The organism is Streptomyces sp. NPDC005374, assembly GCF_042872225.1.
GTDB lineage: Bacteria > Actinomycetota > Actinomycetes > Streptomycetales > Streptomycetaceae > Streptomyces.
Genome location: NZ_JBIAKA010000020.1, coordinates 171284 through 218358, shown reverse-complemented (window position 1 = coordinate 218358; position 47075 = coordinate 171284). Strand labels below are relative to the sequence as shown.

Sequence of the window (47075 nt, the reverse complement as noted above, 5' to 3'; positions counted from 1 at the left end):
CCGACGGCGGGAAGGGGACGGGGTGGGGGGTGTGCGCCCGCAGCGGCCGGCGTCCGGAACCGAGCACTGCTCAAGGAGCCGAGCCGCCGGACCGAGGACGGACACCCCCCACCCCGGCCCCGACCCACCCACGGGCCTATAGGGGCGCGGGGAACTGCGCAAAACGCCCGCCCCCACCGGACCCGCACCCGCCGACCGCCGGAGGCACTCGGCTGGACGCCCCCGGGTCGCCATCTCGCAGGATCTCCACTTTTGTGTGGATATCGAATCCCCTGCAAGGGTCGATCACTCCTCACTCAACCGGAGGGCACCGTGCGGCCGGAGGGCTACGACTACGACACCTACAGCCGACTCGCCGGGCCGCTCACGGAGCCGGACGGGTCGGCGTACCGGGTGCAGTACACCTCGCTGCTGTCGAGGGAGCCCCGCCGAATACGTGCCGTCCTGCTGATGTGTCTCGCGCCGCTCCTCACCGCGGCCCTCCTCGTCTACCTCGTCTGGCCCAGCCACTGGGTGGAGCGCGACGGCGGGGCGCGCTGGATGGTCGGCCTCGATGTCGTGATGCTCATAGCCATCGGCCTGATCGAACTGTTCATGGTGGTCAACGTCGCCTCCGTCGCCCACGCCACCCTCGTAGCCCGCGACCCCGTTCCTGTCGTCCCCGAAGAAGGCACCCGCGTCGCCTTCCTGACGACGTACGTCCCCGGCAAGGAACCCCTGGCGATGGTCCGCGCCACCCTCGAAGGCGCCACGAGGATCACCCACACCGGCCCCCTGGACGTCTGGCTCCTCGACGAGGGGGACGACGAACAGGCCAAGGCCCTGTGCGCGGAGCTCGGAGTCCGTCACTTCACCCGCCACGGCGTCCCCGAGTGGAACAGGACCAAGGGCGTCCACAAGGCCCGCACCAAGCACGGCAACTACAACGCGTGGATCGCCATGCACGGCGACGCCTACGAGTTCTTCGCCTCCGTGGACACCGACCATGTCCCGCTCCCGAACTTCCTGGAGCGGATGATGGGGTACTTCCGCGACCCGGACGTCGCCTTCGTCGTGGGACCGCAGGTGTACGGCAACTACCACAACCCCGTCACCAAGGCCGCCGAGTCCCAGCAGTTCCTCTTCCACGCGCTGATCCAGCGGGCCGGCAACCGTTACCGCGCACCCATGTTCGTCGGCACCAACAACGTCGTACGCGTCGCCGCCGTGAAGCAGATCGGCGGTCTGTACGACTCCATCACCGAGGACATGGCCACCGGCTTCGAACTCCACCGGCGCCGGAATCCGGTGACGGGCACGCACTGGCGGTCCGTCTACACCCCGGACGTGGTGGCCGTGGGCGAGGGCCCGGCCTCCTGGACCGACTTCTTCACCCAGCAGATGCGCTGGTCGAGGGGGACGTACGAGACGCTCTTCAAGCAGTACTGGAAGGCGCCTTTCACCATGCCTCCGGGCCGCCTGTTCTCGTACACCCTGATGCTCGTCTACTACCCGATGACGGCCGTCAACTGGTTCCTCGGCATCCTCAGCTGCTTCCTCTTCCTCTGGTTCGGCGCGTCCGGCACCCAGGTCGCCGCCTCCGTCTGGCTGATGCTCTACAGCGACGCGGCCGCCCTCCAGATCGGGCTCTACCTCTGGAACCGGCGCCACAACGTCTCCCCGCACGAGCCGGAGGGCTCCGGCGGCCTCGCGGGCATGGCGATGTCGGCCCTGGCCGCGCCGATCTACCTCAAGTCCTTCGGCGAGGCGCTCATCAGGAAGCCCAGCCGTTTCGTGGTGACCCCCAAGGGCGGTGACACCAGCCCCGACCGGCTGTGGACCTTCCGGATCCACCTGTGCTGGGCGGTTCTCCTCGCGGTCTCCCTGGCCGCCTCGGTCGTCCTCGGCCACACGCACGCGGCCATGCGCACCTGGGCGGTCCTCGCCATGGCGATCGCGCTCGCTCCGGTCGCGGTGTGGGTCTCGACGCTGCTGAGGGAGCGGCAGACGCTCCCCGCGGCACCGAGAGTCGTCGACGAACCCGCCCTCGCCACCTCCTCTTCCGGCTCCGGCACCACGACAGGGGGCAACTAGGCCATGGCCTACCAGCCGTCCCAGAAGACGAAGAAGACCAAGAAGACCAAGAAGACCGTCCTCGGCATCGGCGGCATCGCGCTCCTCGCCGGACTCAACGCCCCGGCCGCGCTCGACCTCGCGGGCGAGAAGTACCACGCCTACCGGATCGCCCAGCCCGAGTACCGCGCGAAGTACGGCAGTTGGAGCCGGATCGACATCCCCGAGGGGTACCGCACCAACGCCATCCACGCGGCCCTCCTGCACACCGGCAAGGTGCTGATCGTCGCCGGGTCGGGCAACGAGCAGAAGAAGTTCGACGAGGGGTCCTTCGACACCGTTCTGTGGGACCCGAAGGCGAACACCTTCAAGAAGATCCCCACCCCCGACGACTTCTTCTGCTCCGGACACGCCCAACTCCCCGACGGCCGCCTCCTCGTGGCCGGCGGGACCGCCCGCTACGAGCTCCTCGACGGTGAGCTCGACCGGGCCGGCGGCGGTATGCGGGTCAAGAACGAGAACCCCGACAAGGCGATGTTCCTGAAGAAGGGCACCCGCTTCCGCTCGCCCGCCGGAGTCGAGTACGTCAGCCGGTTCGACGTCACCGTCCCCAGGGCCAAGCGCACCCAGAAGGTGACCTACAACCGGGCCGGGGTGATGCAGCCCTGGCAGACCAAGGTGACCGCGAGCGAGGTCCGGGTCTTCGTCGAGGCCGCCGAGAAGGGGCCGATGTCGGTCACCGAGAAGCAGGCGCAGTACGAGGTCGTCGGCCTGAAGGGCAAGGACGCCGACAACACGTACGGGCTCAGCGAGAAGATCACCATGGACAAGCAGGACTTCCAGGGGATCCGCGCCGCCTACGAGTTCGACCCGACGGCCGAGCGGTACGTCCCGGTCGCCCCGATGGACAAGGCCCGCTGGTACCCGACCCTGGTCGGCCTCGACGACGGCCGTGTCCTCGCCGTGTCCGGCCTCGACGACGTCGGCGTCATCGACCCCGGCGACAACGAGATCTACGACCCGAAGACCAAGAAGTGGACGCGCGGCCCCAAGCGCTACTTCCCGACCTATCCCGCGCTCTTCCTCACCAAGGGCGGCAAGCTCTTCTACCCGGCCTCCAACGCCGGTTACGGCCCCGCCGACCGGGGCCGCGAGCCCGGTCTGTGGGACCTGAAGACCAACACCTTCAAGAAGGTGGGCGGCCTGCGGGACTCCGACGAGACCGAGACCTCCGCCTCGCTGCTCCTGCCGCCCGCGCAGGACCAGAAGGTGATGATCCTGGGCGGCGGAGGCGTCGGCGAGTCCAGGAGGTCGACCCCGCGTACGGCCGTCGTCGACCTCAAGAAGGACAACCCCGTCTTCGAGGACGGCCCCGACCTCCCGCAGGGCACGCGCTACCTGAACAGCGTGATCATGCCGGACGACACCGTCTTCACCTCCAACGGCTCCGCGGACTACCGCGGCCGCAGCGCCAGCAACATCCTCAAGGCCCAGTTCTACGACCCCAAGGGCAACGTCTTCCGGGAGGCCGCGGCCCCTACGGTCGGCCGCAACTACCACTCCGAGGGACTGCTGCTGCCCGACGGAAGGGTCGCCACCTTCGGCTCCGACCCGCTCTTCGACGACCAGCAGAACACCAAGCTCGGCCACTTCGAGCAGCGCATGGAGATCTTCACCCCGCCCGCACTGCACCGCAACGCCGGCCGCAGGCCCGCACTGGAGAACGGTCCGCGGCTGCTCGATTCCCGCCACCGCGCCACCTACCGGACCGATCACCCCGAGCGGATCGTCAAGGCCCGGCTGATGCGTCCCAGCGCGGTCACGCACACCACCGACGTCGAGCAGCGGTCCATCGAGCTCGGTCTGACCAAGGACGCGGACTCGGTGACGGTCGAGGTGCCGAAGGACCGCGCCCTCGTACCGCCCGGCTGGTACATGCTGTTCGTGACGGACGCGGACGGCACGCCGTCCGAAGCGAAGTGGCTCCAGGTCAAGTGAAGCATCAGCCCCGCGAGTTGTGCGCCAGCCCCAGGGCGTACTCCGGCCACCACGAACCGGCGTCGGGGCCGCCCGCGCAGGTGCCGTCCGACTCCCCGGGCCGCTTGATCCACAGATAGGCGTCCAGGGCGGGCACGCCGGTGTCGGTGGTCGGAGGGGTGCCAAGCGCCCGGCCGGGCGGGTTGCACCAGGCGCCCGGCAGCGGTCCGTTGCCGTTGCGGCTGCTGTCGATGACGAAGTGCTTCCCGTCGAGTTCGCCGGAGAGCCGCAGGCCGTACTTCCTGGTGGCCGCGTCCGTCTGGAAGTTGGAGACGTTCAGCGAGAAACCGTCGGCGTCCGCGATGCCGGCCCGCCTGAGCGGGTCGACCAGCTCGCGCGGCTCCCGGATCCAGGCCGGGTTGCCCGCGTCCAGGTACACCTTGGTGTTCGGCTGCTCCTTCAGCCGGGCGATCGCCTCCCCGAGCAGCTGCTCGCGCTCGGCCGCGTACTCCCCGGGCGTGCAGCCGTCCACGGTGTGCGCCACCGCGTCCGGTTCGAGCACCACCAGCGCCTTCGCCTTGCCCAGCGCCTCGGCGAAGCTCCCGATCCACGCCCGGTAGGCGTCCGCGTCGGCGGCCCCGCCCGCGGAGTGCTGGCCGCAGTCCCGGTGCGGGATGTTGTACGCCACGAACAGCGCCGTACGTCCTTCCTGGGACGCCGAGGCGGTGGCCGCCCTGATCACCGGGGCGGGGTCGATCTCGCCGGCCGGCCACAGCGCGGCCGGCTCGTCGGCGATCCGCTCCAGCAGTGCGGCGTCCCGGGTGCGGCCCTCCCGCTGCCACAACTGGATCTGCTGGGCGGCGGAGCTCGCGGGGTCGACCCAGAACGGCTGGGCCACGTCCGCCTTCCTCGAGGCGGCGCCCGCGATGGAGGCCTCGCCGACCTCGGGCGAGGAACAGCCCGCCGCGAGCCCGAGCACCGCGAGCGCCGCGAGGGCGTGGATCAGCCGGGACATGCGGCTCCCTGGGGCGGAGGTGACAGTCGGTCACCAATCGTGACATAAGTGAGGGTTTCATCCCGGAAGGGACATGGTCCGGACGGGCGTGGACCGAAGGACGAGACGGTGCTGACCAGCATGTGACCGGCCGGTAAGGTCGATGCCGTGCCGAAGCCGCTCAGTCTTCCCTTCGACCCCATCGCCCGCGCCGACGAGCTCTGGAAGCAGCGCTGGGGAAACGTGCCGTCCATGTCCGCGATCACCTCGATCATGCGCGCACAGCAGATCCTGCTCGGCGAGGTCGACGCGGTCGTCAAGCCGTACGGACTGACCTTCGCGCGGTACGAGGCGCTGGTGCTGCTCAACTTCTCCAAGGCGGGGGAGCTGACCATGTCGAAGATCGGCGAGCGGCTCATGGTGCATCCGACCTCCGTGACCAACACCGTGGACCGCCTGGTGAGGTCCGGTCTGGTCGACAAGCGGCCCAACCCCAACGACGGGCGCGGCACCCTCGCCTCCATCACCGACAAGGGCCGTGAGGTCGTCGAGGCCGCCACCCGTGACCTCATGGCGATGGACTTCGGGCTCGGTGTGTACGACGCCGAGGAGTGCGCGGAGATCTTCGCGATGCTGCGACCGCTCAGGGTCGCCGCGCGGGACTTCGACGAGGAGTGACCCGGGGCCGGGAAGGGGCGACCCGGGCCAAGATCTCCCGGAGCGGGTGGTTACGCTCATATCCATGAAACGAAGCGTGCTGACCCGCTACCGGGTGATGGCCTACGTCACCGCCGTCATGCTGCTCGTGCTGTGCACCTGCATGGTGTTCAAGTACGGCTTCGGCAAGGGCGAGGACGTCACTCTGGTCGTCTCCCAGGTCCACGGCTTCCTCTACATCATCTATCTGGTCTTCGCCTTCGATCTCGGCTCCAAGGCCAAGTGGCCCCTCGGCAAACTGGCGTGGGTGCTGATCGCCGGCACCATCCCCACGGCCGCCTTCTTCGTCGAGCGGAAGATCACCCACGAGCTCGAGGGCAGGATCGCGGACGCCGCTCCGACACCGGTCAAGGCGTAACTCCCGCCAGGCCCCTCAGCAGGACCTCGGTGAAGCCGTGGGCCCAGGCCGAGTCCACGGGTTCCGCGCTCACCAGGGTGCGGTGGACCACCGCACCCGCCACCATGTCGAAGATCAGGTCGACCGTGCGGGCCGCCTCCGCGGGGTCGGACTCGGGGGGCAGTTCGCCGCGCACCTGGGCGCGCTCCCGGCCCTGAAGGACCAGGCGCTTCTGGCGGTCGACGATCGACGAACGGATGCGTTCGCGCAGTGCGTCGTCGCGGCACGACTCCGCCACCACCGCCATCAGCCCGTTCCGTGCCTCCGGCCGCGCAAGGATCGCCGCGAACTGCAGGACCACGCCCTCGATGTCGGCGGCGAGGGTGCCGCGGTCGGGCAGTTCCAGTTCGTCGAAGAGTTCGGCCACCGCGTCGACGACGAGTTCGTTCTTGCCGGCCCAGCGGCGGTACAGGGTCGTCTTGGCGACCCCGGCTCGCGTCGCCACGTCTCCCAGCGTCAGCTTCGACCAGCCCAGCTCCACCAGCGCCGCCCGCGTCGCGGCGAGGATCGCGGTGTCCGCGGCGGCGCTGCGGGGGCGCCCTGCGGCGCGCGGGACGGGGCTGCGGCTCTGCATCCCACGACCATAACCGGCGGTTCCCGTGTCGCAGTGAGGGAGATCACCGGGGTGGGGTACCGGGTAGGTGTTCAGTGCCATTACGCTACGACTCGTAGCGTTAAGCTCGCGAGGACGTACGCGGGTGACGGCACGCACGGCGCGGGGTGGGGACCCGGCGTCAGGGCCGCGCTGCACGACCGGCTTTCACATCGCTTTTCACAGACGCGCGCGCTCGGGGGAGGATGGACGCATGCAGCCACGGAACATGTCCATGAGCGGAGTCGTCGACCTCGCCGCGGTGAAGTCGGCCCAGGAGGCCAAGGCGAAGGCGGAGCAGGCGCGCGCCGAAGCGGCGCGGCAGGGCGGCGGCCCGGGTGCCGTCTCCCCGGCCGATCTCGTCATCGACGTCGACGAGGCGGGATTCGAGCGCGATGTCCTCCAGCGGTCCAGCGAGGTCCCGGTCGTCATCGACTTCTGGGCCGAGTGGTGCGAGCCCTGCAAGCAGCTGAGCCCGGTGCTGGAGCAGCTCGTCCTCGAGTACAACGGACGCCTGCTCCTCGCCAAGATCGACGTCGACGCCAACCAGATGCTGATGCAGCAGTTCGGGGTGCAGGGCATCCCGGCCGTGTTCGCCGTCGTCGCCGGCCAGGCACTGCCGCTCTTCCAGGGTGCCGCCGGCAAGGAGCAGATCCAGCAGACCCTGGACCAGCTGGTGCAGGTCGCCGAGGAGCGCTTCGGGCTGACCGGCCTCACGGTCGACCCGGACGCCGAGGCGGGCGCCGCCCCGCAGCCCGCGACCGTGCCGGTGGGCCCGTACGACGCGCTCCTCGAAGCCGCCGTACGCGCCCTGGATGCCGGGGACTTCGGCGGAGCCGTCCAGGCCTACAAGAACGTACTGAGCGACGACCCGGGCAACTCGGAGGCCAAACTCGGGCTCGCCCAGGCCGAGTTGCTCCACCGGGTGCAGGGGCTCGACCCGCAGCGGGCGCGTCAGGAGGCGGCCGAGAATCCCGGTGACGCACAGGCGCAGATCGCCGCCGCCGACCTGGACCTGGTGGGCGGCCATGTCGAGGACGCGTTCGGCCGGCTCATCGACACCGTGCGGCGCACGGCCGGCGACGACCGGGATGCCGTACGGCTGAGGCTCCTTGAGCTCTTCGAGGTGGTCGGCGCCGATGATCCGCGGGTGTCGGCGGCCCGGCGGGCGCTTGCGCGGGCGCTGTTCTGAGCGGGGCGAGGACCCCGGTTCTGACCAGTCGTTAAACACCACGGCATGTGATGCCGGAGTGAAAAAATTGACAGAGAAGGTCCACTGCGGCCGCGCTTTACCAAAACTTGGTAATCGCGGCCGCTGTTACTTCAAGTAAGCCAGAGGCGTTGATCTGTCGGATTCTGTCCATCGATCAACCGCTTTGCCCTCCCCCTGGTTGCCACCCAGCGTCGCCGACCGAGACCAGTGGGTCGTTGTTCGGTTATCCGGCCGTTACTACTGAGTAACGAAGCCCCTTGTGCGGGCGGCGAGAATGCACCACGATCGGCGACGCTCGGTCCTTTCCCGTACCCCGACAGCCGGTCGGGCGACGGGATTATTTGGGTCCCCACCGAGCGGGGTCGGCGGCAGGTGCGCCGGCTCTCGGACAGGGGGGTCTTCGCTCATCCGGCGAAGCCTGTCCGGCAAGGTTGTGCGTGATGTGCGTCAGGCGCGACCAGTGGTTGTCGCTCGGGGGTGATCGCCGGTGATCGGTGCGCGGTTCGCGCCTCCGAGTGCAGGCGCTCCCCTTCCCGAGGACGTAGCACTTCTCCCATCCCTGCCCGGCTGAGCCGTCCTTTTCGACAGGGCAGTCAGGGCCAGGAGATGTACGTCCGAGAAGGAGGAAATATGGAGTCCCAGGTGCGTGGCGGGACAAGATGGAAGCGGTTCGCTGTGGTGATGGTGCCCAGCGTTGCCGCCACGGCTGTGATAGGTGTCGCCCTCGCGCAGGGCGCACTTGCCGCGTCGTTCAGTGTGTCGGGGCAGGAGTTCAAGGTCCGGGCCGGCCAGCTCGTCGGCTACGACATGAACCAGTACGGCGCCATAGACACGGGCAAGAGTCTTGATGGCAAGAGCGACCAGGCGCACCCGGTGTCGGTCTCGGCGTTCGACCGCGCCACCATCACCGACTTGTGTCAGTCCGTGGTCACCCCGGTTCCGTTCCTGAACAAGTCGGTCACCCTGAAGCTGACCGCGGGTGACAAGGGCACGGATGTAGAAGCCGAAAAGATCTACATCGATGTCGCCAACCTGGACGCGAAGGATGCCGTGTTCTCGGGCATCAACATCGGCGTCCCCGCCGGGACCACCAGCGGGAACACCCCGAAGCCCAAGTACGGAAGCGGGGAGCAGTCCAGCCCGTTCGGGTTCTCTCAGCAGGCCGACAAGGCCGTGCTGACCGATGTGAAGCAGACGGCGTGGGCCACCACGGCCGCCACCTTCAAGCTGTCCGGCCTCCACATGGGGCTGAGCTGGGGCAGCGGCGAGGGAGTCGAGTGCTACTAGGCGCTCAGTGACGGGCGGGGGAGCCGTTACGGTCCCCCGCCCGCCATCTCTCGCTCGTCGCCTTCACATCCCCCACATTCTTCGCGTAACACCCTCATCAAGAGCAACGCCGCACCAGGGAGCTGTTTTCCATGAGCGCCGAGAGTCCTGCCGCGCCCGGCCAGTTCGCCCACCGGAGGCAGCAGTTCCGCGCCTGGCGGGGCAGCCGCCCGTTCTGGGCGGGGCTGTTCGTCTTGATCAGCGGCCTTCCGATCATGTACTTCCCGTACGCGCACCTCCAGCTCGGTGGCCTGACCATCGCCATGGCCACCACGGCGGGCGCGGGATCCCTGATCATCGGCGTACTGCTCGTCGTCCTGGGCATCACCCTCTGGTTCCAGAAGCACGTACGCACCTTCGCGGGTGTCGCGGCGATCCTGCTCGGGCTGGTGTCCCTGCCCGTCTCCAACTTCGGCGGCTTCATCATCGGCTTCCTCTTCGCCTTGTTCGGCGGGGCGATGGCCGTGTCGTGGGCACCGGGCGTACCGCCCGCGGAGGAGCCGGCCAAGCAGGACACGACCGGTGAGGGCGGCTCGCCCGAGGCCACGGACTACGACACCACGGACTACGACACCACGCTCCTGCGGCCGGTGGACCCGGTGGGCGAGCCGAACGATCTGTCAGGAACGAGCCCGGTCAACGGGGCGAACGGGAGGCACAGTGCCGGCTGACGAGGTGATCCACGGGACTGACGTGGACACGTCCCGTGCGAGATCCGGGCCCCGCCACGCGGCACCCAGGAAGCCACTGTTCACCAGGTTCCACGTGCCCGCGGGCAAGGCGATAGCCCTGGCGGCGATGCCGACGGCGGTTCTCATGGGGATGGGCTTCACGCCCACTCTCGCGCTGGCCGATGACGCGCCGCTCACGAAGAGCCTGACGGCGGACGAGTACAAGGACTGCGTCGCGGCACTGGACGGCAGCGCCTCCCCGTCCGCATCGGCGAGTTCGTCACCCTCCACCGGCGACGCCACGGCGACACCGTCCCCTTCGGCCTCCTCCGGCTCGGGGTCGGACTCCGGTTCGAGCGGCTCCTCCTCGTCGGATTCAGGTTCCGACGACACGGCCACGCCCACGCCGTCCCCGTCCGCCTCCGCGAGCAAGCAGGAGAACAGCTCCTCCTCCGCAGGCTCCGGCTCCGACGCCGCCACGCCGTCCCCGTCCGCCTCCGCGAGCGACGACGGCAATCTCCTGACGGACATCGGTGACGCGATCACCGGGATCTTCACGGGCGGCTCCGGTTCCGGCGATGCGTCCAGTGCCAGCCCTACGCCGACCCCCTCGGCCTCGGCGTCCAAGAGCGCGGACGACAGTGCGGGCGACCCCGTCAAGGAGACGACCGACAAGGTCACCGACACGGTCAAGGACACCGTGAAGGACACGACCGACACGGCGTCCAAGGCGGCGAAGGACACCACCAAGGCCGTGGAGGACACCACCGAGGCGGCGAAGGAGGCGGCGGCCGACGCCACGGCCTCCCCGAGCCCGTCGGCGAGTGCCGGCACCGACCCGGAGGACTGCCCGGCCGCCACGGACGACGTGGGCGACACCGAGCCCGGTGTGACCGTGGCGGACAACGCCTGGACCCTCAAGGCCAGTGCGCTGTGGCTCAAGGGAGCCGACTACCAGGGCGTCGTCAAGGTCAAGACCGCGAGCGGCAAGACCAAGAAGGTGCTGAAGTACGTCATCTCCGGCGGCACCGAGATCGATGACCTCCACCAGACCGTCACCGAGCAGGGCACGACGTACCACGTGCAGGCGGGCAAGGGCACGAAGTCCACGATCACCGGCAAGACGATCATGTACACCGAGAGCATCTCCGGCAACCTGCTGGGGCTGATCCCGCTCACGTTCAGCCCGGACAGCCCCCCGCCGCTGAACATCCCGATCATCTACTTCACCAATGTGACGGTCCAGCAGGCCGCCCAGTACGGCGGAACGCTGACCGTGCCCGGGATGCACCAGTACAGCGAGAGCTGAGCCTCGCCCCTCACGAACCTTTCCGGGAGCCGCAAAATGACTGTGCCCCGCCGGGCCCGATCCGGCGGGGCACAGTCGCGTTCCGGGCGGGAGACGATGTTCGGGTGATGGGGCCCTTCGAGGAGCTCGACCGGCTCGACCTCGACGGCCATGTGCGCCGCTGGTCGGCGCCGGGCGTCGCCACGGTTGACGGAGACGTGAGCCAGTGGATGGCCGCAGCCCAGCAGTTCGCCGCCCGGCTTCAGGTCCGTCCGGACGGGCCGACCTGGCTGAGCGAGGAGCAGTGGGGCGAGATCGGGCACGCGTGGGCGGCGCTGCTGGCGGCTGCCGAACGGTCCGTCGGCGAGCAGGGCAACGAGTGGCTGCTGCGGGACCTGTGGCTGCGGTCCTGGCTCCTGGACCACATGGGACCGCGCGCCGGTGTCGCATTGCTCGACCCCGAGGCCGTGCTCGGACGCGCGCTTGCCGCCATGCCCATGTCCGTGGAGGAGGCCGACAGTCTGGCCTCCTGGTGGCGGGAGGTGAAACCGGACGAGATCCTGACGTTCCGTGAGCGGATCCTGGCGCTTCGGATGATCCGGCGTCTGCTGGCTCCGGTACGGCCGTTGGCCGGGCTTCTCGCGGAACACCCTCGCTGGGGCGAAGTCCGCGCCTGGGAGCGACTGGCCCGCGAACTGCCATGACACAACACCGAGGGCGCCCCCTGTCGCAGGGAGCGCCCTCGGTGTCGTACGACAACTGCCTACTGCTGCGCGCCGCCGATGTGGTGCACGCGGAGCATGTTGGTGGTGCCGGCGACGCCGGGGGGCGAGCCGGCGGTGATGATGACGATCTCGCCCGGGTTGAAGCGGTTGATCTTGGCGATCTCCTGGTCGACCATGTCGACCATCTCGTCCGTGGTGTTCACGAACGGCACCACGTGCGACTCCACGCCCCAGCTGAGGGTGAGCTGGTTGCGGGTGTTCTCGTCGGTGGTGAAGGCGATGATCGGCTGCGACGCGCGGTAGCGCGACAGGCGCCGGGCGGTGTCGCCGGACTGGGTGAAGGCCACCAGGCCGCGGCCGCCGAGGAAGTCGGCGATCTCGCAGGCCGCACGGGCCACCGAACCACCCTGGGTACGGGGCTTCTTGCCCGGGACCAGCGGCTGCAGGCCCTTCGACATCAGCTCCTGCTCGGCCGCGACGACGATCTTCGACATCGTCTTCACGGTCTCGATCGGGTACGCGCCCACGCTCGACTCCGCCGACAGCATGACCGCGTCCGCGCCGTCCAGGATCGCGTTGGCCACGTCGGAGGCCTCGGCGCGGGTCGGACGGGAGTTGGTGATCATCGACTCCATCATCTGGGTCGCCACGATCACCGGCTTGGCGTTGCGGCGGCACAGCTCGATGAGGCGCTTCTGCACCATCGGGACCTTCTCGAGCGGGTACTCGACGGCCAGGTCACCACGGGCCACCATGACGGCGTCGAACGCCATCACGACGCCCTCCATGTTGTCCACCGCCTGCGGCTTCTCCACCTTGGCGATGACGGGGACCCGGCGGCCCTCCTCGTCCATCACCTTGTGGACGTCGTCGACGTCCTTGGCGTCGCGCACGAAGGACAGCGCGACCATGTCGCAGCCCATGCGCAGCGCGAAGCGGAGGTCCTCGACGTCCTTCTCGGACAGCGCCGGGACGTTCACGGCCGCGCCGGGCAGGTTGATGCCCTTGTGGTCGGAGACGACACCGCCCTCGATGACGATCGTCTTGACCTGCGGGCCCTCGACGGCCAGGACCTTCAGCTCGACGTTGCCGTCGTTGATCAGGATCTGGTCGCCGGCGGAGACGTCACCGGGCAGGCCCTTGTAGGTCGTCCCGCAGATGCTCTTGTCACCCGGGACGTCCTCGGCGGTGATGACGAACTCGTCACCGCGCTCCAGCTCGACGGGGCCCTCGGCGAAGGTCTCCAGCCGGATCTTCGGGCCCTGGAGGTCGGCGAGGACACCGATGGCCCGGCCCGTCTCCTTGGCGGCGGCGCGGACGCGGTCGTACCGCCCCTGGTGCTCGGCGTGCGTGCCGTGGCTGAAGTTGAAACGGGCCACGTTCATTCCGGCCTCGATCAGCGAGACCAGCATCTCGTGGGAGTCGACCGCGGGGCCGAGAGTACAAACGATTTTCGAACGGCGCATGGGGGCGATCCTATCGGTTTGTTTCGCTACGGAATATTCCGTCTGGCGGAAGATACAAATGGGCGGGACCGTGCTCAGTTGCGGTTACCGCTCAGTCGCTTTCATGTCCGACCAGTGCGTAAGTCTGTGTCGCGATTTCCAATTCTTCATCCGTCGGCACCACCGCGATCGCTACTCGTGAGTTCGCCGACGACACCAGCCGCGGCTCGCCCGCGCGCACGGCGTTCAGCTCCGGGTCGAGCGACAGTCCCAGCTGCTCCAGGCCCGCCACGGCGGCCGCGCGCACCTCGGCCGCGTTCTCCCCGACACCTGCTGTGAACGCGATCGCGTCCACTCTGCCGAGCACCGCGTAATAGGCGCCGATGTACTTCTTCAACCGGTGAATGTAGATGTCGAAGGCCAGCCGTGCCCGTGCGTCGCCCTCGTCGATCCGGCGGCGGATCTCCCGCATGTCGTTGTCCCCGCACAGGCCCGTCAACCCGCTCTTCTTGTTGAGAAGAGTGTCGATCTCGTCCGTGGACATTCCGCCAACACGCATCAAATGGAAGATGACGGCCGGGTCCATGTCACCGGAGCGCGTACCCATCACGAGCCCCTCCAAAGGCGTGAGCCCCATGGAGGTGTCCACGCACCGGCCGCCCAGGACCGCCGAGGCGGACGCGCCGTTGCCGAGATGCAGCACGATCACGTTGACGTCCTGCGGCGCCCGGCCGAGCAGCTCGGCCGTCGCGCGGGACACGTACGCGTGCGAGGTGCCGTGGAAGCCGTAGCGCCGGATGCGGTGCGCGTCGGCGGTCTCCACGTCGATCGCGTAGCGCGCGGCCGACTCCGGCATCGTGGTGTGGAACGCCGTGTCGAAGACGGCGACCTGGGGCAGGTCCGGGCGCAGTGCCCGCGCGGTGCGGATGCCGGTGAGGTTGGCCGGGTTGTGCAGCGGGGCGAGCGGGATCAGCCGCTCGATCTCGGCGAGCACGGCCTCGTCGATCACGGTCGGCTCGGTGAAGGTCTGCCCGCCGTGCACCACGCGGTGGCCGATGGCGGCCAGATCGGGGGAGTCCAGGCCGAGCCCGTCCTTCGCCAGTTCTTCCGCCACGGCCTTCAGCGCGGCGTCGTGATCGGCGATCGGGCCGGTCCACTCACGCGTGGCGTCGCCTTTCACGTGCGTGTGCTTGAGCCGCGAGGACTGCTCACCGATGCGCTCGACGAGACCCATCGCCGGCCTGCTGCTGTCCCGCATGTCGAGCAGCTGGTACTTCAGCGACGAGGAGCCGGAGTTGAGGACGAGGACGCGCGTGGCACTCACTGTGCGGAAGCCTTCTGATCGGTCGGGTTCTGGGCCTGGATCGCCGTGATGGCGACGGTGTTGACGATGTCCGAGACCAGGGCGCCCCGGGACAGGTCGTTGACGGGCTTGCGCAGGCCCTGGAGCACCGGGCCGACGGCGATCGCGCCGGCCGAACGCTGCACGGCCTTGTAGGTGTTGTTACCTGTATTGAGGTCCGGGAAGATCAGAACCGTTGCCTGTCCGGCCACCTCGGAATCCGGCAGCTTGGTCTCCGCGACGGTCGGCTCCACCGCCGCGTCGTACTGGATCGGCCCCTCGATCTTGAGGTCGGGCCGCCGCTGCCGTACCAGCTCGGTGGCCTCGCGCACCTTGTCGACGTCGGCTCCCGAGCCCGACGTGCCGGTGGAGTACGACAGCATGGCGATCCGTGGCTCCACACCGAACTGCTCGGCGGTCGCGGCCGACTGGATGGCGATGTCGGCGAGCTGCACCGCGTCCGGGTCGGGGTTCACGGCACAGTCGCCGTACACCAGCACCCTGTCGGCGAGGCACATGAAGAAGACGGACGAGACGATGTCGGCGTCCGGCTTGGTCTTGATGATCTCGAAGGCCGGGCGGATCGTGGCCGCCGTGGAGTGCACCGAGCCGGAGACCATGCCGTCGGCGAGGCCCTCCTGGACCATGAGGGTGCCGAAGTAGTTCACGTCGGAGACGACGTCGTAGGCGAGCTCGACCGTGACGCCCTTGTGGGCCCTGAGGGCCGCGTACTTCTCGGCGAAGGAGTCGCGCAGTTCGGAGGTGGCCGGGTCGATCAACTGGCAGTCGCCCAGATCGATGCCGAGGTCGGCGGCCTTCTTGCGGATCTGGTCGAGCGGGCCGAGCAGGGTGAGGTCGCAGACGCCCCGGCGCAGCAGGACCTCGGCGGCGTGCAGGACACGCGGCTCGGTGCCCTCGGGGAGCACGACCCTGCGCTTGTCGGAGCGGGCCGTCTCCAGCAGCTTGTGCTCGAACATCATCGGCGTGACGCGGTCGCTGCTCGGCGCGGAGACCCGGCGGGCGAGGTCGGCGGTGTCGGCGTAGCGCTCGAAGAGGCCGAGTGCGGTCTCTGCCTTGCGGGGCGTGGCCGCGTTCAACTTCCCTTCCAGGGCGAAGAGTTCGGCGGCGGTGGGGAAGCTGGTGCCGGGCACCGAGAGCACCGGGGTGCCGGGGGCGAGGCGGGCGGCGAGGGTGAGGACGGCGTCGCTCGGCACCTCGTTGAGGGTGAGGAGCACACCCGCTATCGGCGGGGTGCCGGCGCTGTGCGCGGCGAGTGAGCCGACGACCAGGTCCGCGCGGTCGCCCGGGGTGACCACCAGGCAGCCAGGGGTCAGGGCGTTCAGGAAGTTCGGCAGCATCGCGCCGCCGAAGACGAAGTCGAGCGCGTCCCGGGCGAGCCCGGAGTCGTCGCCGAGGATCACCCGGGCGCCGAGGGCCTGGCCGATCTGGGCGACGGTGGGCGCGGCCAGGGCGGGCTCGTCCGGCACGACGTAACAGGGCACGGGCATCCGGCCGGACAGCCGCTCGGCGATCTCGTCCCGGTCCTCGCGGGCCACCCGGTTGGTGACCATGGCGAGGACGTCACAGCCCAGGCCGGCGTAGGCCCGGTAGGCGTTGCGGGTCTCGGCGAGCACCGACTCGGCGGGCTGCCCCCGGCCGCCCACGACGGGGATCACGGCGGCGCCGAACTCGTTGGCGAGCCGGGCGTTGAGGGAGAGCTCGTCCGGGAGCTGGGTGTCGGCGAAGTCGGTGCCGAGGACCAGGACGACGTCGAAGTCGCGGGCCACCACGAGGAAGCGGTCGACGAGGGTCGAGACCAGTTCGTCGGTGCCCCGCTCGGCCTGCAGCGCGGAGGCCTCGTGGTAGTCGAGGCCGTAGACGGTGGCCGGGTCCTGGGAGAGGCGGTAGCGGGCGCGCAGCAGCTCGAAGAGCCGGTCGGGACTGTGGTGCACCAGCGGACGGAACACCCCCACCCGGTCGACCTGGCGGGTCAGCAGCTCCATGACCCCCAGTTCGACGACCTGGCGGCCGTCGCCGCGGTCGATACCGGTCACGTACACGCTGCGGGTCACGCGTGTTCTCCCTCTTTCGCGCAGGTCATGAAAATCGCCCACCGAGGTGAGCGGAAACCCTCTTGACACTACCCCGATCGGTGGATAAGGCGCCCGTCAGCACCGGATGCGACGGTGCCGTGCGGGACGTGAAAGAATCGAAGTCGGCTCACCGGTATCCACAGCGAGCAGGAGACACAGCACGATGCGCATCGGAGTTCTCACCGCAGGCGGCGACTGTCCTGGTCTGAACGCAGTGATCCGGTCGGTCGTGCACCGAGCGGTCGACAACTACGGCGACGAGGTCATCGGCTTCGAGGACGGTTACGCGGGCCTGCTGGACGGCCGCTTCCGCACCCTCGACCTGGACAGCGTCAGCGGCATCCTGGCCCGCGGCGGCACCATCCTCGGTTCCTCCCGCCTGGAGCGCGACCGGCTGCGCGAGGCGTGCGAGAACGCCTCCGACATGATCCACGAGTTCGGCATCGACGCGCTCATCCCGATCGGCGGCGAGGGCACGCTCACCGCGGCCCGGATGCTGTCCGACGCCGGTCTCCCGGTCGTCGGCGTCCCGAAGACGATCGACAACGACATCTCCTCCACCGACCGCACCTTCGGTTTCGACACCGCGGTCGGTGTCGCCACCGAGGCGATGGACCGCCTCAAGACCACCGCCGAGTCCCACCAGCGCGTGATGGTCGTCGAGGTCATGGGCCGGCACGCGGGCTGGATCGCCCTGGAGTCCGGCATGGCCGCCGGCGCCCACGGCATCTGCCTGCCCGAGCGCCCCTTCGACCCGGCCGACCTGGTCAAGATGGTCGAGGAGCGCTTCGCCCGCGGCAAGAAGTTCGCCGTCGTCTGCGTCGCCGAGGGCGCCCACCCCGCCGAGGGCAGCATGGACTACGGCCACGGCGCGATCGACCAGTTCGGCCACGAGCGCTTCCAGGGCATCGGTACGGCTCTGGCGTACGAGCTGGAGCGCCGGCTCGGCAAGGAGGCCAAGCCGGTCATCCTGGGCCATGTGCAGCGCGGCGGCGTGCCCACCGCGTACGACAGGGTCCTCGCCACCCGCTTCGGCTGGTACGCGGTGGAGGCCGCGCACCGGGGCCAGTTCGGCAGGATGACCGCGCTCAAGGGCACCGACATCGTGATGGTGCCGCTCGCCGAGGCGGTCACCGAGCTGAAGACGGTCCCGAAGGACCGGATGGACGAGGCGGAGTCGGTCTTCTAGGGACCGCCTGCTCGGCTCGCCTGCTCCGCTACGGCCGTCTCTCCACCGCCTCCCAGAAGCGCTGCACGATCTCGTCCAGGAAGTCCCGGCCGGCCCCTCCGGCGTCCGTGCCGCCTCCGCCCCAGTTCAGGGTGGAGACCATCTGTCCCTGGTACTGCCGGTGCAGCTCCTGGAGGGTGTCCTCCACCAGGCGCCGGTCCAGGGGCACGATCTTCGCGACCTGACGGACGTAGGCCTGCCAGCGGGTGCCGACCGCGCCGCGCAGACACTCCGCGAGCCGCTTCTCGCGGCCCGTTACGGCGACGAAGTCCGGCAGGTTCAGCTCCAGCAGTTCGGCCAGGGCGGTGGACTGACGGTCGGTGCCGCGCCACTCGTCGTGCTCCTCCATGCCGAGGTAGACGAGCAGTTCGACACCGACGGTGCGGGCGACGTCCTCGGGGGCGATACCACGCGCGACGCGGTGCTCGCGCAGGGTGCGGGGGCGGCCGATGAGTTCACCCGGCGAGCACCACAGCACGCCCGCGAGAGCGGTGAGTTCCGGACTGGTGGGGCAGACGATCCCGCGCTCCCAGGCGAGGACGAGATCCGGCGTGACGTAGGGGAGCCCGTACGAGACGCGCAGCCCGTAGGCCACGTGCTCGGGCCCCATGCCGAGGGCGACACGGAGTCTGCGGGCGGTGAGGTTGTCGAAGGGCGGTCCGGGCTGGTTCGGCAGGGCTGGGGGTCGGCGCACGGCCCACAAGCTAGGGGCGGGGGAGTGCGGTGACTACGGTCTGTTCGGCCAGGATCACGGATTGTGGGAATCTACGGTTTCGGCCGTGAGTTCGGGCTGGCCGAAGATCGTCTGTCGGCGGCGCGGGCGGGCTCGCGAGGATGGCGCCGGGTGCCCGCACGGGTGGCCGGAAAGAGGTGTGATCTTCGTGTACGAAGTGAATGGCAAGGTAGAGGGGCATATTCGCGAGCGGTTGCTGGCGCCGAACTTCTGGCATCTCGCGACCGTCGGTCCGGACGGAGCACCGCAGGTCTCGCCCATGTGGGCGGATCTCGAAGGTGAGTACGTCATGGTCAACACGGCGATCGGACGTGTGAAGGAGGAAAACCTGCGGCGCAATCCGAACGTTTCCCTCTCCCACCACGACCCCGAGAACCCCTACGACCGCGTCGAGATCCGGGGCCGGGTCGTCCGCTTCGTCGAGGGCGAGGAGGCGGAACGCTCCATGGACCGCCTCACGCAGAAGTACATCGGCGAGGAGCGGTACCCGTGGCTCCTCGAGGGAGAGCGGCGGGTGATGCTGCTGATCGAGCCGGTGCGGGTGCGCCGGGTGGTGGGGGTGGAGCCGTTCCGGCCGGGGGTGCTCCCCGGGGAGTGAGCGCGCGCTTCTAGGGCTGCTGCCGTGTGACCCACCGGTACTGCAGCTCCGGCCGCCCCACCGTCCCGTACTGCGGACTGCGTGCCGCCCGGCCCGCGTCGACCAGATGCTCCAGGTAACGACGGGCCGTGATCCGGGAGATTCCGACCACCTCGGCGAGCCCGGTCGCCGTGAGCCCCTCCGCGCAGTCGCGCAGGGCGACCGTCACGCGCTCCAGGGTCGGTGCGCTGAGCCCTTTGGGCAGGGCGGCCGGGCCCGGTGCCCGGAGCGTGGCCAGCGCGCGGTCCACCTCGTCCTGGCCGCTCGCCTCGCCTGCCGCCGCGTGGAACTCGGCGTAGCGGATCAGCCGGTCGCGCAGGGTGGCGAAGGTGAACGGCTTCAGTACGTACTGCACGACGCCCAGCGAGACGCCCTCGCGGACGACCGTCAGATCCCGGGCCGACGTCACCGCGATCACGTCGGCCTGGTGTCCCGCCGCCCGCAGCGAGCGCGCCAGCTGGAGACCGTGGCCGTCCGGCAGGTGCAGGTCGAGGAGGAGCAGGTCCACGGCCGTACGATCCAGCAGCCGCCGGGCCTCCCCGCCCGTGTGCGCCTTGCCGACGGCTGTGAAGCCGGCGACCCGGTTCACGTACATGACGTGCGCGTCGGCGGCCACCGGATCGTCCTCGACGACCAGAACACGGATGAGCTGCTCACCGGTCATACGTCACCTCGGGGGGCCGTGGCAGCTTCGGGGGTTCTGGGGGTGCGGAGGCCACCGGAGGCCTCGGATTCGCCGGGACCGGCCTCGACGGGGTTGCCGGGGTCGGCGGAGGCGCGGGTCTCGTCGGAGCCGCTGGGGTCGGCGAGGGCAGGGGGCTGATCGGAGTCGCCGGCTCCGGCGGAGCCCCGGGGGGCGCCGTGCCTGTCGGGGGCGCGGGGTTCGGCGGAGGCGTCGGGTTCGACGGAAGCGCGGGACACGCTCAAGTCGCCTGGCTCGCCCGGCTCACCGGGGTGCCCGGAGGCGAGGGGCCCGACCGGATCGCCCAAGGCGTGGGACTCGCTGGGTTCGCCGGAGTCACTGGACCTGTCGGAGTCGCCTGGTCCGGCAGAGCCTCGGGATCCGCGCCCGCCGGGGTTGCTGGGTTCGCCGGGGCTCCGGGGCTCGTGGGGGTTGCGGGGCTCGTGGGGGTTGCTGGGTTCGGCGGAGTTGCGGGGCTCGTAGGCGTCGCTGGGTTCGCCGGACCTGCGGGGCCCCTCGCGGTCGCCGGGTTCGGCGGAAGCGTGGGGGCTGTCTGCGGCGGTGGCGTGGGGGGCGGTCGGGGTGTCGGGTTCGGCGGGGGTGTGGGGTTCGGCTTCCAACGGCAGGTGGACCTCGAACTCCGCGCCGCCCCCTTCCGCCTCCGCCACCGTCAGGGTTCCCTTGCAGCGGGTGACCGCCTGCCGGGCCAGGGCCAGGCCGAGCCCGCGCCCGCCCGGACCCGCCGGCTTCGTGGAGAAGCCGCGTTGGAAGACCGCCTCGGCGTGGTCGGGGTCGACACCCGGGCCCGTGTCCGAGACCCGCAGGAGCAGGCCGCCGTCCGCCGCGTACGCCGTCACCGTCACCCGCGCCCGCAGGCTGCCCTGGGCCGCGTCGACCGCGTTGTCGATGAGGTTGCCGAGGATGGTGACCAGGTCCCGGGCCGGAAGGGTGTCGGGGAGCAGTCCGTCGTCCAGGCGGCTGTCGTCCGAGACCACCAGCTCCACGCCCCGCTCGTTGGCCTGGGCCGTCTTCCCCAGCAGGAGCGCCGCCAGCACCGGCTCACCCACCGCCGCCACCACCTGGTCGGTGAGCGCCTGTGCCAGCTCAAGCTCCGCCGTCGCGAAGTCCACCGCCTGCTCCACGCGGTCCAGTTCGATCAGGGAGACGACCGTGTGCAGCCGGTTCGCCGCCTCGTGGGCCTGCGAGCGCAGCGCCTGCGTGAAGCCGCGCTCGGAGTCCAACTCGCCCATCAGGGACTGGAGTTCGGTGACATCGCGCAGGGTGACCACGGTGCCGCGCTGCTCTCCGCCGGAGACCGGCGAGGTGTTGACGACCAGGACCCGTGAAGCCGTCAGATGCACCTCGTCGACCCGCGGCTCGGAGGAGAGGAGCGCACCCGTCAGCGGCGCCGGCAGCCCGAGGTCCGCCACCGACCGCCCGATCACCCGGTGTTCCGGGGACACACCCAGCAACTCCCGTCCACCGTCGTTTATCAGCGCGACCCGGTACTGCCCGTCCAGCATCAGCAGCCCCTCGCGTACGGCGTGCAGGGCGGCCTGGTGGTAGTCGTGCATCCGGCTGAGCTCCGCCGCGTTCATGCCGTGGGTGTGGCGGCGCAGGCGCGCGTTGACGACGTAGGTGCCGACGGCGCCGAGTGCGAGCGCGCTGCCCGCGACGGCGAGCAGGGCCGTGAGCTGGTCCTGGACCCGCTCGCTGATCTTCTTGACCTGGATGCCGGCGCTGACCAGGCCGATGACCTGCCCGCGGTCGTCCTTGACGGGGGTGACCGCCCGGACCGAGGTGCCCAACGTGCCCTTGTAGGTCTCCGTGAAGGTCTTGCCCTCGAGCGCGCGTTCGGTGTTGCCGAGGAAGTGTCTGCCGATCTGCTTCCGGTCGGGGTGGGTCCAGCGGATGCCCTGCGGACTCATGATCGTGACGAAGTCGACCTCGGTGTCGGCCATGACCCGGAGCGCGTAGGGCTGAAGTTCGGCCGTCGGATCCGCGGTGCCGATCGCCTGCCGCACGGACGGGGAGTCCGCGACCGCCCGCGCCACCACCCTGGCCTGGTCGCGTGCCGCGTTCTCGGCCTGGCCGCGGTCGCTGACGTACGTGAACAGCGCGTATCCCGCGACGACCACCGTGATCAGCACGGCCTGCATGGCGAAGAGCTGGGCCGCCAGACTGCGGGGTCTCGGTACCGCGGGGATGCGCATGCCGTCAGTCTGCCCCATGGCCGAATTTGACCGCTGCCCCCGCGGACCGGGGAAATTCCAGGTCCGGGCCGGGATCGACGGGCGGGAGACCTCCTGGTCACCCTCCTGGTCACGGGTGACCGTGTTCATGTCCCGGTGAACTAAATGAACGGAAGGGTGACCGCCCTCACAGGGCAGGAGATAGTCACGGCATTCCTCAAAAGCCCGGACGTGAGCCGCACGCCGGTCATACCGACGAAGACGTCAAGGAGGGCAGCCGTGGCCGCCAGCACCCCCGATACGGCACCTGCCGCACCCGCGAAGCGGGACCGCACCCACTATCTGTACATCGCGGTGATCGTCGCGGTCGCCATCGGTATCACCGTCGGCCTGGTCGCCCCCGACTTCGCGGTCGAGCTGAAGCCGATCGGCACCGGGTTCGTGAACCTGATCAAGATGATGATCTCGCCGATCATCTTCTGCACGATCGTGCTCGGCATCGGATCGGTCCGCAAGGCCGCCAAGGTCGGCGCGGTCGGCGGTATCGCGCTGGCCTACTTCACGGTCATGTCGCTGGTCGCGCTGGGCATCGGCCTGGTCGTCGGCAACATCCTGGAGCCGGGCACCGGTCTCGCCGTCACCGACGCGATCAAGAACGCCGGTCACGCCCAGGTCGACGCGGAGGCCAAGGACACCACGGAGTTCCTGCTCGGCATCATCCCGACGACCTTCGTCTCCGCCTTCACCGAGGGCGAGGTCCTCCAGACCCTGCTGATCGCCCTGCTCGTCGGGTTCGCGCTGCAGGCCATGGGCCCGGTCGGCCAGCCCGTCCTGCGCGGTGTGGAGCACATCCAGCGGCTCGTCTTCCGCGTCCTGTCCATGGTCATGTGGGCCGCCCCGCTCGGTGCCTTCGGCGCGATGGCCGCCGTGGTCGGTTCCGCCGGTGTCGACGCCCTCAAGAGCCTCGCCGTCCTGATGCTCGGCTTCTACGCCACCTGCGTCCTGTTCGTCTTCATCGTGCTCGGCACGCTGCTGCGGGTCGTCGCAGGCCTCAACATCCTGACGCTCTTCAAGTACCTCGGCCGTGAGTTCCTGCTGATCCTGTCGACCTCCTCCTCCGAGTCCGCGCTGCCGCGCGTCATCGCGAAGATGGAGCACCTGGGCGTCAGCAAGCCGGTGGTCGGCATCACCATCCCGACCGGCTACTCCTTCAACCTCGACGGCACCATGATCTACATGACCATGGCCTCGCTGTTCATCGCCGACGCCATGGGTACGCCGATGGCCGTCAGTGAGCAGATCCCGCTGCTGCTGTTCCTCTTCGTCGCCTCGAAGGGTGCCGCGGGTGTCACCGGCGCCGGCATGGCGACCCTGGCCGGTGGCCTCCAGTCGCACAAGCCCGCCCTGGTGGACGGCATCGGCCTGATCGTCGGCATCGACCGCTTCATGAGCGAGGCGCGCGCCCTGACCAACTTCGCGGGCAACGCCGTCGCCACCATCCTGATCGGCACCTGGACCAAGGAGATCGACCGCGAGCGCGTCGACCAGGTGCTCGCCGGTCACCTGCCCTTCGACGAGAAGACCCTCCTCGACCAGGACGACGAGCTCGCCGCCGAGCCGGACGCCCCCGAGCAGGGCGACAAGGAGCTCGCCAAGGCCTGAGCGGCCCTGGACCGGTGGCCGCACGGCCACCCGCAAGCGGGGTCGGGCCCGACCTGAACCCGGGCCCGGCTCGCCCACCCCGGGCGGCCGAGTACTCCCCCGTAGCTCGGCCGCCCGGACTCACTCCCCACGCAGAACTCAGTCGCGCAGTTTCGCCACCAGCGCGGTGGCCAGAGAGGCGGGCACGCCCGCCGCGGTCAGAGTCGTGACCGCGGCGGAGCGGCCCGCCTCCTGCGTTGTCAGCAGGCCGTCGTTCACCGCCTCCATCACCGCGAACAGCATCTGCTCATGGACGTACGCCAGTGCGGGCGCGGGCAGCGGTGAGACGAACACGCCCTCGTCCAGGCCGCGTTGGAGCAGCTCGGTGCGGGCGGCGCGCACGGGGGCCAGCCGCTCGCGGATGCCCTGCACGGTCACGCTGCGCCGTGCGAGCGCCAACAGGATCCGGTAACGGTCGGCGACCTCCCAGACCGCGAGCACGGAGCCGGCCACGGCCTGCGCGAGATCCTGGGCGCCCTCGCGGCCCGCTGCGTGAGCGGCCGCCACCGCCTCGACGGCACCGTCGACGAGCGTGCCGATCAGCGCCTCACGGCTCGGGAAGTGCCCGTACACCGTCCGCCGTACGACCCCTGCGGCGCGGGCGATCTGCTCCATGGACGCGTCCGGGTCGCGCAGCAGTTCGGTGAGTGCGACATCGAGGATGCGGCGGCGGTTGGCGTCGGCGCGACTGGAGTGGCCCGTGGTCATGGGCGCCATTCTGCCCCTCCGGGCCGGACTTGCACGGCGATGTGCAGTACGCGTGCATTGCACACCGTTGTAACCCACCCGCTCTCTCACCGGACTCTTACCGGACCCCACTAGCGTGCCCTCCCCTGACGGCACGTTTTCTCATCGGAGGCACACGGGGGATGAAGATCGACTGGGACCGGCGGACGTGCGCGCGCCGCGGTCATGTGACGTACGCGCCGGACGAACTCCACCTGCGGGAGCGGCTGTCGGCCGGGACCGCCCTCGGGGAGGCCTGGCGATGCCTGCGCTGCGGTGACTTCGCCCTCGGTGAGCCGCACGGCTCGGGCCCCGCCGACCACGCGCCCCTGGTGCCGCGCGGCAAGGTGCTCAGGGATCTGTTCATCCTCCGCTTTCTCGCGATCGAGCGGGCGGTGCGCGGGGTGTTCATCGTGCTGGCCGCGGTGGCGGTGTGGAAGTTCAGCAACAGCCAGGACTCGGTGCGCAGACTCTTCGACGAGTATCTGGACGTCTTCCGGCCGGTGTTCAAGCACTTCCACTACGACCTCGACCACTCGCCGATCGTCGACACCGTCCAGAAGACCTTCGGCTACAAGCACAACACCCTTGTCCTGGTGGCCGTGTTGCTGCTGGCGTACGCCCTGATCGAACTCGTCGAGGCGGTCGGCCTCTGGTACGCCAGGCGCTGGGCGGAGTACCTGACGGTGGTCGCGACGGCCGCCTTCCTCCCTCTGGAGATCTACGAACTCACCGAGCGCATCAGCTGGTTGAAGATCGGCACCCTGGTGCTGAACGTGCTCGCCGTCCTCTACATCCTCCTCGCCAAGCGCCTGTTCGGCCTGCGCGGCGGGCACCGGGCCTTCGAGGAGGAACGGCAGAGCGCGTCCCTGCTGGAGGTCGAGGAGGCGGCGAGGGCGGTCGCCGTCTAGGGCAGCCCTAGGTGGGTTCGGCCCACGGGTCGGTGATCTCCCGCAGCAGGGTCAGTGCCTCGCGCAGCTGCTTCACACGGCGCCTGCCGAGGTGCTCCTCCCATTCCTTCTCCACCGCGGCGACCACCCCGTCGGCGACCTCCTTCGCCGCCCACGCCTTCGCCGCGCCGCACACCAGCCGGGCCCGCTTGTCGGTCGGGTCCGGGATGCGGGTGACATAGCCCGCCTTCTCCAGCTGGTCGACCAGGAAGCCCGCGGTCTGCTTGGTGATCTGGGCCTGCTCGGCCAGTTCCGTCAGTCGCGTGCCGTTCGGGCCGATGCGCTGCATGACCCGGGCCTGGGCGGGCGTGAAGTCGTCGAAGCCGGCCTCCGCGAGCACGGCGAAGATACGGTTCTCCAGGGCCCGGTACGGGAGGAAAAGGAGCACGCCCGTGTTGAGCTCGCTCTCCGCCACCATGGTCGATGCTCCCTCGCACTGCTTGACATTAGTCAGAGACTCTGACTAATTTAGTCAGTGAAGCTTACCACTTGAGTGGGTGATCTCCATGGGTGCCGTATCGGATGCAGCGCTGGACACCGACGAGCTCTGGCGGATCGTCGACCAGGAGCGGGCGAGTCTGGCCGTTCTGCTGGAAGGCCTGAGCCCCGAGGAGTGGGAGACGCGCACGCGGTGCGGGGACTGGCGGGTGCGGGACCTCGCGGCGCATCTCACCGTCGCGGCGCGCTTCTCCTACGGCCAGGTCGTACGGGAGATGGTCCGCGCCCGGGGGAACTGGAACCGCATGATCCACGACTCGGCGGTCCGCGAGGCGGAGCTGCCGGTCGGTGAGATCGTCGCCAACCTGCGCTCGACCGTCGGCTCCCGCCGCCTCGCGCCGACCACCTCACCCCGCGAACCCCTCCTCGACCTCCTCGTCCACGGCCAGGACATCGCCCTGGCCCTCGGCCGGGAACGCCCGGTGCCCCCCGCTGCCGCCCGGGATGCCGCCGACCGGGTGTGGACCATGCGGTTCCCGCCGCGCCCCTGGCCCCTGCCGAAGGCGCGGCTCGTCGCCACCGACATCGAGTGGACGCGCGGGGAGGGCGAGACGGTCAGCGGCCCGATCACCTCCCTGCTCCTGCTGCTCACCGGGCGCCCGGAAGCGGCCGGTGAGTGGGCCGAGCGCGCCGGGGAGCCGTGGACGGGGGTCGTGGCTCCCCGGTGACGGTCGGCGTTCGCCGCGCGGGCCGGGTGCACGCCGAGGTCCCTCGCTGCGAGAGTCCGGGCCACGGCCCCGGCAGCCATCGGCGTACGTCGCCGAAGGTGAACCCGAACCGGCGGCGCGGGAGTTGCGCATCTGCCGTACGAGGCCGTAGGGGCGTGCGCAGGAGAACGGCGAGACCCCGACGGCCTGGAGGACGGTCTTGCCTTCCGGAAAGTGCGTGGCCACCGCCCCCCGCGACTCCTCCGTGTGCTGCGGCCCGTGCGAGGCCGCGTGCGCGGGCCGGTGAAGTCGTCCGCACTTCCGGGCACATGGGCCACACGGACGGCCGTAAAGGGAAATGCGCAGGGGATTCTCCGGCGCCGCACAAACCGCTCTTGCCTTGACGTCGGCGTCAAGGACTACGTTCATGGGCATGCGAATCGGCGAGCTGGCCGCACGGGCCGGGACCACGACGCGGACGCTGCGCTACTACGAGGCGCGGGGCCTGTTGCCCGCCCGGCGAGGGCACAACGGATACCGGACCTACGACGAGGACGACCTGAAGCTGCTCCGTCAGATCAGGACGCTCCAGGACTTCGGGTTCGACCTGGAGGAGACACGGCCCTTCGTGGAGTGTCTGCGGGCCGGGCACCCCGAGGGTGATTCGTGCCCCGCCTCGCTCGCGGTCTACCGGCGCAAGCTCGAGGACCTGGACGCGCTGATCGGCGAGTTGCAGACCGTGCGGGCCCAGGTCGGGCAGCAGCTGGAGCGGGCCGAGCGGGCGCGTGACGGGCTGGCCGCCGAGGCGGAGGTTCCGGGCGGTCCGGAACCGGTGTGCGAACTGGGAGGACAGGAACTGTGATCAGGGCAGCGGGTGTGGCCGAGGTGACGGACGCGGACTTCGCGACGGAGGTGATCGGTGCGGAGCTGCCGGTGCTGGTGGAGTTCACCGCCGACTGGTGTCCGCCGTGCCGGCAGATGGGGCCGGTGCTGACCGCCCTCGCGGCGGAGGAGGGGGAGCGGTTCAGGGTGGTTCAGCTGGACGTGGACACCAACCCGGTGACGACGAACACATTCCAGGTGCTTTCCATGCCCACCTTCATGGTGTTCAAGAACGGCGAACCGGTGCTGTCGATGGTGGGTGCCAGGCCGAAACGGCGACTGCTCCAGGAGCTGTCGGCCGTTGTCTGACGGGAATTCCGTCGATTAATTACCAGTAGGTAGTTAATCCTTGCACTTTTCGGTGCGCGAGGAACTAAGATCGAATTCGGCGCGACCGCTTTGCTTTCCCTTTGCTGTGGGCCCGTTGTGGAATAAGAATCGGATGCTATAAATATCGAGCAACCCAGGGACAAGCGCTTTCGGAACTTCTTCGTAGCGTCATGGGAGCGCTCCTGCGTCTCCTTTGAGTTCCAGCCTTTTCCACCCCCCACAGCACGAGAGAAAGGCCGTGAAGTGAACGCACTTCTCACGGGAGCCGAACGTCGGATACGTCGTTCCACCGGTGTGGCCGTGATCGGCACGGTGGCGGTCGGCGCGATGCTGGCCGGCACCGTCTCCGCTCAGGCCGCGGACGATAACTGGTACGACCAATCGGCTCTGCTCACCTCCTGCACGCAGAAGGTGGACGGCCTGGGCAAGGCCGACCGGTGCCGGTTCGAACCGGCGAGCCGGACCATCTTCACGGGCCCCGCGAAGCAGGTCAGCTCCACCGTGCACGCCTGCGGAGGGACGATCACCTTCGGCCGGCAGACGACCGAGTCTCGCACGGAGGAGAACAGCATCAGCGTCTCCGCCAGTGTGGAAGCGGGCCTGTCGAAGGTCTTCAGCGCCTCGATCCAGACGAGCTTCGGCCACACCTGGTCGTACTCCACCTCGGAGACCCAGGAGATCGGCAGCGAGGTGCCCTCGTACTCGATCGGCTTCGCGACGATCGCCCCGGCGATGCAGCGGGTCACGGGCCGCATGGTCATCAACTATCCCAAGCGCCGCCACGGCCACTTCGTGTGGTACGCCTACCCGACGCTCACGCAGTACGACCCGGACGAGATGCAGTACTCGACCGTCACCGTCCAGACCCGCCCGATGAACGCATCCGAGCGCCAGTCGATGTGCAACAACAGCGGTGCGGCCTCCACCGGGTCGACCACGCACACGACGATCCATCTCGCCCAGTCGGGCACCTCGCAGGGCGCCCCCCTGAACTCCACGCCCAGGAACTGACACATGAGAAAACCCCCGGGTGGCGTTGCGCCCGGGGGTTTTCCCTGCGTATATTGAGTGATTCGTGACTTCGAAGTGATTCAGGTCACGAAGTAGCTCAGTAGGCACAGTATATGTGGGCGGGAGTGGAATTGTCAAACACCGGTTTGCCAGACCATGAAATCAAGCGCGAACAGGAATTCATCGACGACCTGTACGCGCGCGTGGACGCCCTGCGCGGCAACACCGAGACGTCGGTGACCGATGCGCTCGCCCAGGGCAACACCCCCATGCAGGCCCGGCTGGAGCGGGACATCCTGGTCGCCGAGCGCTCAGGGCTGCTCGCCGCGCTGAACGCGGTCGACGGCTCGCTCTGCTTCGGCAGGATCGACCTCACCTCGGGGATCACCCACCACATCGGCCGGATCGGCCTGCGCACCGACGACGCCGAACGCACCCCGGTCCTCGTCGACTGGCGGGCCGACGTCGCCCGCCCCTTCTACCTGGCCACCGGCCACACCCCGATGGGCCTGCGCCGCCGCCGGCACATCGGCACCGACGGCCGCCGGGTGACCGACCTGCACGACGAGATCCTCGACCTGGGCGACCAGGAGCGCACCGGCCACGAGGACCCGACCGGCGACGCCGTCCTGCTCTCCGCGCTGAACTCCGCGCGCACCGGCCGCATGAGCGACATCGTGCAGACCATCCAGGCCGAACAGGACGAGATCATCCGAGCCCCCCATCGCGGGGTGCTGGTGGTGGAGGGCGGCCCGGGCACCGGGAAGACGGCGGTGGCCCTGCACCGGGCCGCCTATCTCCTCTACGAACACCGGGAGCTGCTCGCCAAACGGGCCGTGCTGATCGTCGGCCCCAACCCGGCCTTCCTCGGCTACATCGGCGAGGTGCTCCCCGCGCTGGGCGAGACCGGGGTGCTTCTGGCCACGGTCGGCGAGCTCTTCCCCGGCGTGAAGGCGACGGAGACCGACAGCCGTGCGGCGGCCGCGGTGAAGGGGCGGGCCGACATGGCGGACGCCCTCGCCGACGCCGTACGCGACTGGCAGGCGCTGCCCGACCCGGTGATCGCGGTCGAGCACGACCGCGAGGTCCTGATGCTCGACGACGGCCTCGTGAAGGTCGCCCGTGAGCGCACCCGCGCCGCCGGACTGCCGCACAACGTGGCCCGGGAGCACTTCGAGGGTCACATCCTCAACACGCTCACCGAGCTGTACGCCGAGCGGGTCGGCACCGACCCGTACGACGGCAGCAGCCTCCTCGACCCGAGCGACATCACCCAGATCCGCGACGAGATCGCCGAGAACCCCGAAGTCTGGTCCGCCATCGACCAGTTGTGGCCGCGACTGACCCCGCAGCGGCTGGTCGCCGACTTCCTCGCGGACCCCGTCGGCCACCTCCCCGACGAGGACGCGGCCGCCATCCGCCGCCCGGTGACCCGGGGCTGGACCGTGGCGGACGTGCCCCTGCTCGACGAGGCCGCCGAACTCCTCGGCGTGGACGAGCGGTTGGCGCGGGCACGGGCCGAGCGCGAGCGGGAGACCCAGGTCGCCTACGCGCAGGGCGTGCTGGACGTGTCGTACGCCTCGCGGACCTACGAGTTCGAGGACAAGGACGAGGAGGACTCCGAGGTCCTGTCCGCGCACAACATCATCGACGCCGAGCGGTTCGCCGAGCGTCAGGAGCAGGACGACCACCGCAGCGCCGCCGAACGCGCGGCGGCCGACCGCACCTGGGCGTTCGGGCACATCATCGTCGACGAGGCGCAGGAACTGTCGCCGATGGCCTGGCGGCTGCTCATGCGGCGCAGCCCGACCCGCTCGATGACACTGGTCGGCGACCCGGCGCAGACCGCGGAGGCGGCGGGCGTCGGCTCGTGGGAGCGCATCCTGGAGCCCTACGTCGAGGACCGCTGGGAGCACGTCCGGCTGGGCGTCAACTACCGCACCCCGGCCGAGATCATGGACCTGGCGGCGGCCGTCGTACGCGCTGAGAACCCCGACTTCGAACCCCCGAGCTCGGTCCGTTCCACCGGCGTACGGCCGTGGGTGCGCGCCACCGACGACCTGCCCGGCGCGGTCGCCGAGGCGGTGAAGGAGCTGACCCCGGCCGAGGGGCGGCTCGCGGTCATCGCCCCGCGCCATCTGCACCGCAGGCTGGCGGCCCGGCTCGAGGGGGTGACGGCGGGCGCGGAGCCGGACCTGACGCAGACTGTCGTACTCCTGGACCCCCGGCAGTCCAAGGGGCTCGAATTCGACTCGGTGCTCGTGGTCGAACCGGGTCTGTACGGCACCAGCGATCTCTATGTCGCGCTGACCCGGGCGACCCAGCGGCTGGGGGTGCTGCACACGGGCCGGCTGCCGAAGGCACTGGTCACCGTCTGAGTACCGGGTATCAACAACTCGTAACAGTTCACGCCGGAGTCACTGCCCGCGCACGGTCGGTGCGGTATGCGTGTGCGGTATGGAAGCCCATTCCCACCCCGTCCCGCCGGCCGACGGCCCCACGCTCGGGTCGCTGCCCGTCGAGCCGCTGCTCACCGCCGAGTTCGACGTCGACCCCGGCGCGGTGTACGAACGGCTGCGCGGCACCTATGGTCCGGTCGCGCCGGTCGGTCTGATGGGGGTGCCGGTGTGGCTGGTGCTCGGGTACACCGAGGTCACCGAGGTGCTGCGCAACGAGGACCTGTGGCGCCGGGACGTGCGCTACTGGCGGGCCCGGGCCGAAGGGCGGCTGCCGCGGGACTGGCCGTTGCTGGCCGGCTACGAGGTACGCCAGATGATGTTCATGGACGACGAGGAGCATCTGCGGAACCGGCGCTCCCAGCACTCGGCGCTGAGCCCCTTCCAGGACGCGCGGAGCCCGGAGGGGTGGGGGCTGCGGGCCGCGGTCGCGCGGTACGCCGACGAACTGGTCGGCATGCTGGCCGCCGAGTCGGGAGCTGTGGGGTTCGCCGACCTCGGGGCGCAGTACACCCGGCCGCTGTTGCTCATGGTGACGACCGAGCTGTTCGGCTGTCCGGTGGAGTTGGGCGACGAGCTGGTGATGGACCTGTGGCGGATGCTGGACGGCGGGCCGGACTCGGGGCCGGCGACCGGACGGGCGCTCGGCGCCTTCACCCGGCTCGCCGCGCACCGCCGGGCTCTCCCCGGTGACGACCTCACGTCCTACATGCTGCTCGCGGACCCCGGGCTGACGGACGAGGAGTTGGGGCGGGAGCTGTTCATGAACGCCGTGTACCTGAACGACATCACCGGCAACATGGTGCTCAACACGCTCCTTGAGGTGCTGCGCGGAAACGCGACGGTCCGGCGGAGCCTCTCGGCGGGACGACTCGGTGAGACGGTCAACCGGGCGGCCCTTGCCAATCCTCCGGTGGCCAACATGTGCTTCCGGTTCGCGGCGCGGGACGTGCGGCTGGGGGACGTATGGGTGCGGGCGGGGGACGCCGTGTCTCCGTCCGCGGCGGCGGCGCACCGGGATCTGCTGGCGATCAGTTCGTCCCACCTGGTGGGGTCGACGGTGTCCACGCGGGCACATCTGGGGTGGGGGGCGGGGCCGCATCAATGTCCCAGTGCGGCGCGGGAGTTGGGCGGGATGATCGTGTCGACGGCGGTGGGGCGAGTGCTGGACCACTTCGTGCGCGCGGAGCTGACGCTGCCGTCGGATCAGTTGCCGTGGCGGTCGGGGCCGGTGGTGCGGGGATTGCGGCTGTTGCCGGTGCGGTACGAGTTGGGCGCGGGGGTTCCTGCGGTGCCCCGGCGTACGACCCTGTCGGGGCCCCCGTCGACGGGCCATGAACCCCGCGGATTGCTGGCGATCCTGCGCAAGTTGATGTTCGTCGGCCGGTGACGTCGCGACAGCTGTCTGATGCGAGAACTCCTTGCTCCCGAAGGAGACCGGCAAGCGGCCGAACAATCCCTCCGTACCGCGTACGCGCAGGGCGGAGCCGGCCCCCGCAGCCCGGGCCGCAGACCGAAGTGAGCAGCCTTCCCCGCGCACCGCCGTCACCGCCTCGACGGACGTGGAACCGCCGCGAGCCGCTGCTCAGGGCGCCTTGGATGCCTCGGCTGCGCCGCCTGGGGAACCTGATCCCGAACACGGGGCCGAGCCCGGTGTGAGTCCGGTCTCCGAGGCCTGGCTGCGGCCCGAGACCGCCTCGGACCCCACCACGGCCGCCCCTCTGGAGCAACTGGCCGAAGAAGTGCGGGCCCGGGTGAGCAGGCTGCTCGACGAGTCGGGGATGGCCCGGCAGGCGCTGGACCTGCCGGCCGACAAGGCGTGTGCAGGCGAGACCGGGTTCGCGTTCAGCCGAGGGCAGGCCGACGCGATCGTCCGCGAGGTCCCCCGTGCCCTCCGTGCTCTCCGTCCAGCCGCCCGTTTCGACTCCCTACGCCGGCCGCAGCCACACCGTAGCCAGGGGTGGCAGGGTGAGCTGGATGCTGGCCGGGCGGCCGTGCCAGGCCTGGGGGTCCGGTTTCAGGACGTCCGGGTTGGTGATGTCGCCGCCGCCGTACTTGGCCGTGTCCGTGTTCAGGGACTCCAGCCAGGCGGGGACGTCGTCGGGGGCGCCGAGGCGGTAGCCGGGGCGAGCCACGGGGGAGAGGTTGGAGACCGCGAGCAGCGGGCTGCCGTCCGCGTCGTAGCGGAGGAAGGCGATGACGTTGTCCTCGGCCGCGTCGCCCACGATCCACTGGAAGCCCGACGGGTCCGCGTCGCGCTGCCACAGTGCCGGGGTGTGGCGGTAGACGACGTTGAGGTCGCGGACCAGGTCGCGGACACCCCGGTGGTCGGCCTCCGCCCCGTAGGCCGGGTCGAGGAGCCACCAGTCCGGGCCGTGGGCCTCGGACCACTCCGCGCCCTGGGCGAACTCCTGGCCCATGAACAGGAGTTGCTTGCCGGGGTGGGCCCACATGAAGGCCAGGTACGCGCGCAGGTTGGCCCGCTGCTGCCACCAGTCGCCCGGCATCTTGGAGACCAGCGACCGCTTGCCGTGGACGACCTCGTCGTGCGAGATGGGCAGGACGTAGTTCTCGCTGTACGCGTACACCATCGAGAAGGTCATCTCGTGGTGGTGGTACCTGCGGTGGACCGGCTCGTGGGCCATGTAGTCCAGCGAGTCGTGCATCCAGCCCATGTTCCACTTCAGGCCGAAGCCGAGGCCGCCGAAGCCGCCAGGGCCCATGTGGTGCGTCGCGCGGGTCACGCCGTCCCACGCCGTGGACTCCTCGGCGATCGTCACCACGCCGGGGACCCGGCGGTACACGGTCGCGTTCATCTCCTGGAGGAAGTCCACCGCGTCCAGGTTCTCCCGGCCGCCGTGCGCGTTCGGGACCCACTGACCCGGCTCGCGCGAGTAATCGAGGTAGAGCATGGAGGCGACCGCGTCGACCCGCAGGCCGTCGATGTGGAACTCCTCGCACCAGTACACGGCGTTGGCGACCAGGAAGTTGCGGACCTCCCGGCGGCCGTAGTCGAACTCCAGCGTGCCCCAGTCGGGGTGGGCCGCGCGGAGCGGGTCCTCGTGCTCGTACAGGGTGCGGCCGTCGAACTCGGCCAACGCCCAGTCGTCGCGCGGGAAGTGGGCCGGCACCCAGTCCATCAGGACGCCGATACCGGCCTGGTGGAGGGCGTCGACCAGGTACTTGAAGTCATCCGGCGTGCCGAGGCGGGCCGTGGGTGCGTAGAAGCCGGTGACCTGGTAGCCCCAGGAGCCGCCGAAGGGGTGCTCGGCGACCGGCATCAGCTCGACGTGGGTGAAGCCCATGTCCTTGACGTAGGCGGGCAGTTGTTCGGCCAGCTGACGGTAGGTCAGGCCGGGGCGCCAGGACGGGAGATGGATCTCGTACACCGAGAAGGGCGCCTCGTGGGCCGGTGCTCCGGCCGCCCGGTTCGCGAGCCACTCCTCGTCGTGCCACTCGTGGTGCGAGGCGTGCACGATCGAGGAGGTGGCGGGCGGGACCTCGGTGCGGCGGGCCATCGGGTCCGCGCGCAGGGTCTTCGAGCCGTCGGGCCGGGTGATCTCGAACTTGTAGAGCTCGCCCTCGCCGACGCCCGGGACGAACAGCTCCCATACGCCGGTGGAGCCGAGCGAGCGCATGGCGAACGCCGAGGGGTCCCAGAAGTTGAAGGTGCCGGCCACCCGCACGCCCCGCGCGTTCGGCGCCCACACCGTGAACCGGGTGCCGGTCACGCCCCGGTGGGTCATGGGCTGCGCGCCCAGCGCCGTCCACAGCTCCTCGTGCCGGCCCTCGCCGAGCAGATGCAGGTCGAGGTCGCCGAGCGCGGGCAGGAAGGAGTACATGTCCTCGGTGTCCTGGACCGCCCCCTCGTACGCCACGAGCAGGCGGTAGGCCGGGACCTCGCTCAGCGGGAGCAGGCCCGTGAAGAAGCCGCCCCCGTCGTCCTGCAGCTCGGCCCGGAGCGTGTCGGCGACGACGGTGACGGACAGGGCGTACGGCCGGAAGACCCGGAAGGCCACCCCGCCGGGCACGGGATGGGCGCCGAGCACCGAGTGCGGGGCGTGGTGGGTGCCGGCGAGGAGCCGGTCGCGGTCCTCGGCGGGCACGTCCGGCGGTGAGACCGGGACCGTCGCGGTGACCTTCCCGGGCTTCGCTGTGTCCTTGTCCGCGGTGTCCTTCTTGGCCACGCTTTTGGTGACGGCTTCGGTGACGGCTTCCGTGACGGTTTTGGTGGCGGCCTTCTTTCCGGTCGCCTTCTTGTCCGCCGGCTTCTTGTCCGTCGGCTTCTTCGCCGCTTTCGCGGACTTCTTCTTCGGATCCGAACCGCTGGGGGTGGGCGGGGTCACGTGCGGTGCCTCCTCGGCGAAGATCGGGTCACATCGGGTCGTTTGCCGCGTACCGCGCCACCGCGGCCATCGGCACCGGCAGCCAGTCCGGGCGGTGCCGGGCCTCGTAGACGACCTCGTAGACGGCCTTGTCGGTCTCGTAGGCGCGCAGCAGTACCGGATCGGTCCGCGGGTCCACACCGCTGACTTCGGCGTATCCGGAACAGTAAGCGGCCCGGCACGCCTCTGCCCAGCCCGGAACCGGCAGGTCGGTCGAGTGCGCCGCGTAGTCGAAGGAGCGCAGCATGCCCGCGATGTCCCGGGCCGGGGGCTGCGGCAGCCGGCGTTCGGAGAGCGGCTTGGACGGCTCGCCCTCGAAGTCGATCAGCGACCACTGTCCGGAGGCCGAGCGCAGACACTGCCCGAGATGCAGATCGCCGTGGATCCGCTGGGCGGTCCAGGTGCTGCCCTCGGCGGCCAGATCACCCAGCGCGGTGAACGCGGAACGCAGGCCGGGCGCGTACGGCCGGAGCGCGGGGACCGCCTGTACGGCCGCCTCCAGCCGCTCGATCATGCCGTCGACGAGCAGGTGCAGCTGCTGGGGGCCGAGCGTGACGGTGGGCAGCGCCCGGGCGAGCGCGGTGTGCACCTCGGCGGTGGCCCGCCCTAGCGCGTGCGCCTCGGCGCTGAAGTCCTCACCCTTGGCCAGCTCCCGCAGGGCCAGCTCCCAGCCGTCCGAGGCTCCCTGCACGAAGGGCTGGAGCACACCGAGGGTGTACGGCTCTCCGGCCAGCTCCGCCCGCAGCCACCCGGTCGGCGCGGGTACCCGGGGGCAGCCCTCCCTGGCCAGCGCCTGCGGGAGCTCCAGGTCCGGATTGACACCGGGCACGACCCGGCGCAGGAGTTTCAGGATGAACGTATCTCCATAGACGATCGACGAGTTCGACTGCTCGGCGGTCAGTACCCGGGCCACCAGTCCGTCGCGGATCTCCTGGTGCGGATCGCGCTCGAAACGCAGCCCGCCGATCCGGGCTCCGGTGCGGATCGCCTCCAGGAGCAGTTCGGCGGGCAGGGGGTCGTGGAGGGCGTCGTACGCGGTACCGCCGGCGAGCGGACCCTCCTCGACATGGCCGATCAGCGCGGGCGCCAGCCGGGGTGGCAGCGCCTCGCGCACGCCTATGAGGAGCTGGTAGCAGTCGCCGGGGTGCGGCGGGGCGCCCACGACGAGCGGCTGGTGGGCGCGGACCAGCAGGTGGTACAGGCCGAGCTTGGCCGTGGGCGGCAGCAGCTCGGTGGCCGCGACCAACGAGAACCCGGTGACCGGCCGCCCCTTGCCCGCGAACCAGCGCTGCCGTGGCAGCCACTCGCGCAGAAGTGGATCGAGTGAGGCGAGGAGGCCTGGACTTGTCGTGGCGGTGCGGGTGACGGCTTCCGACATTGCGTGGCGTCCTTTCCCCGTGGCTGGTCGGGGTGCTACTGATGCGTGCCCCGGGTGGGCCGGTGGAAACCGCCCCACCCGGGTCCTGGACGGGTCCCGAGCGGCTACGCGCCTTCTTTCCGCAGCCGGAACCAGTAGAAGCCGTGCCCGCCGAGGGTCAGCAGATACGGCAGCTCACCGACCGCCGGGAAGCGGACCCCGCCGAACAGCTCCACCGGGTGCCGTCCGCTGAAGGCGCTCAGATCCAGTTCGGTCGGCTGTGCGAACCGGGAGAAGTTGTGCACGCACAGGACGAGGTCGTCCTCGTACTCCCTCAGGAACGCGAGCACCGCGGGGTTGGAGGACGGCAGCTCGGTGAAGGACCCGAGCCCGAAGGCCGGGTTCTGCTTGCGGATCTCGATCATCCGGCGGGTCCAGTGCAGCAACGACGAGGGCGACGCCATCGACGCCTCGACGTTGGTGACCTGGTAACCGTAGACCGGGTCCATGATGGTCGGCAGGGACAGCCGCCCGGGGTCACAGGACGAAAAACCCGCGTTACGGTCCGGTGTCCACTGCATGGGGGTGCGTACGGCGTCGCGGTCGCCGAGCCAGATGTTGTCGCCCATGCCGATCTCGTCGCCGTAGTAGAGGATCGGCGAGCCGGGCAGGGAGAGCAGGAGCGCGGTGAAGAGCTCGATCTGGTTGCGGTCGTTGTCGAGGAGAGGCGCCAGCCGCCGCCTGATGCCGATGTTGGCGCGCATACGCGGGTCCTTGGCGTATTCGGCCCACATGTAGTCGCGTTCCTCGTCGGTGACCATTTCGAGGGTGAGCTCGTCATGGTTGCGCAGGAAGATGCCCCACTGGCAGTTGGAGGGGATCGCCGGGGTCTTGGCGAGGATCTCCGACACGGGGTAGCGCGATTCGCGGCGCACGGCCATGAAGATGCGGGGCATGACCGGGAAGTGGAAGGCCATGTGGCATTCGTCGCCGCCGGACTCGTAGTCGCCGAAGTAGTCGACGACGTCCTCCGGCCACTGGTTCGCCTCCGCCAGGACCACCGTGTCCGGGTAGGAGGCGTCGATCTCCTTGCGGACCCGCTTGAGGAACTCGTGGGTCGCCGGAAGGTTTTCGCAGTTGGTGCCCTCCTCCTGGTACAGGTACGGCACGGCGTCCAGGCGGAATCCGTCGATGCCGAGGTCCAGCCAGAAGCGCAGGGCCGAGATCATCTCCTCCTGGACGGCCGGGTTCTCGTAGTTGAGGTCCGGCTGGTGGGAGAAGAAGCGGTGCCAGTAGTACTGCTTGCGGACCGGGTCGAAGGTCCAGTTGGAGGCCTCGGTGTCGACGAAGATGATCCGCGCGTCCGGGAACTGCTTGTCGTCGTCGGCCCACGTGTAGTAGTCGCCGTAGGGGCCGTCGGGGTTGGCGCGGGACTCCTGGAACCACGGGTGCTGGTCGCTGGTGTGGTTCATGACGAAGTCGATGATGACGCGCATGCCGCGTTGGTGGGCGGCGTCGACGAACTCCACGAAGTCGGCGAGGTCGCCGAACTCCGGCAGTACGGCGGTGTAGTCGGAGACGTCGTAACCGCCGTCCCTGAGCGGTGACTTGAAGAACGGCGGCAGCCACAGGCAGTCGATGCCCAGCCACTGGAGGTAGTCCAGCTTGGCGGTGATGCCCTTGAGGTCGCCGATGCCGTCGCCGTTGCTGTCCTGGAAGGAACGGACCAGGACCTCGTAGAAGACGGCTCGTTTGAACCAGTCGGGGTCGCGGTCCTTGGCGGGGGTGTCCTCGAAGGTGTCCGGGACGGGCTCGTTGACGATCATGTTGTGGGTGACCCTCCGATCTGCGGGGTGGGTCGCAGGAAGGTGAGGATGTGCGCGGGACGAGTGCCCGGTTCGAGACGCACGTAGTTCGCCCTGCCCCAGTGATAGTTCTCACCAGTGAGCTCGTCGCGCACCGGTACCGACTCGTGCCAGTCCAGGCCGAGTTGCGGCATGTCCAACGAGACCGTCGCCTCCTGGGTGTGGTGCGGGTCGAGGTTCACGACCACCAGAACCGTGTTCGAGCCGCTCCGTTTCGAGTACGCGATCACCGAATCCTTGTCCGTGTGGTGGAAGTGGAGATCACGCAGCTGCCGCAGCGCCGGACTGTCCCGCCTGATGGTGTTGAGCTGTGTGATGAGGGGGGCGAGGGAGTCGTCTCGGTCCCAGTCGCGGGTCTTGAGCTGGTACTTCTCCGAGTCGAGGTATTCCTCGCCGCCGGCGCGCAGCGGGGTGTTCTCGGCGAGTTCGTATCCGGAGTAGATGCCCCAGGTCGGCGAGAGGGTCGCGGCGAGCACCGCGCGCAGGGCGAACGCGGGGCGGCCGCCGTGCTGCAGGTGTTCGGGCAGGATGTCGGGGGTGTTGGCGAAGAAGTTCGGCCGCATGTAGGAGGCCGCCTCACCCGAGAGTTCGCTCAGATACTCGGTGAGTTCCTCCTTCGTGGTGCGCCAGGTGAAGTAGGTGTAGGACTGCTGGAACCCGATCTGCGCCAGCGTGTGCATCATCGCCGGCCGCGTGAACGCCTCCGCCAGGAAGATCACATCCGGGTCGGTGGTGTTGATGTCGGCGATCACGCGTTCCCAGAAGAGGACCGGCTTGGTGTGCGGGTTGTCCACCCGGAAGATCCGCACCCCGTGGTCCATCCAGTGCCGCAGCACCCGCACCGTCTCGGCGATCAGACCGTCCAGGTCGGCGTCGAAGGCGATCGGGTAGATGTCCTGGTACTTCTTGGGCGGGTTCTCCGCGTAGGCGATGGTGCCGTCCGGACGGTGATGGAACCACTCCGGATGCTTCTGCACCCACGGGTGGTCCGGCGAGCACTGCAGGGCGAAGTCCAGCGCGATCTCCAGACCCTGACCAGTGGCCTGCTGGACGAACCAGTCGAAGTCCTCCAGGGTGCCCAGATCCGGGTGGACCGCGTCATGGCCGCCCTCCGGCGAGCCGATCGCCCACGGCACCCCCACATCCTCCGGACCGGCGGACAGGGTGTTGTTGCGGCCCTTGCGGAAGGTCGTGCCGATCGGGTGGATCGGCGGCAGGTACACCACGTCGAAGCCCATCGCGGCGATCGCCGGAAGCCTGCGCGCGGCCGTACGGAACGTGCCGTGCGGCCGCTCCGGAGTGCCCTCGGAGCGCGGGAAGAACTCGTACCACGAGCCGAACAGCGCCCGCTCCCGCTCCACCAGCAGCGGCAACGACTCCGACGCCGTGATCAGCTCCCGCAACGGATACCGGGCCAGGATCTCGTCCACCTCGGGCGTCAGCGCGGCGGCGAGGCGGGCGGCGGCGGGCCGGGCCTCGTCCCGCAGGGCGCTGATGGCCGCGAGGATCACGGTGTTGCGGCCGTCGTCGGGGACGCCGGCCGCGGCTCGTTCGTAGAGCCGGGCGCCCTCCTCCAGGACCAGCTCGGTGTCCATGCCCGCAGGGATCTTGATCTGGGCGTGGTGCCGCCAGGTGGTGACGGGGTCGCCCCAGGCCTCGACGGCGAAGGTCCACAGACCCGGTGCGCCGGCGGTGACGGTGGCGCCCCAGCGGTCCGTGCCCGGGGCGAGTTCCCGCAGCGGGGTCCACGGCCCGGCACGGCCTTCCGGGTCCTTCAGTACGACATTGGCGGCGACCGCGTCATGGCCCTCACGGAACACGGTGGCCGAGATCTCGAACGTCTCGCCGGTGACCGCCTTGGCGGGCCGTCGTCCGCGCTGGACGACCGGGCGGACGTCGAGGACGGGTATGCGCCCGACGGCGGTAGCCGGACCCGCCTGCCTGGAGGGTCGCTCCCGGGGCGGTGGTCCGGTGTCCACAGGGCGCGTGGGGGGTGCTTCGGTGCTGGACGTCGGGGGTGCTGACGGGTGGTGCTTGGCGGGCATGACCGCTCCTGTCCGCGTCATCTTCGGGTGGGCGGATGGATGTGGGGAGGGGGTCCTGCGGGGGTGTACCGGTGAAACTACCCGAGCCGTGTACCCGGGGAGCCTTCCCACCCTATTCGGGTGGGCAATCCGGCACTTTGCTAACTACTCACGCGTATGTCTGCACACAAGACCGGCCCCGTTCGGACGAACGGGGCCGGTCCGCGGAAACCCTCCCTACGATCCCGGCACCTGGAGAAGTTTGTCCGGTGATCCGGCCCCCCGGCCGGACACCTTCCCGGATTCCGCCAGGTTCACCAGGGCTTTGCCCACCTGCGCCGGAGTCGCCCTCGGATGGTCGGCCAGATACAGCGCGGCCGCCCCCGCCGCGTGCGGGGTCGCCATCGAGGTACCGGAAGCGGTCGCCCTCGCGGTGTCGCTCGTGATGCCCGCCGAGGTGATCGAGACACCGGGCGCGAACAGGTCGACGGCCGGGCCGTAATTGGAGAAACCGGCCCGCGCGTCCTTCGTGTCGGTCGCGCCGACCGTGATCGCCTGCGGCACGTCGGCGGGCGAGTAGAGCCCGGCCGGCAGTCCGCCGTTGCCCGCGGCGACCGTGTACGTCACCCCGGACGCGATGGAGTTGCGTACGGCGACGTCCAGCTGGTCGTTGTGCCCGCCGCCCAGGCTGAGATTGGCGACCGCCGGTTTCCGCGCGTTCCTCGTCACCCAGTCGATACCGGCGATGACCTGCGCGGTCGTGCCCGATCCCGCGTTGTCGAGGACGCGTACGGCGACCACCTGGGCCCGCTTGGCGACGCCGTACCCGGCACCGGCGACGGTGGCCGCCACATGGGTGCCGTGGCCGTTGCCGTCGCCCGCGGATCTGTCGTTCCCGACGAAGTCCCAGCCGTAGCTCGCCCTGCCCCCGAAGTCCCGGTGGGAGATCCGGATCCCGGTGTCGATCACGTACACCGTCGTCCCGGCGCCCGCGGACCGTGGCCCGGTGTAGGACCTGTCCAGGGGCAGCCGGGGCTGGTCGACCCTGTCCAGACCCCAGGACGGCGGGTTCTTCTGGGTGCGCTCCAGCGTCACCCGGGTGTCCTGGACGACCGAGGCGACCCGTGGGTCCGCAGCGAGCCGCCGGGCCTGTCTCTCGTCGGCCCTGACCGCGTAGCCGTTGAGTACCGTGCCGTAGGTATGGCTGATTCTCGCCCCGTACTTCTCGGCGAGGTCCTTTCCCGTCTCCGACGGAGCCCTTGTTCCCCCCTTGAGCGTCACCAGGTAACTTCCGCTGACGGAACCGGGCTCTCCGGCACCGAGTATCCGTCCCTCCGGAGCGGCGTGCGCGGGCAGGGTGGTGGCCGAAAGCACGGCGGCACAGCTCACCGCGGTCAACCCCCCCAGCCGGCGCAGACGCCGATCTCGCGTCCGTGCCATGGCTTGACTTCCCCTCCTCGGATCGGCGTACGGCAGCCGTGGACCGCCGGATGCACCCGACGTCGGCCGCTACGCCATGGGGAAGCCTCTCGTGCGGTGTGAAGTACCACAAGGACGCCTACAGGGAGGGAATCGGCCATATCGGCCATGGCGGATGTGTGGGGGTTGCGGCGGATTCCGGTCCGTGGGATCCGGAGCGGCGCCGTGGTGAGGAGACCCGTCTCCCGGATACCGTCGAGGTTGACGACGGGACCCACATCGCCGTGTGTCCCCCTCCGCACGCCTGACGAGGTGGCAAGTGAAGGCTATCCGTCGATTCACCGTCCGACCCGTACTCCCCGAGGTCCTGCGGCCGTTGAGCGATCTGGCGCGCAACCTGCGCTGGTCCTGGCACGCGGAGACCCGCGACCTCTTCCAGTCCGTCGATCCCGAACACTGGACCGCGTCGGGCGGTGATCCCGTACGGCTGCTCGGCAGCGTCGGCTCCGCGCGGCTCGCCGAACTCGCCGGGGACGACAGCTTCCTGCAGCGGCTCACCGCTGTCGCCGACGACCTCCACGACTACGTCACCGGTGAGCGCTGGTACCAGGCCCACACCGGTGAACTCCCCGCCGCCGTCGCCTACTTCTCGCCCGAGTTCGGCGTCACGGCCGCCCTGCCGCAGTACTCCGGCGGCCTGGGAATCCTGGCGGGCGACCACCTGAAAGCGGCCAGCGACCTGGGCGTGCCGCTGATCGGGGTCGGCCTGCTGTACCGGCACGGGTACTTCCGCCAGTCCCTGTCCAGGGACGGCTGGCAGCAGGAGCACTACCCCGTCCTGGACCCCAACGAGCTGCCGGTGGCCCTGCTGAACGAGGCCGACGGCACCCCGGCGCAGGTGTCGCTCGCCCTCCCCGGCGGCAGGCGGCTCCACGCCCGGATCTGGCTCGCCCAGGTCGGCCGGGTGCCCCTGCTGATGCTGGACTCCGACGTCGAGGAGAACGACCTCGGCGAACGCGGAGTGACCGACCGGCTCTACGGCGGCGGCAGCGACCACCGGCTGCTCCAGGAGATGCTGCTCGGGATAGGGGGCGTCCGCGCCGTACGGACGTACTGCCGGCTCACCGGTCACGCGAGCCCCGAGGTGTTCCACACCAACGAGGGGCACGCCGGCTTCCTCGGCCTGGAGCGGATCGCCGAACTCTGCGACCAGGGGCTCGACTTCGACGCGGGGCTGGAGGCGGTCCGGGCCGGGACCGTCTTCACCACGCACACCCCCGTCCCGGCCGGCATCGACCGCTTCGACCGGGAGCTGGTCGCCCGGCACTTCGGTCCCGAGGCCGAACTCCCGCGCATGGACGTGGGCCGGATCCTGGCGCTCGGCATGGAGACCTACCCGGGCGGCGAACCCAACCTCTTCAACATGGCCGTGATGGGCCTGCGGCTCGCCCAGCGCGCCAACGGCGTCTCCCTGTTGCACGGGCAGGTCAGCCGGGAGATGTTCTCCGGACTCTGGCCCGGATTCGACCCCGAGGAGGTGCCGATCACCTCCGTCACCAACGGGGTGCACGCCCCGACCTGGGTCGCGCCCGAGGTGTTCCGGCTCGGCGCCCGGCAGATCGGCGCCCAGCGCACCGAGGACGCGCTGACCGTCGGCGGCTCGGACCGCTGGGACGCCGTCGCCGACATCCCCGACCAGGACATCTGGGAGCTGCGCCGGGTGCTGCGCGAGCAACTGGTGGTGGAGGTGCGGGAGCGGCTGCGGGCGTCGTGGCGCCAGCGCGGCGCCAGCGCGGCGGAGCTGGGCTGGATCGACGGCGTGCTGGACCCCGACGTCCTCACGATCGGATTCGCGCGCCGCGTCCCCTCGTACAAGCGGCTGACGCTGATGCTGCGGGACCGCGACCGTCTGATGGAGCTGCTGCTGCACCCGGAGCGGCCCGTCCAGATCGTGGTGGCGGGCAAGGCGCACCCGGCGGACGACGGCGGGAAACGCCTGATCCAGGAGCTGGTCCGGTTCGCGGACGACCCGCGCGTGCGCCACCGGATCGTCTTCCTGCCCGACTACGGCATGGCGATGGCGCAGAAGCTGTACCCGGGCTGCGACATCTGGCTCAACAACCCGCTGCGGCCGTTGGAGGCGTGCGGGACGAGCGGTATGAAGGCCGCTCTGAACGGCTGCCTGAACCTCTCCGTCCTGGACGGCTGGTGGGACGAGTGGTACCAGCCCGACTTCGGCTGGCCGATCCCCACCGCGGACGGCATGGGCACCGACCCCGACCGCCGCGACGCCATCGAGGCCGACGCCCTCTACGACCTGCTCGAACAGCGGGTCACCCCGCGCTTCTACGAGCACGGCCGGGCGGGCCTGCCGGACCGCTGGATCGAGATGGTCCGCCAGACCCTGACCCTGCTGGGTCCGAAGGTCCTGGCGGGCCGCATGGTCCGGGAGTACGTCGAACGTCTCTACGCCCCCGCCGCCCACGCCCATCGCACGATGGCCCCGGACACCGCGCGCGAGCTGGCGGAGTGGAAGGCCAGGGTGCGTACGCAGTGGCACGGCGTCACGGTCGACCACGTCGAGACGACCACCGTGACGGCCACGGCCGAACTCGGCACCACGCTCGGACTCCGGGTCCGGGTGGGCCTCGGCGCCCTCGGCCCGGACGACGTGGAGATCCAGGCGGTGTCCGGCCGCGTGGACGAGGCGGACCGCATCGCGGACGCGGCGACGGTCCCGCTGAAGTCGGTGGGCGGCCCGGACCAGGAGGGCCGCTGGGTCTACGAGGGGCCGCTGTCCCTCGACCGCACGGGCCCCTTCGGCTACACGGTCCGCATCCTGCCCTCGCACCGGCTGCTGGCGTCGGGCGCGGAGCTGGGGCTGGTCGCGGTGCCCTCGGAGGACGTGGTGGAGGGGGCGGGCGTGCTCATGCGGTGAGCGACGGGGACGCGGGCCGGGCTTCCGCGCTCAGCCCGCGTCCTCGCCGCCGCACAGCCGCCGCAGCACCGTCCCGCACTTTCGCGCGTACGCGTGCTGCAGGCCTCGGGTCGCCGGGCCGCCCGCCCTGGAGTACCACTTGGCGCCCTTGCTGAACGCCGACACCGTCAGCCATACCGTGCCGTCGCCCGTGCGGTCCACGACGAAGGACTCCTCGCCGCATTCCGGATGGCCGGACAGCGTCCCGTAGGCCCAGCCCGCACGGCGGTGTTCCTCCACCGCCCAGACCACCCGGCAGGGGGCCTTGATGACGCCGGCCAGGGTGACCGTCACGTCCACGTCGGGGGCCGCCCGCTCCGCCGTGGCGTCGATGCCCACGCCCAGTGCGCGGTGCATCTCCCAGGTCAGGACGGCCTCGGAGGCCTTGCGGAAGACGTCGTGGCCCTCGCCTATGCGGGAGCGCACATGCAGGGGGTGGAAGCCGGGCGGGCAGAAACCGATGTGCCGGGTCGCACCGACGTCGTCGTACGTGAAGGACATGGGAACCAAGAGTAGGGCGGTACCCGGAAATGCCTTCGTTCCGGGTACCGCCCGTCAGTCCCTGGGGACCACTAGCTGACGTTGACCGCCGACCAGGCCGCCGCCACCGCGTTGTACTCGGCGCTGCCGGAGCCGTACAGGGCCGTCGCCGCGGAGAGCGTGCCCGTGCGCGCCGCCTTGTAGTTGGTCGTCGACGTGAAGTACGTCGTCAGCGCCTTGTACCAGATCTGCAGCGCCTTGGCGCGGCCGATGCCGGTGACCGTGGAGCCGTTGGACGTCGGCGAGTTGTAGGCCACGCCGTTGATCGTCTTCGCGCCGCTGCCCTCCGAGAGGAGGTAGAAGAAGTGGTTCGCGACGCCGGACGAGTAGTGGACGTCCAGGTTGCCGACGGAGGAGGACCAGGAGTCCGCCGAGCCGCCGTCCTTGCTGGGCTTGTCCATGTAGCGCAGCGGGGTGCCGTCGCCGTTGATGTTGATCTTCTCGCCGATGAGGTAGTCACCGACGTCGGAGGAGTTGGCCGCGTAGAACTCGACGCCCGTGCCGAAGATGTCGGAGGTCGCCTCGTTCAGGCCGCCGGACTCACCGCTGTAGTTCAGGCCCGCGGTGTTCGAGGTGACGCCGTGGCTCATCTCGTGGCCGGCCACGTCCAGCGAGGTCAGCGGGTGGGTGTTGCCCGAGCCGTCGCCGTACGTCATGCAGAAGCAGCTGTCGTCCCAGAACGCGTTGACGTACGCGTTGCCGTAGTGGACGCGCGAGTAGGCGCCGACGCCGTTGTTCTTGATGCCGCTGCGGCCGAAGGTGGCCTTGTAGAAGTCCCACGTCTCCTGCGCGCCGTAGGTGGCGTCCACGGCCGCGGTCTGGTCGGTGGTGGAGCTGGAGGCGGCGCCGGTGCCCCACACGTTGTCCGCGTCCGTGAACAGCGTGCCCGCGGAGGAGCTGGTGGTGTGGGACTTGTTGTATGTCTTGTGGCTGCCGCGGGTGGCGTCGGTGAGGTTGTACGTCGAGCCCGACAGGGTGGTCTCCAGGCTGACCGTGCCCGAGT

The 47075-nt window shown here is 69.9% G+C and carries 36 protein-coding genes and 1 pseudogene (1 of these 37 cut by a window edge); 20 read left to right on the top strand and 17 right to left on the bottom strand.

Annotated features, from left to right (window positions below; translation table 11 throughout):
• Positions 1-312 precede the first annotated feature (312 nt).
• Positions 313-2073 carry a glycosyltransferase family 2 protein gene (locus tag ACFYRX_RS39085; RefSeq protein ID WP_389110843.1) on the top strand — a complete coding sequence of 587 codons (1761 nt, stop codon included), beginning with the start codon at positions 313-315 and terminating at the stop codon, positions 2071-2073.
• 3 nt (positions 2074-2076) lie between these two features.
• On the top strand, positions 2077-4050 hold the full coding sequence (locus tag ACFYRX_RS39080) for a galactose oxidase-like domain-containing protein (protein WP_389110840.1): 1974 nt from the start codon (positions 2077-2079) through the stop codon (positions 4048-4050).
• Positions 4051-4054: 4 nt separating this feature from the next.
• Here the strand turns inward: ACFYRX_RS39080 and ACFYRX_RS39075 are convergent, their stop codons facing one another.
• Positions 4055-5044 (bottom strand): glycoside hydrolase family 6 protein, encoded by a 990-nt coding sequence (locus ACFYRX_RS39075; RefSeq protein WP_389110838.1) that lies wholly within the window; start codon positions 5042-5044, stop codon positions 4055-4057.
• Between the two features lie 147 nt (positions 5045-5191).
• On the opposite strand from ACFYRX_RS39075, the gene ACFYRX_RS39070 reads away from it, so the two are divergent.
• Both ACFYRX_RS39070 and ACFYRX_RS39065 read left to right on the top strand, forming a co-directional pair.
• Entirely contained in the window at positions 5192-5701 is a 510-nt protein-coding gene (locus tag ACFYRX_RS39070) for a MarR family winged helix-turn-helix transcriptional regulator (protein WP_389110836.1), read from the top strand.
• A 64-nt stretch (positions 5702-5765) separates the two neighbouring features.
• A complete protein-coding gene (locus ACFYRX_RS39065; RefSeq protein WP_389110833.1) occupies positions 5766-6098 on the top strand; it encodes a DUF3817 domain-containing protein in 333 nt (110 codons plus the stop codon).
• Here the strand turns inward: ACFYRX_RS39065 and ACFYRX_RS39060 are convergent.
• Positions 6088-6711 carry a TetR/AcrR family transcriptional regulator gene (locus ACFYRX_RS39060; RefSeq protein ID WP_389110830.1) on the bottom strand — a complete coding sequence of 208 codons (624 nt, stop codon included), beginning with the start codon at positions 6709-6711 and terminating at the stop codon, positions 6088-6090. The two genes, ACFYRX_RS39065 and ACFYRX_RS39060, sit on opposite strands and share 11 nt — an antisense overlap.
• A gap of 232 nt (positions 6712-6943) precedes the next feature.
• Here ACFYRX_RS39060 and ACFYRX_RS39055 point away from each other — a divergent pair, with 232 nt between their 5' ends.
• The 5 genes from ACFYRX_RS39055 (at position 6944) to ACFYRX_RS39035 (ending at position 11931) form a co-directional block, all read left to right on the top strand.
• Complete coding sequence (locus tag ACFYRX_RS39055) at positions 6944-7921, top strand: tetratricopeptide repeat protein (RefSeq protein ID WP_389110828.1); 978 nt, start codon at positions 6944-6946, stop codon at positions 7919-7921.
• Between the two features lie 651 nt (positions 7922-8572).
• Complete coding sequence (locus ACFYRX_RS39050; RefSeq protein ID WP_389110825.1) at positions 8573-9229, top strand: DUF6230 family protein; 657 nt, start codon at positions 8573-8575, stop codon at positions 9227-9229.
• Between the two features lie 131 nt (positions 9230-9360).
• Entirely contained in the window at positions 9361-9939 is a 579-nt protein-coding gene (locus ACFYRX_RS39045; protein WP_389110822.1) for a DUF6114 domain-containing protein, read from the top strand.
• On the top strand, positions 9929-11248 hold the full coding sequence (locus ACFYRX_RS39040; RefSeq protein ID WP_389110820.1) for a hypothetical protein: 1320 nt from the start codon (positions 9929-9931) through the stop codon (positions 11246-11248). The genes ACFYRX_RS39045 and ACFYRX_RS39040 overlap by 11 nt, the downstream gene beginning before the upstream one ends.
• Positions 11249-11355: 107 nt before the next feature.
• On the top strand, positions 11356-11931 hold the full coding sequence (locus tag ACFYRX_RS39035; protein ID WP_389110817.1) for a hypothetical protein: 576 nt from the start codon (positions 11356-11358) through the stop codon (positions 11929-11931).
• Between the two features lie 59 nt (positions 11932-11990).
• Here ACFYRX_RS39035 and pyk read toward each other — a convergent pair whose 3' ends face one another.
• The 3 genes from pyk to pta all read right to left on the bottom strand — a co-directional run bounded on the left by pyk (position 11991) and on the right by pta (position 16811).
• A complete protein-coding gene (pyk, locus tag ACFYRX_RS39030) occupies positions 11991-13418 on the bottom strand; it encodes a pyruvate kinase (RefSeq protein ID WP_389110816.1) in 1428 nt (475 codons plus the stop codon).
• 91 nt (positions 13419-13509) lie between these two features.
• Positions 13510-14721, bottom strand: a complete 1212-nt coding sequence (locus ACFYRX_RS39025; RefSeq protein ID WP_389110813.1) for an acetate kinase — start codon at positions 14719-14721, stop codon at positions 13510-13512.
• Positions 14718-16811 carry a phosphate acetyltransferase gene (gene pta / locus ACFYRX_RS39020; protein ID WP_389110811.1) on the bottom strand — a complete coding sequence of 698 codons (2094 nt, stop codon included), beginning with the start codon at positions 16809-16811 and terminating at the stop codon, positions 14718-14720. The genes ACFYRX_RS39025 and pta overlap by 4 nt, the downstream gene beginning before the upstream one ends.
• Before the next feature lie 184 nt (positions 16812-16995).
• Here pta and ACFYRX_RS39015 point away from each other — a divergent pair, with 184 nt between their 5' ends.
• A complete protein-coding gene (locus tag ACFYRX_RS39015; protein WP_389110808.1) occupies positions 16996-18021 on the top strand; it encodes an ATP-dependent 6-phosphofructokinase in 1026 nt (341 codons plus the stop codon).
• A 28-nt stretch (positions 18022-18049) separates the two neighbouring features.
• On the opposite strand, the gene ACFYRX_RS39010 is transcribed toward ACFYRX_RS39015, so the two are convergent.
• Positions 18050-18754, bottom strand: coding sequence for a helix-turn-helix domain-containing protein (locus ACFYRX_RS39010; RefSeq protein ID WP_389110805.1), 705 nt, complete (start codon positions 18752-18754; stop codon positions 18050-18052).
• Positions 18755-18932: 178 nt separating this feature from the next.
• On the opposite strand from ACFYRX_RS39010, the gene ACFYRX_RS39005 reads away from it, so the two are divergent.
• Complete coding sequence (locus tag ACFYRX_RS39005) at positions 18933-19391, top strand: PPOX class F420-dependent oxidoreductase (protein WP_389110802.1); 459 nt, start codon at positions 18933-18935, stop codon at positions 19389-19391.
• Between the two features lie 10 nt (positions 19392-19401).
• Here ACFYRX_RS39005 and ACFYRX_RS39000 read toward each other — a convergent pair whose 3' ends face one another.
• Both ACFYRX_RS39000 and ACFYRX_RS38995 read right to left on the bottom strand, forming a co-directional pair.
• A complete protein-coding gene (locus ACFYRX_RS39000; RefSeq protein WP_389110799.1) occupies positions 19402-20094 on the bottom strand; it encodes a response regulator in 693 nt (230 codons plus the stop codon).
• A gap of 635 nt (positions 20095-20729) precedes the next feature.
• Positions 20730-22325, bottom strand: a pseudogene (locus ACFYRX_RS38995) (ATP-binding protein); the annotation flags it as partial.
• Between the two features lie 258 nt (positions 22326-22583).
• On the opposite strand from ACFYRX_RS38995, the gene ACFYRX_RS38990 reads away from it, so the two are divergent.
• On the top strand, positions 22584-23966 hold the full coding sequence (locus tag ACFYRX_RS38990) for a cation:dicarboxylate symporter family transporter (RefSeq protein ID WP_389110796.1): 1383 nt from the start codon (positions 22584-22586) through the stop codon (positions 23964-23966).
• A gap of 138 nt (positions 23967-24104) precedes the next feature.
• Here ACFYRX_RS38990 and ACFYRX_RS38985 read toward each other — a convergent pair whose 3' ends face one another.
• Positions 24105-24722, bottom strand: coding sequence for a TetR/AcrR family transcriptional regulator (locus ACFYRX_RS38985; RefSeq protein WP_389110794.1), 618 nt, complete (start codon positions 24720-24722; stop codon positions 24105-24107).
• 152 nt (positions 24723-24874) lie between these two features.
• Between ACFYRX_RS38985 and ACFYRX_RS38980 the strand changes: the two genes are divergently transcribed.
• Positions 24875-25642 (top strand): DUF2127 domain-containing protein, encoded by a 768-nt coding sequence (locus ACFYRX_RS38980; protein ID WP_389110791.1) that lies wholly within the window; start codon positions 24875-24877, stop codon positions 25640-25642.
• A 7-nt stretch (positions 25643-25649) separates the two neighbouring features.
• On the opposite strand, the gene ACFYRX_RS38975 is transcribed toward ACFYRX_RS38980, so the two are convergent.
• The gene (locus ACFYRX_RS38975) at positions 25650-26099 is read right to left on the bottom strand and encodes a MarR family winged helix-turn-helix transcriptional regulator (RefSeq protein ID WP_389110789.1); all 450 of its coding nucleotides are present in this window, start codon (positions 26097-26099) and stop codon (positions 25650-25652) included.
• An 88-nt stretch (positions 26100-26187) separates the two neighbouring features.
• Between ACFYRX_RS38975 and ACFYRX_RS38970 the strand changes: the two genes are divergently transcribed.
• The 6 genes from ACFYRX_RS38970 (at position 26188) to ACFYRX_RS38945 (ending at position 32895) form a co-directional block, all read left to right on the top strand.
• Entirely contained in the window at positions 26188-26847 is a 660-nt protein-coding gene (locus ACFYRX_RS38970) for a maleylpyruvate isomerase family mycothiol-dependent enzyme (RefSeq protein ID WP_389110786.1), read from the top strand.
• Between the two features lie 412 nt (positions 26848-27259).
• Positions 27260-27688, top strand: coding sequence for a MerR family transcriptional regulator (locus ACFYRX_RS38965; protein WP_389110859.1), 429 nt, complete (start codon positions 27260-27262; stop codon positions 27686-27688).
• Positions 27685-28017 (top strand): thioredoxin family protein, encoded by a 333-nt coding sequence (locus tag ACFYRX_RS38960; protein ID WP_389110783.1) that lies wholly within the window; start codon positions 27685-27687, stop codon positions 28015-28017. Before ACFYRX_RS38965 ends, ACFYRX_RS38960 begins: the two co-directional genes overlap by 4 nt.
• 264 nt (positions 28018-28281) lie before the next feature.
• Positions 28282-29049: a hypothetical protein gene (locus ACFYRX_RS38955; RefSeq protein ID WP_389110780.1), complete on the top strand. Its 768-nt coding sequence runs from the start codon at positions 28282-28284 to the stop codon at positions 29047-29049.
• 113 nt (positions 29050-29162) lie between these two features.
• Complete coding sequence (locus tag ACFYRX_RS38950) at positions 29163-31427, top strand: HelD family protein (RefSeq protein ID WP_389110778.1); 2265 nt, start codon at positions 29163-29165, stop codon at positions 31425-31427.
• A gap of 79 nt (positions 31428-31506) precedes the next feature.
• Positions 31507-32895 (top strand): cytochrome, encoded by a 1389-nt coding sequence (locus ACFYRX_RS38945; RefSeq protein ID WP_389110775.1) that lies wholly within the window; start codon positions 31507-31509, stop codon positions 32893-32895.
• Between the two features lie 538 nt (positions 32896-33433).
• Here the strand turns inward: ACFYRX_RS38945 and glgB are convergent.
• The 5 genes from glgB to ACFYRX_RS38920 form a co-directional block, all read right to left on the bottom strand.
• Positions 33434-35851 carry a 1,4-alpha-glucan branching enzyme gene (gene glgB / locus ACFYRX_RS38940; RefSeq protein WP_389110772.1) on the bottom strand — a complete coding sequence of 806 codons (2418 nt, stop codon included), beginning with the start codon at positions 35849-35851 and terminating at the stop codon, positions 33434-33436.
• 28 nt (positions 35852-35879) lie between these two features.
• On the bottom strand, positions 35880-37268 hold the full coding sequence (locus ACFYRX_RS38935; RefSeq protein WP_389110769.1) for a maltokinase: 1389 nt from the start codon (positions 37266-37268) through the stop codon (positions 35880-35882).
• Between the two features lie 104 nt (positions 37269-37372).
• A complete protein-coding gene (treS, locus tag ACFYRX_RS38930) occupies positions 37373-39073 on the bottom strand; it encodes a maltose alpha-D-glucosyltransferase (protein ID WP_389110766.1) in 1701 nt (566 codons plus the stop codon).
• Positions 39070-41157 (bottom strand): alpha-1,4-glucan--maltose-1-phosphate maltosyltransferase, encoded by a 2088-nt coding sequence (locus ACFYRX_RS38925; protein ID WP_389110763.1) that lies wholly within the window; start codon positions 41155-41157, stop codon positions 39070-39072. The genes treS and ACFYRX_RS38925 overlap by 4 nt, the downstream gene beginning before the upstream one ends.
• Positions 41158-41373: 216 nt before the next feature.
• Positions 41374-42576 (bottom strand): S8 family peptidase, encoded by a 1203-nt coding sequence (locus ACFYRX_RS38920; protein ID WP_389110761.1) that lies wholly within the window; start codon positions 42574-42576, stop codon positions 41374-41376.
• Between the two features lie 298 nt (positions 42577-42874).
• Here ACFYRX_RS38920 and ACFYRX_RS38915 point away from each other — a divergent pair, with 298 nt between their 5' ends.
• Positions 42875-45493 carry a glycosyltransferase family 1 protein gene (locus ACFYRX_RS38915; protein ID WP_389110758.1) on the top strand — a complete coding sequence of 873 codons (2619 nt, stop codon included), beginning with the start codon at positions 42875-42877 and terminating at the stop codon, positions 45491-45493.
• Positions 45494-45523: 30 nt separating this feature from the next.
• Here the strand turns inward: ACFYRX_RS38915 and ACFYRX_RS38910 are convergent, their stop codons facing one another.
• Positions 45524-46033 carry a DUF1990 family protein gene (locus tag ACFYRX_RS38910; RefSeq protein ID WP_389110755.1) on the bottom strand — a complete coding sequence of 170 codons (510 nt, stop codon included), beginning with the start codon at positions 46031-46033 and terminating at the stop codon, positions 45524-45526.
• Between the two features lie 71 nt (positions 46034-46104).
• Positions 46105-47075, bottom strand: partial view of a M4 family metallopeptidase gene (locus ACFYRX_RS38905; RefSeq protein ID WP_389110752.1) — the 3' portion only. It continues 688 nt past the right edge of the window; the window shows 971 of its 1659 coding nt (coding positions 689-1659); the start codon falls outside the window, past its right edge — the gene reads right to left on this strand; the stop codon is at positions 46105-46107.

Excerpts from the sequence above, each read along its gene's own strand:
- ACFYRX_RS39080 (WP_389110840.1), top strand. The coding sequence starts at position 2,077 with ATGGCCTACCAGCCGTCCCAGAAGACGAAGAAGACCAAGAAGACCAAG.
- ACFYRX_RS39075 (WP_389110838.1), bottom strand. The coding sequence starts at position 5,044 with ATGTCCCGGCTGATCCACGCCCTCGCGGCGCTCGCGGTGCTCGGGCTC.
- ACFYRX_RS39065 (WP_389110833.1), top strand. The coding sequence starts at position 5,766 with ATGAAACGAAGCGTGCTGACCCGCTACCGGGTGATGGCCTACGTCACC.
- ACFYRX_RS39060 (WP_389110830.1), bottom strand. The coding sequence starts at position 6,711 with ATGCAGAGCCGCAGCCCCGTCCCGCGCGCCGCAGGGCGCCCCCGCAGC.
- ACFYRX_RS39055 (WP_389110828.1), top strand. The coding sequence starts at position 6,944 with ATGCAGCCACGGAACATGTCCATGAGCGGAGTCGTCGACCTCGCCGCG.
- ACFYRX_RS39050 (WP_389110825.1), top strand. The coding sequence starts at position 8,573 with ATGGAGTCCCAGGTGCGTGGCGGGACAAGATGGAAGCGGTTCGCTGTG.
- ACFYRX_RS39045 (WP_389110822.1), top strand. The coding sequence starts at position 9,361 with ATGAGCGCCGAGAGTCCTGCCGCGCCCGGCCAGTTCGCCCACCGGAGG.
- ACFYRX_RS39035 (WP_389110817.1), top strand. The coding sequence starts at position 11,356 with ATGGGGCCCTTCGAGGAGCTCGACCGGCTCGACCTCGACGGCCATGTG.
- pyk (WP_389110816.1), bottom strand. The coding sequence starts at position 13,418 with ATGCGCCGTTCGAAAATCGTTTGTACTCTCGGCCCCGCGGTCGACTCC.
- ACFYRX_RS39015 (WP_389110808.1), top strand. The coding sequence starts at position 16,996 with ATGCGCATCGGAGTTCTCACCGCAGGCGGCGACTGTCCTGGTCTGAAC.
- ACFYRX_RS39000 (WP_389110799.1), bottom strand. The coding sequence starts at position 20,094 with ATGACCGGTGAGCAGCTCATCCGTGTTCTGGTCGTCGAGGACGATCCG.
- ACFYRX_RS38985 (WP_389110794.1), bottom strand. The coding sequence starts at position 24,722 with ATGGCGCCCATGACCACGGGCCACTCCAGTCGCGCCGACGCCAACCGC.
- ACFYRX_RS38980 (WP_389110791.1), top strand. The coding sequence starts at position 24,875 with ATGAAGATCGACTGGGACCGGCGGACGTGCGCGCGCCGCGGTCATGTG.
- ACFYRX_RS38975 (WP_389110789.1), bottom strand. The coding sequence starts at position 26,099 with ATGGTGGCGGAGAGCGAGCTCAACACGGGCGTGCTCCTTTTCCTCCCG.
- ACFYRX_RS38970 (WP_389110786.1), top strand. The coding sequence starts at position 26,188 with ATGGGTGCCGTATCGGATGCAGCGCTGGACACCGACGAGCTCTGGCGG.
- ACFYRX_RS38965 (WP_389110859.1), top strand. The coding sequence starts at position 27,260 with ATGCGAATCGGCGAGCTGGCCGCACGGGCCGGGACCACGACGCGGACG.
- ACFYRX_RS38950 (WP_389110778.1), top strand. The coding sequence starts at position 29,163 with ATGTGGGCGGGAGTGGAATTGTCAAACACCGGTTTGCCAGACCATGAA.
- ACFYRX_RS38945 (WP_389110775.1), top strand. The coding sequence starts at position 31,507 with ATGGAAGCCCATTCCCACCCCGTCCCGCCGGCCGACGGCCCCACGCTC.
- ACFYRX_RS38935 (WP_389110769.1), bottom strand. The coding sequence starts at position 37,268 with ATGTCGGAAGCCGTCACCCGCACCGCCACGACAAGTCCAGGCCTCCTC.
- treS (WP_389110766.1), bottom strand. The coding sequence starts at position 39,073 with ATGATCGTCAACGAGCCCGTCCCGGACACCTTCGAGGACACCCCCGCC.
- ACFYRX_RS38925 (WP_389110763.1), bottom strand. The coding sequence starts at position 41,157 with ATGCCCGCCAAGCACCACCCGTCAGCACCCCCGACGTCCAGCACCGAA.
- ACFYRX_RS38920 (WP_389110761.1), bottom strand. The coding sequence starts at position 42,576 with ATGGCACGGACGCGAGATCGGCGTCTGCGCCGGCTGGGGGGGTTGACC.
- ACFYRX_RS38910 (WP_389110755.1), bottom strand. The coding sequence starts at position 46,033 with ATGTCCTTCACGTACGACGACGTCGGTGCGACCCGGCACATCGGTTTC.